The sequence below is a fragment of the Kitasatospora sp. NPDC059408 genome (assembly GCF_042751525.1).
Lineage (GTDB): Bacteria > Actinomycetota > Actinomycetes > Streptomycetales > Streptomycetaceae > Kitasatospora.
Map to the genome: position 1 here is coordinate 1 of NZ_JBHYWI010000032.1, position 57671 is coordinate 57671.

The window sequence follows — 57671 nt, forward strand, 5'->3', positions numbered from 1 at the left end:
TCGGCAGCGTCTGTTGTTTATATGACACTGGACACCCCCGGCGGCCAGGCCCGGGGGGGGTGCGGCCGTGCCGCCCCGCCCCGGGCCCTGATCCCGCGTCAGGCGGCGGCGACGAGCACCTCGGCCGGCTCCAGGGCCAGCTTGAGCACCTCGCGGACGTCCGCCACCGGGTGCACGGTGAGCCGCTCCAGCACCTCGGCCGGGACGTCGTCCAGATCGGCCTCGTTGCGCTTGGGGATGATCACCATGGTGATCCCGGCCCGGTCGGCGGCGAGCAGCTTCTGCTTCACCCCGCCGATCGGCAGCACCCGTCCGGTCAGCGACACCTCGCCCGTCATCGCCACGTCCGTGCGCACCTTGCGGCCGGAGAGCAGCGAGGCGAGCGCGGTGGTCATGGTGATGCCGGCGCTCGGTCCGTCCTTGGGGACAGCCCCGGCCGGGACGTGCAGGTGCACGCCGCGGTCGCGCAGCGAGGTGACCGGCAGCTCCAGCTCGGCGCCGCGCGAGCGCAGGAAGGAGAGCGCGATGTGCGCGGACTCCTTCATGACGTCGCCCAGCTGCCCGGTCAGGGTCAGCCCGGTGCCGCCCGTCTCGGCGTCGGCGAGCGAGGCCTCGATGTAGAGGACGTCGCCGCCGGCGCCGGTGACCGCGAGGCCGGTCGCCACGCCGGGGACGGCGGTGCGCCGCTCGGCCGGCTCCTGGGCGGCCTCCGGCACGTGGTGCGGTCGGCCGATCAGGGCGCGCAGGTCGTCCGCGCCGATCACGGCGGGCAGCTCGCGCTCGCCGAGCTCGGCCTGCGCGGCGATCTTGCGCAGCACCCGGGCGATCGAGCGCTCCAGGTTCCGCACGCCGGCCTCCCGGGTGTACTCCCCGGCGAGCCTGCGCAGCGCCGCCTCCTCGACGCCGACCTGTCCGCCGCCGAGCCCGGCCCGCTCCAGCTGGCGCGGGAGCAGGTGGTCGCGGGCGATGACGACCTTCTCGTCCTCGGTGTAGCCGTCGAGCCGGACGAGCTCCATCCGGTCGAGCAGCGGCTCGGGGATGGCCTCCAGCACGTTGGCGGTGGCGAGGAAGACGACGTCGGAGAGGTCGAGCTCGACCTCCAGGTAGTGGTCCCTGAAGGTGTGGTTCTGCGCCGGGTCCAGCACCTCCAGCAGGGCGGCGGCCGGGTCCCCCCGGTAGTCGGAGCCGACCTTGTCGATCTCGTCGAGCAGGACGACCGGGTTCATCGAGCCGGCCTCCTTGATCGCCCGCACCAGGCGGCCGGGCAGCGCGCCGACGTAGGTGCGCCGGTGGCCGCGGATCTCGGCCTCGTCCCGGACGCCGCCGAGCGCGACCCGGACGAACGTGCGGCCCATCGCGCGGGCCACCGACTCCCCGAGCGAGGTCTTGCCGACGCCGGGCGGCCCGACCAGGGCCAGCACCGCACCCCCTCGGCGGCCGCCGACCAGCCCGAGCCCCTGCTCGGAACGGCGCTTGCGCACCGCGAGGTACTCGACGATGCGGTCCTTCACGTCGCCGAGGCCGGCGTGGTCGGCGTCCAGCACCGCGCGGGCGCCGGTGATGTCGTACGCGTCCTCGGTGCGCTCGTTCCACGGCAGCTCCAGGACGGTGTCCAGCCAGGTGCGGATCCACGAGCCCTCGGGCGACTGGTCGGACGCGCGCTCCAGCTTGTCGACCTCCTTCAGCGCGGCCTCGCGGACACCGGCGGGCAGGTCGGCCGCCTCGACGCGGGCACGGTAGTCGCCCTCCTCGTCGGCCGGGTCGCCGTTGAGCTCGGCCAGCTCCTTGCGGACGGCCTCCAGCTGGCGGCGGAGCAGGAACTCCTTCTGCTGCTTGGCCACGCCCTCCTCGACGTCCTTGCGGATCGTGTCGTTGACCTCCTCCTCGGCGAGGTGGTCGCGCAGCAGCGCCAGCGCGTACTCCAGGCGGGCGACCTGGTCGGCCTCCAGCAGCACCTTGAGCTTCTGCTCGGCGGTGGCGAAGGGCGCGTAGCCGATGTTGTCGGCGAGCTCGCCGACGCCCTCGATCCGGTCCACCCGGTCGACGATCTGCCAGGCGCCGCGCCTGCGCAGCCACTGGGTGGACAGCGCCTTGTACTCCTTGACCAGCTCGGCGGCCCGGCCGGCCACCGGCATGCCGACCGAGGACTCCCGGAACGGCGTGGTCTCGACCCAGAGGGCGGCGCCGGGGCCGGTGGTGCCGGCCCCGATCCGGACCCGCCGCACGGCGCGCACCAGCGCCGCCGGCTGCCCGATCGCGTGGGGGCCGTCGGCCAGCCGGCCGACCTGCTCGACGGCGGCCAGCGTGCCGACCGCCGCGTACGAGCCGTCCACCCGGGGGACCAGCAGGACCTGCGGCTTGTCGGCGCCGCCGGCCGCCGCGCGGGCGGCCTCCACCGCGGCGCGCACCTCGGTGTCCTTCAGGTCCAGCGGGACGACCATGCCCGGCAGGACGACCTCGTCGTCGAGCGGCAGCACGGGCAGGGTGAGCGGTGCGGACGTCGATGCCATGATCTCTCCCCAGTCAGTGAACTTGAGTCGACCTGACTAAGGCTTCGGGGGCACCGGATGTTCCCCGAGCTTTGTTCGCCGTGAGCGAACGGAAAAGGGGTGCGGGCGGAGGCGGCGGGAAGGTCGTCAAAAACCCCCGAACGAGTTAACGGACGTCCAAGACCGGGGCGCCGCCGGCGGCCGCGGCCGGCCCGGGACCGGCCTCCGGAACCTCCGCGCGCAGCGGGCGCGGCCCGCGCCGGGGGCCGTGGCGCAGCCAGCGCCACAGCGCCACGCCGGTCAGCACCGCCACCGGGTGGCCCACCGCGGTGACCAGGTCGTTCTCGGTGACGATCTGCTCGGCGATCAGCGCCGCCGCGCCGCCCAGCGCCAGCAGCCGCCCGCGCCGGGAGAGCAGCCCGGCGAGCGCGCCGAGACTGACCAGCACGCCGTAGCTGACCCCGATGTCCAGGTAGTCCATCGCCGCGGACTCCAGGCGCCCGGTCTCCACGGCGGTGATCACCACCGCCTGGGACAGCAGCGTGGCCGTCACGTGCCCGATCGCGAAGACCGCCGCCGCCCGCCGGGAACCGACCCGGCGCTCCAGCGGCGCGACGGTGAAGGCGAATCCCCAGAGGTACGGCATCCACACCGAGCCGGCCACCCAGAAACCACTGAGCAGCAGCGCCCGCAAAGGGTGGTGCAAAAGATTGTGGCCGTCCGAACTGGAGGCCTCCTGCAGCCGCAGGACGAGATCCGGATCCGCGAGTTCGGCAAAGGTCGTGGTGGCGCCCACCACGGCGAGATATCCGAGGGCGAAAGGGTTGCGCCGGGGCGTCGGCACCCGGGCCAGCAGCCACTCGGCCACCCCGGTGCGCAGCCCGAGCCGGAGCATCCCGTACGGCGGTCCGGCCCACGGCGGGCACGGCCCCGGGCGCGGTCCCGCCGGTCCGCCACCGCGCCGCAGTCCAGCCATGCCGCCTCCGCTCCACGCCCGCAGCAACCGGTCCCCGGCTCCCGCCCGGGGGAACCAACGTACCGGCGCGCGCCCGCAATCCCTCCCGCGGGGCGTTGTCGTGATCACGTTACGTCGAGGTTCTGAGAACCAGCTGAGAAAAGCCCGTGAAGACCGGGGAACCGGCCGACCGGCCGGATTCCGGCATTGGTCCAGACCTACTTCCGTTTGACCCGTCAGTAACGGCCCTGACCGGCGACTTGGCGTCAACTCGACTGCATACGTACCGTTACGCAGTGAAAAAACGCCGGGTAAGGTATCGGCCCGTGCCCACTCGTGAGTGGGTCCGAGAGCGGGCCGGAACCGGCCCAACGGGCCGGAAACGTCCGGTCCACCTGCCGGGAGGCAGCCGCTGTCCGTACGCTGCGAAGTGCGCGGGAGAAGCGGGTGGCCGACCTCCGCCCTCCGATCCGCGCACGCGACGGGACGGCGGACCCGGCACACAGTCCACGACGGAACAAGACTACGAAGCGGAGCCCCGCCATCCCCACAGGTGGCCGGCCCGCAGCCCTGGGGGCGGTGGCGTGACCGTGACAGAAATTCAGCAGGACAACAGCAACAGCGGCGGCACGGTGAGCAGCCAGCGCAGAGTGCTGGTGGTGGAGGACGAGCCCACGATCGCGGAGTCGATCGCGGCCCGGCTGGGCGCGGAGGGCTTCAAGGTCGCCGTGGCCCACGACGGCCCCGGCGCGGTCGACGGCTTCCACACCTGGCAGCCGGACCTGGTCGTCCTCGACATCATGCTGCCCGGATTCGACGGCCTCGAAGTGTGCCGCCGGATCCAGGCCCAGCGACCGGTGCCGGTGCTGATGCTGACCGCGCGCGACGACGAGACGGACCTGCTGGTCGGCCTCGGCGTCGGTGCCGACGACTACATGACCAAGCCCTTCTCCATGCGCGAACTGGCCGCCCGGGTCAACGTGCTGCTGCGCCGCGTCGAGCGCGCCCAGCAGGCCGCCCGCACGCCCGCGCTCGGCTCGCTGCGCTTCGGCGAGCTGGAGATCGACCACGTGCAGCGCCGGGTGCGGCTCGCCTCGGGCGACGTCCACCTGACGCCGACCGAGTTCGACCTGCTCGCGTGCCTGGCCGCCCAGCCGCGCGCCGTGCTCACCCGCGAGCAGCTGCTGGCCGAGGTGTGGGACTGGACCGACGCGTCCGGCACCCGCACCGTCGACAGCCACGTCAAGGCGCTGCGCCGGAAGATCGGCGCCAGCTGGATCCGCACCGTCCACGGTGTCGGCTACGCGCTGGAGGCCCCGCTCTCCTAGCGGCGCCTCGGGCATCGGGCCTCCGGGGGGCCCGTGTCCCGAACCGCCGTACCCATGCGGGGGACCACAGGGACCAATGACCTTTCCACAGCAACGCAACGGCGACGCCGCCGGCACCCGGTCGCAGACCCTCGCCGCCCGCGCCGCCCGCCGGGTCTGGGCCGACATCCGGCCGCTCGACCCCGTCCGGTCGATCAAGGGCAAGCTCGCGCTGCTCGTGATCGTCTCCGTCTTCCTCGCCAGCGGCATGGTCGTCGTGGCGATGAAGTCCGAGACGCAGATCCGCATCATCATGATCTTCTCGATGATCGCGTCGCTGCTCTTCATGCAGTTCCTCGCGCACGGGCTCACCGCCCCGCTGCGCGAGATGACCGCGGCCGCCCGCGCGATGGCCTCCGGCGACTACAGCCGCCGGGTCGAGGTGAGCTCGCGCGACGAGATCGGCGAGCTGGCCGCCACCTTCAACCAGATGGCCGCCGACCTGGAGGCCGCCGACCGCCACCGGCGCGAACTGGTCGCCAACGTCTCGCACGAGCTGCGCACGCCCATCGCCGCGCTGCGCGCCGTGCTGGAGAACGTGGTGGACGGCGTGGTGCAGCCCAACCCGGCGACCCTCGAAGCCGCCCTGGAGCAGACCGAGCGGCTCGGCCGCCTGGTCACCCACCTGCTCGACCTCTCCAAGATCGACGACGGCGTGGTCGACCTCGACGCCCGCCCCTTCGAGGTGCGCGAGTTCCTCGACGGCGTGCTGCGCGGCGTCACCGTGGACGGCGCGACGGCGGGCGGGGCCTTCTCCCGGCGCGGGGACGTCCGGCTCGCGCTGGAGGTCAGCCCGGCCGGCCTGACCGGCGTCGCGGACCCGGAACGCCTCCACCAGGTGGTCGCCAACCTCGTCGACAACGCCTGCAAGCACTCCCCGCCCGGCGGCACCGTGACGGTGCGCGCACGGCCCGACGGCGAGCCCGGCGGCCTGCTGCTGGAGGTCGAGGACGAAGGGCCCGGCATCCCGCCGGCCGACCGCAACCGGGTGTTCGAGCGGTTCAGCCGCAGCGGCACGGCCACCGCCCAGGGGCCGGGCTCCGACGGCGGCACCGGCCTCGGCCTGGCCATCGCCCGCTGGGCGGTGGACCTGCACGGCGGGCGGATCGCGGTCGCGGAGTCCCCGCGCGGCTGCCGGATCGAGGTCCGGCTGCCCGGCCCGCGCTGACCCGCGGCGACCGGCCCGCATGATCGTCTCGTGCGATCCCCCAAGGGAGGTCCCGAAGGGCTCCCGAGGGTGCGCAGTGGGGTTTGTGTCACAGATCCGACACAGACGTACACGAAGATCGTTCGAAGATTCGACCTGGCCTTTGTCCGTTTTCATCCCGATTTGCGGGGCGATCGGGCCTGGTCGGTTCCCCTCAGATGCGCGTTTCTAACGCACATTTTCGGCCAATCTGCAGGTCAGGACTGTGATCTGGACGACGCCTGCCCCCCGGGGACTGCGCGATCACTGGTCAGGGGCGTAGCCTTAATCCCCGCTGTCCAAACATCCCAAAAGGAAGCGGAAGAGGGCGGTTGCCGCCGTGTCGCCACAGTCCCAAGAAACCCCCAACAGCTCGGCTAGCTCCACTGGCTTCGGTCCCAATGAGTGGCTCGTCGATGAGATCTACCAGCAGTACCTCCAGGACCCGAACTCGGTCGACCGAGCCTGGTGGGACTTTTTCGCCGACTACAAGCCCGGTTCCGAGGTGACCCCAGTGACCCAGGCCGCGACCCAGGCCGGCCCCACGCCGACCCCTGCCGCTGCCCCCGCGCCCGCTGCTGCTCCGGCCGCCGCGCCCGCCCCCGCCGCGCCGGCCGCCCCGGCCCCGGTGGCGGCTCCCGCGCCGCTCGCCGCCGCGCCCGCCGCACCGCCGGCCCCCAAGGCCGCGGCCCCGGCCGCCCCCGCCGCTCCCGAGGCCACCGGCCCGGAGCTGGTCCAGCTGCGCGGCCCGGCGAAGGCCGTCGCCACCAACATGGACGCCTCGCTGGAGGTGCCGACCGCGACCTCGGTCCGCGCCGTCCCGGCGAAGCTGTTGATCGACAACCGCATCGTCATCAACAACCACCTGCAGCGCGCCCGCGGCGGCAAGGTCTCCTTCACCCACCTGATCGGCTACGCCCTGGTCCAGGCCATCAAGGCCCACCCGGGGATGAACCACAGCTACAAGGTGGAGGGCGGCAAGGCCTTCCTGGTCAAGCCCGAGCACATCAACCTGGGCCTGGCCATCGACCTGGTCAAGCCCAACGGCGACCGCCAGCTCGTCGTCGCGGCCATCAAGAAGGCCGAGACGCTCGACTTCTTCGGCTTCTGGCAGGCCTACGAGGACATCGTCCGCCGGGCCCGCGCCAACAAGCTGACCATGGACGACTTCACCGGCGTCACGGTCTCGCTGACCAACCCCGGCGGCATCGGCACCGTGCACTCCGTGCCGCGCCTGATGCAGAACCAGGGCACCATCGTCGGCGTCGGCGCCATGGAGTACCCGGCCGAGTTCCAGGGCTCCGCCCCGGAGACCCTGTCCCGCCTGGGCGTCTCCAAGATCATGACGCTGACCTCGACCTACGACCACCGCGTCATCCAGGGCGCGGCGTCCGGCGAGTTCCTGCGCGAGATCCACCGCCTGCTGCTCGGCGAGAACGGCTTCTACGACGAGATCTTCGAGTCGCTGCGGATCCCGTACGAGCCGGTCCGCTGGGCCACCGACGTCGCCACCACCCACGACGACGAGGTCAACAAGACCGCCCGCGTCATGGAGCTCATCCACGCGTACCGCGTGCGCGGCCACCTGATGGCCGACACCGACCCGCTGGAGTACAAGCAGCGCAAGCACCCCGACCTGGACGTCGTCCAGCACGGCCTCACCCTGTGGGACCTGGAGCGCGAGTTCGCGGTCGGCGGCTTCGGCGGCCAGAAGATGATGAAGCTCCGCGACATCCTCGGCCTGCTGCGCAACTCGTACTGCCGCACCGTCGGCATCGAGTACATGCACATCCAGGACCCGAAGCAGCGCAAGTGGATCCAGGAACGCCTGGAGAAGCCGTACTCCAAGCCCGAGCGCGACGAGCAGCTGCGCATCCTGCGCCGCCTGAACTCCGCCGAGGCCTTCGAGACCTTCCTGCAGACCAAGTACGTCGGGCAGAAGCGCTTCTCGCTGGAGGGCGGCGAGTCGCTCATCCCGCTGCTGGACGCCACGATCGACGCCGCCGCCGAGCACCGCCTCGACGAGGCCGTCATCGGCATGGCCCACCGCGGCCGCCTGAACGTGCTGGCCAACATCGTCGGCAAGCCGTACGCCCGGATCTTCGGCGAGTTCGAGGGCAACCTGGACCCGAAGTCGATGCACGGCTCCGGCGACGTCAAGTACCACCTGGGCGCCGAGGGCACCTTCACCGGCCTGGACGGCGAGACCATCAAGGTCTCGCTCGCCGCGAACCCCTCCCACCTGGAGACGGTCGACCCGGTCGTCGAGGGCATCGTCCGCGCCAAGCAGGACGTCCTGGACCAGGGCGGCACCACCTTCCCGGTGCTGCCGATCCAGATCCACGGCGACGCGGCCTTCGCCGGCCAGGGCGTCGTCGCGGAGACGCTGAACATGTCGCAGCTGCGCGGCTACCGCACCGGCGGCACGATCCACCTCGTGGTGAACAACCAGGTCGGCTTCACCGCCGCCCCGGCGTCCTCGCGCTCCTCGATGTACTGCACCGACGTGGCCCGCATGATCGAGGCCCCGATCTTCCACGTGAACGGCGACGACCCGGAGGCCGTGGTCCGCGTCGCGCGGCTCGCCTTCGAGTTCCGCCAGGAGTTCCACAAGGACGTGGTGATCGACCTCATCTGCTACCGCCGCCGCGGTCACAACGAGGCCGACAACCCGTCGTTCACCCAGCCGCTGATGTACGACCTCATCGACAAGAAGCGCTCGGTGCGCAAGCTGTACACCGAGGGCCTGATCGGTCGCGGCGACATCACCATGGAAGAGGCGGAGCAGGCGCTCCAGGACTTCCAGGGCCAGCTGGAGAAGGTCTTCGCCGAGGTCCGCGACGCGGCCCAGACGCCGGCCGTCGGCGCCACCGGCAAGCCGGTCGCCGACTTCCCGGTCAGCATCCAGACCGGCATCTCCCAGGAGATGGTCAAGCGGATCGCCGCCTCGCAGGTCAACCTGCCGGAGTGGCTGACCGTCCACCCGCGCCTGTTCCCGCAGCTGCAGCGCCGCGCCGCCTCGGTCGAGGACAACACCATCGACTGGGCGATGGGCGAGACCCTCGCCATCGGCTCGCTGCTCATGGAGGGCCACCCGGTCCGCCTGGCCGGCCAGGACAGCCGCCGCGGCACCTTCGGCCAGCGGCACGCCGTCCTGATCGACCGCAAGACCGGCGAGGACTACACCCCGCTGCAGTACCTCACCGAGGACCAGGCCCGCTACACCGTCTACGACAGCCTGCTGTCGGAGTACGCGGCCATGGGCTTCGAGTACGGCTACTCGCTGACCCGCCCGAACGCGCTGGTCATGTGGGAGGCGCAGTTCGGCGACTTCGTCAACGGCGCGCAGACCATGGTGGACGAGTACATCGCCTCCGCCGAGCAGAAGTGGGGCCAGCACTCGGGCGTCACCCTGCTCCTGCCGCACGGCTACGAGGGCCAGGGCCCGGACCACTCGTCCGCCCGCCCGGAGCGCTTCCTGCAGCTGTGCGCGCAGAACAACATGACGGTCGCCATGCCGACGCTGCCGTCGAACTACTTCCACCTGCTGCGCTGGCAGGCGCACAACCCGCACCACAAGCCGCTCGTCGTCTTCACCCCGAAGTCGATGCTGCGCCTGAAGGCCGCGGCGAGTGCGACCGAGGAGTTCCTGTCCGGCTCGTTCCGCCCGGTCATCGGCGACTCCACCGTCGACCCGGCGCAGGTCCGCAAGGTGGTCATCACCGCCGGCAAGTTCTACTACGACCTGGAGGCGGCGCGCACCGAGCGCGGCGTCACCGACACGGCGATCGTCCGGGTCGAGCGGCTCTACCCGCTGCCGGTGGCCGAGCTCCAGGAGGAGCTGGCCCGCTACGGCGACAACGTCCAGTTCATCTGGGCGCAGGAGGAGCCGGCCAACCAGGGTTCCTGGCCGTTCATCGCGATGAACCTGGTCGACCACCTGCAGGTCGTCATCGGCCGCAGCGCCAACGGCTCGCGCCTGCGCCGCGTCGCCCGCCCGGCGGCGTCGTCGCCGGCGGTCGGCTCGGCCAAGCGCCACGCCGCCGAGCAGCAGGCCCTGATCGAAGAGGTCTACTCGATCTGAGGCCCTGAGCCAGGCTGACGCAACCGGCCCCCGTCCTCCCCTCGCGGGAGGGCGGGGGCCGTTTCGTTTGCGGCAGAACCGTTTCCCCACGATGCCATGTCAAGGTCGCAGCTCTGCAACCAATCGGATACCGGCGTGCCGGGCCGGCTGACGGATCGATAGGTTATGCCTCGCCAGATCGCTGCCCCGGGAGCCCCGTCACCGCGGCCCGGGCCGGTCGGACGACCTCACCGCTCTCCCAGGGGGATGACCCAGATGACCGCCGACACGCCGAGGGACGCCAGCAAGCTCCCGCCGGTCTTCCAGCCGCTGCAGCCCGACGACCCCCGGGAGGTCGGCGGCTACCGGCTCTTCGCCCGGCTGGGCGCCGGCGGCATGGGCCGGGTCTACCTCTCGTATACGCCGGGCGGGCGCCCGGTCGCCCTCAAGGTGGTCCGCCCCGAGTTCGCCGAGGACGGCGAGTTCCGCCGCCGCTTCGCCCAGGAGGTCAGCAACGCCCAGCGGATCCACGGGCTCTACACCGCGCAGGTGATCGACTCCGGCGGCCTGGACTCGGACGCCCCCTGGCTGGTCACCGCGTACGTGCCCGGCCCGTCCCTCCAGCAGGTCGTGCGCGAGAACGGCGCGCTGCCGGTGCGCACCGTCCTGCTGCTGATGGGCGGCATCGCCGAGGCGCTGCAGGCCATCCACAGCGTCGAGGTGGTGCACCGCGACCTCAAGCCCGCCAACGTGCTGGTCGCCGGGGACGGCCCGCGGGTGATCGACTTCGGCATCGCCCGGGCCGCCGACGCCACCGCGCTGACCGGCACCGGCTACCGGATCGGCTCCCCCGCCTTCATGTCCCCCGAGCAGGCCCAGGGCCGCCCGGTCACCCCGGCCACCGACGTGTTCGCGCTCGGCGCGCTGGCCGCGTACGTGGCCGGCGGCGCGGCGCCGTTCGGCGACGGCCCGGACACCGCCGTCCTCTACCGGGTCGTGCACGAGGAGCCCGACCTGGACGCCGTCCCGGCCGACCTGCGCGAGCTGGTCCTGCGCTGCCTGGCGAAGCTCCCGGAGGACCGGCCGACGCCCGCCGAGATCATCCAGGTCGCCCGCAACCACCCGGAGGTCGGCGGGCAGCTGCGGTTCGGCGAGGACTGGCTGCCGCGCCAGGTCAACACCGAGATCACCCGCCGCTCGGACCTGCCCAAGACGCCGCCCACGCCGGTGCCGGCCGTCCCGGCCACCCCGCCGACCCCGATGCCGGCCGTGCCCGCCACTCCCCCGCCGCCGGCCGTCCTCCCGTCGCCCACCGGGCCGACCCACCCGGCCACGGCCGTCACCCACCAGCCGCCCGCGGGCCCCCCGCCCGGCTTCGTGCCGCCGCCGGTCGGCGCGTACGGCGCCCCGCAGCCGCCCACCGAGGCGCCGACCGCCCCGGTGCTCACCTCGCCGCCCACCGTGCAGCTGCGCAGCGAGCCGCCGACCTACGACACCCCGCCGCCCGGCCCGGTGGTCACCGACGTCCCCGAGCCCGCCAAGCCCGAGCCGAAGGCCAAGAAGGGCGGGGTGTCCTGGAAGGCCCTGCTCGTCGTCGCCCTGGTGATGGCGATCGGCGGCACCGCGGGCGGCGTCTTCCTGATGAAGAAGCTGAACGACGGCAAGTCGACCGGCAACCCGCCGGCCGCCGCCCAGTCCCAGAGCCAGTCGGCCGCGCCGCTGCCGACGTCGGGCGCCGTCACCGCCCCGGCCACCGGCGCGAGCCCGTCCTCCGGCAACACCCCGGTGACGGCGCCGACGGGCAGGCCCTCCACGCCCGGCGCCACCGTCTCGGCGCCCGCCCGGCCCAGCGGCTACACCCCGGCACTCGACAAGGTCTCGCTCGCCATCCCCGGCGCCGAGTACACCAGCGACGCCTACCGGATCGACCTGAACGCCGGCAAGGTCGTCCCGCACGACACCAACCTGAAGTGGGGCTTCGGGCTCGGCAAGGCGAACTGCTGCGGCGGCCGGGCGGACGCCTTCTCCGCCTACGGGGACAACGCCTCCGACTTCGCCGTGATCAGCGAGGCCAGCGTCACGCCGGAGCAGTGCGCGAGCGCGATCGACTCCCGCCCGGACACCGACCTCAGCTTCAACCACGTCCCGGCCGGCCGGCTGCTGTGCATCCGCGACCGGGTGACCCAGAACATCGCCGTCGCCGTCGTGGAGGTCGCCGACGCGAGCACCGGGGCCGCCAAGGTGACCATCAGCTCCTGGCGGGCCAACGGCCAGGCCGGTCTATCCTGACCAGGTCAACCCCCATCCGACCGGAGCGAACCGTGTACTTCACCGACCGAGGCATCGAGGAGCTGCAGAACCGGCGCGGCGACGAGGAGGTCACCTTCGAGTGGCTGGCCGAGCGCCTGCGCGAGTTCGTCGACCTCAACCCCGACTTCGAGATCCCGGTCGAGCGGCTGGCCACCTGGCTGGCGCGGCTCGACGACGAGGACGACGAGTGACGCGGTGAACCGCCCGCGAGAGGCCCGGAGGCTACTGCCCTCCGGGCCTCTCGCATTGTCCCGTAGGGGTGGCCTCAGGGCCGCGTCCGGGCCGGGATCAGGGGCCGAACCGCTTGCTTTTCCCGCCACGCGATATATCGTCTTCAGCAGGGAACGCGATACATCGCGAGTCGCAACGGGAGGCGGCAGAGATGAGCCAGTGGACGGTCGAGGGACCCGACAGCATCACCATCGACGAGGCCGTGCGCACGGTCAGCGTGCGGGTCGTCGACGGCACCGTGAACGTGGTGGCGGCCGACGGCCCGGCCCGCCTGGAGGTCACCGAGCTGCGCGGCGAACCGCTGCACGTGACGCTGGTCGACGGCGTCCTCACGGTCACCTACAAGGACATCAGCAGCTGGGGCGAGGTCGGCGACTGGCTCAAGTCCGCCACCTCGATCAAGAGCTTCTTCGGCTCGCTCAAGAACAAGCGCGTCGCCGGCGTCACCCTGACCGTCCCGGCCGGCACCGAGGTCAAGGTCGGCACCGTCTCGGCCGGCGCCACCGTCTCCGGCTTCGCCGGCCACGTGTCGGTGCAGAGCGCCAACGGCGACGCCACGCTGGTCGGGCTCAGCGGCCGCACCGACGCCAACACCGTCTCGGGCGACGTGGACGCCCAGTCGGTGGGCGGCCAGCTCAAGGTGAACACCGTGTCCGGCCGGCTCACCGTGGTCGCCGGCACGGCCGAGCGGATCCAGGCCAACTCGGTGACCGGCGCGGTCACCCTGGACCTCGACGTGCTCACCCCGGCCGACATCAAGGTCACCACGGTCAGCGGCCAGGTCGCCGTCCGGCTCCCCTCGCTCGCCGACGCCCGGGTCGACGCCGGCTCCACCAGCGGCGACGTCTCCAGCACCTTCGACCAGCTCAAGCTGGGCGGCAGCTGGGGCGCCAAGCGCCTGTCCGGCCAGCTCGGCGACGGCCAGGGCAGCCTCGCGGTGACGACCGTCTCCGGCGCCGTCACGGTGCTGCGCCGCCCGGACGCGGAGGACGAGGAGCCGGTGGTGGTCCGCGAGCTGCCGGCCGGCCCGAGCCTCGACAAGCCCGCCGGACCCGACCTCACCAAGGAGGCGTGAGATGAGCCCCGTCTTCGGCCACGGCCGGCTGCGGCTCTACCTGCTGAAGCTGCTGGACGAGTCCCCGCGGCACGGCTACGAGGTGATCCGCCTCCTGGAGGAGCGCTTCCAGGGCCTCTACGCACCCTCCGCCGGGACGGTCTACCCGCGGCTCGCCAAGCTGGAGCAGGAGGGCCTGGTCGCCCACAGCACCGAGGGCGGCCGCAAGGTGTACCGGCTCACCGAAGCCGGCCGCACCGAACTGGCGGGCCGCCAGGCCGAGTTGGACGAGCTTGAGGTGGAGATCCACGACTCCGTGACGCAGCTCGCCGGGGCGATCCGCGAGGACGTCCGGGACAGCGCCAAGAACCTGCGCGAGGAGCTGTGGAACGCCGCGAAGGCGGCCCCCAGGCCGGACCGCGCCGAGGACGGGGACCCGTGGGCCGGGCCCTGGGGGGACAAGGAGTCCTGGCAGCGCGCCAAGGACGAGTTCACCCAGTTCAAGCGCCAGGCCAAGGAGCAGGCCAAGCGCGCCAAGGACCAGGAGAAGGCCGCCAAGGCCAAGGCGAAGGCCGCCGAGGAGGAGGCCCGCCGGCTGCGCGAGCAGTCCAGGGCCGCCCGCACCGCGGCCCAGCAGGAGGCCCTGCGGATCAAGCGCCGGGTCGAGCAGCAGGTGCGCGAGCACGCCGCGAAGGGCGACTGGCCGACCGGGCTGGCCGAGGGCCTCTCGGAGCTGACCAAGGGGCTGGCCGGGCTGGCCGACGCGGCCCGCTGGGGCCACCCGGGGGCGGAGGCGCCCGCCGCCCCGGCCGACGAGGTCACGGTGACCAGGATCGACCTGGACAAGGACGAGCCGGCCGCCGCCCCGGCCGACCTGCCGCCGTGGGCGGCGACCGACCCGGCCGGCGACCCGGCCCGGGAGCTGGAGCGGCTGCTCGACCGCTTCCGCGACCAGGTCCGCGACGCGGCCCGGGACGGCGGGGTGACGCCCGAGGGGCTCGCCGAGGCGCGCTCGGTGCTCGGCGCGGCCGGCGAGCGGCTCAAGCGACTGCTCGGCTGAGGCGGGCCGCACGGCAGGACAACAGGACCGGACGGGCCCGGCGCTTCTCGGGGGAGAGCGCCGGGCCCGTCCGCACGTCCGGGGACGGGCCGACGGGCCGACGGCTCCTGCAGGTCCTGCGGGTCCTACGGGTTGAGGACGATCTTGCCGAAGACGTCACCCTTGGCGAGCCGGGCGAAGCCCTCCCGGGCCTCGGCCAGCGGCAGCACCGAGTCGATCACCGGCCGGACGCCGGAGGTCGCGCAGAGCGAGAGCAGCCCGGCCAGCTCCTCCTTGGTGCCCATGGTCGAGCCGACCACCTTGAGCTCCAGGAAGAAGATCCGGTTGAGCTCGGCGGCCTTCGGGCTGGGGCCGGAGGTGGCACCGGAGATGACGATGGTGCCGCCCGGGCGCAGCGACTTCACCGAGTGCGACCAGGTGGCGGCGCCGACCGTCTCCATCACCGCGTCCACCCGCTCCGGGAGCCGGGCGCCGCTCTCGAACGCCGCGTCGGCGCCGAGCCCGACGGCCCGCGCGCGCTTGGCCTCGTCCCGTCCGGTGACCCAGACCCGCAGGCCGGCCGCCTTGCCGAGGACGATCAGCGCGGTCGCCACCCCGCCGCCCGCGCCCTGCACGAGGACGGTGTCGCCGGGCTTCACCCCGGCGTTCGTGAACAGCATCCGGTAGGCCGTCAGCCAGGCCGTGGGCAGGCAGGCGGCCTCCTCGAAGGTGAGCTCGGCGGGCTTGGGCAGCAGGTTCCAGGTCGGGACGGCCACCCGCTGGGCGAAGGTGCCCTGGTAGCGCTCGGTGAGGATGGACCGGGGCTCGTCCGGTCCCACCCCGTGGCCGGACTGGCCGATCACCGAGTGGAGCACGACCTCGTTGCCGTGCTCGTCGATGCCGGCCGCGTCACAGCCGAGGATCATCGGCAGCCGCTCGGCGGGCAGGCCGACGCCGCGCAGCGACCAGAGGTCGTGGTGGTTGAGGCTGGCGGCCTTCACGGTGACCACGCTCCACCCGGGGCGGGCCCCGGGCTCGGGGAGTTCGCCCAACTCCAGTCCGGACAGCGGGTCGTCGGCGTCGATGCGGGCGGCGTAGGCAGCAAACATGCTCGGGACGATAGCGGCGACGGCCGGGGCCGGGAACCACGCGTGGGTGTGACGCGTGTCCCGGCCCCGGCCGTCTGGTCCCTCGGTCGTCCTGCCGCGCCGGTCACCGGACCGGCCGCCCGGCTCAGATCCGGGCGACGCCCTCGGCGCGCGCGGCCTCGGCGACGGCCTTGGAGACCGCCGGGGCGACCCGGTCGTCGAACGGCGAGGGGATGACCTTCTGCGGGGTCAGCTCGTCGGCGACGACGCCCGCCAGCGCCTTGGCGGCGGCCAGCTTCATGCCCTCGGTGATCCGGCTCGCCCGGACCTGCAGGGCGCCCGCGAAGATGCCGGGGAAGGCCAGCACGTTGTTGATCTGGTTCGGGAAGTCGCTGCGCCCGGTGGCGACGACGGCCGCGTACTTGTGCGCGACCTCGGGGTGGATCTCCGGGTTCGGGTTGGCCATCGCGAAGACGAACGCGCCCTCGGCCATCGTCGCGACGACCTCCTCCGGCACGGTGCCGCCGGAGACGCCGATGAACACGTCGGCGCCGGACAGCGCGTCGGCCAGCGAGCCCTTGAGGCCGGAGCGGTTCGTCAGCGCCGCGATCTCGGCCTTGACGTCCGTCAGGTCGCCGCGGCCCTCGTGAACCACGCCCTTGCGGTCGCAGACCGCGACGTCGCCGATGCCGGCCGCGAGCAGCATCTTGGCGATGGCGATGCCGGCCGCGCCGGCGCCGGAGATGACGGCCCGCAGCGAGCCGACCTCCCGGCCGGTCACCTTGGCGGCGTTCCACAGGGCGGCGGTGGTGACGATCGCGGTGCCGTGCTGGTCGTCGTGGAAGACCGGGATGTCCACGGCCTCCTGCAGCCGGCGCTCGATCTCGAAGCAGCGCGGGGCGGAGATGTCCTCCAGGTTGACGCCGCCGAAGGAGGGCGCCAGCCGGACCACGGTCTCGACGATCTCGTCCACGTCGGTGCAGGCGAGCGCGATCGGCACCGCGTCGACGCCGCCGAACTGCTTGAACAGGATCGCCTTGCCCTCCATCACGGGCAGCGAGGCCTGCGGGCCGATGTCGCCGAGGCCGAGCACCGCGGTGCCGTCGGTGACCACGGCGACCGTGTTGGACTTCCAGGTGTAGTCGTTCACCAGCTCCGGCTGCTCGGCGATGGCCGTGCAGACCCGTGCGACACCCGGGGTGTAGGCGAGGGACAGGTCGTCCGCGTCGCGCACCGGGACGGTCGCCCGGATCTCCATCTTGCCGCCGCGGTGCAGTGCGAAAACGGCGTCGACCGGATCGTCGGTGTCCTGGGTGCTGCTGTGGATGATCTCCGCTGCCACGATGACCTCTTCGTCATTGTTCTGGCGAGGACGCGCGGCCGACGGACGGAGCGACCCCGTCCGGAAACCGGAAACCGGAAACCGGGTACGCCGAAGCGGACCCGGGGGCGGGGTCGGGGCGCTGCGTCGGGCGGCGCCCTCGGATGAGGGTTTTATGGGGTCTTTTAAAAGTCCGCGTCGTACTACCGGGCGAGCGTAAGTCGGACGAAGGCGTCGCACCTGTGCCTTTTCGTCCTCGTCACGAGCAGTTCATCGCCGCGCTGTCGCGTCACGGGCCCGGCTTCGGAAGCGCCGGGCTCCGGCGGCGGCAACGGCGATGACGCACGTACACCCGCAGGAGTGAACGCAGACACGGAGGGGAGCAGGTGTTCCGGATACGGAGCCGCGTGAGGACTTCCGTTCCTGAGCACCCCGAGCCTGTCGGGACTCGGCGGTCTGGTTCGCGTTCGGGGGTCACCCGGTACCGAATTCTGACACACCCGCCCACCGGCCCGGCAGGGCGGGATGACAGGATCGCTTGTCCGCCATCCGCCGTACACCACCACGGCACCCTGGCGACCGCACAGACCTCCCACAGGAGCAACCACCCTCATGCACCACCGCACCCGTTCCCGACGGTCCGCCGTCACCGGCGCCGCCCTGGCCGCCACCGGAGCCCTGCTGTTGACCGGCTGCAACGACGGCGGACAGGCCGCCGCGAAGGACCCGGTCCAGGAGATCCGCGCCAAGCTCCCGAAGGCCCAGCGCTCCGCGGGCGCGCTGCGCATCGGGATGGACGTGAACTACGCGCCGGTCGAGTTCCGCGGCCCCGACGGCAAGCCGGCCGGCCTGGACCCGGAGATCGCCACCGCGCTGGGCAAGATCCTCGACGTGCGGGTCGAGCTGGTCGACACCCCGTTCGACAAGCTGATACCGAGCCTCCAGTCCAAGCAGTACGACGTCGCGATGTCCGCGCTGAGCGACATCCAGAAGCGCCGCGAGGGCCTGGACGACAGCGGCAAGCAGGTCGGCCCCGGCGTCGACTTCGTGGACTACTTCATCGCCGGCACCTCGATCGTCGTCCCCAAGGGCAACCCCAAGGGCATCAAGACCCTGGACGACCTGTGCGGCCGCACGGTGGCGCTCCAGCAGGGCACCACGCAGGACGAGATCATCACCCGTCAGGTGGCCGTCTGCGCACGCACCGGCCGCCAGCTGACCCCCCACAAGTTCGACAGCGACACCAAGGCGCTGGCCGAGGTCGCCTCCGGCGCCGCGGCGGCCGGCGTCAACGACTTCCCGGTGGCCGCGTACGCGGCGAAGAGCACCGACGGCGGCAGCCGCTTCGAGGTGACGGGCGCGCAGTCCACGTCCAACCCGTACGGGATCGCGTTCCGCAAGGGCGACACCGAGCTGCGCGACACCCTGGCGAAGGCCGTCGACCAGCTCATCCGCAGCGGCGAGTACGACAAGATCCTCGCCAAGTGGGGCGTCCAGGCGGGCGCGGCCCAGAACGCGGTGGTCAACGGCGGCATCTGACGGCGGCGTCCGGCAGCGGCGTCCGGCAGCGGCATTCGAAAAAACAGGGGGCGGCGGGCCTCCCGGCGCAGCGCAGAGGGATCTGCATACTTATACGCAGGGTGACAGGGACAAGGGAATCGTCCGAATAGCGGACAGCACGGCCCCTCGTTATCCGATTTTGATCTGAATGAGGGCCTTCCGACCGTCATCAGATGGCAGGATTCCCCCCATCTCGGATCGAGCCGACCACTGGTCGAGGCGGTTCGGTCAACGTCCACCTCGGCGGAGGGTGGCGGAAGCAGTATCCAAGCACCACCCTGGACACCCCCGGTCCAGGCGCACGAACCGGCCCTGCCCGTACGACGACGTACAGCGCCGTGTGTGTACCCGTACAGCGCCGTACGGCCTTGCTGCCCCGGTGCGCCGCTTCCCGCGGCGCGCTCCGCCCGACCTCTCCCTCAGGAGGAGATCCCCCTCATGACCGCCCGTACCCAGCGCACCCGTCTCCTCGCGGCCGGCGCCGTCGCCGCGTCCCTGACCCTCGGCCTCACCGCCTGCGGCAGCAGCGGTTCCTCCAGCGGCTCCTCGGCCGGCGCGAACGCGAGCGCCACGGTCCCGGCCGTGTCCGCCGACCCGTCGCTGGCCGCCCTCGTCCCGGCCGACGTCAAGTCCGCGGGCAAGATCGTCGTCGCCACGGACGCGTCCTACGCGCCCAACGAGTTCAAGGACGACAAGGGCAACATCGTCGGCATGGACGTCGACCTGGCCACCGCGATCGCCAAGAAGCTGGGCCTGAGCGCCGACGTGCAGAACGCCACGTTCGACTCGATCATCCCGGGCATCACGGGCAAGAAGTACACCCTCAGCATGAGCTCCTTCACCGACACGAAGGAGCGCGAGGCCACGGTCGACATGGTCACGTACTTCAACGCCGGTACGGGCGCCGCGGTCAAGAAGGGCAACCCGGACAAGGTCGACCCCAAGGACCTGTGCGGCAAGAAGGTCGCCGTCCAGACCGGCACCACCCAGGCCGACTCGATCAAGGACACGATCAACCCCGCCTGCGTCAAGGCCGGCAAGCCGACCGTCCCCAACGACGGCGACAAGTTCGACCTGCAGACGGACGTCACCCAGGCGCTGGTCTCCGGCCGCGACCAGGTCATGCTGGCCGACTCCCCGGTCGTCGACTACGCGATCAAGCAGACCAACGGGCAGCTGGAGAAGGTCGGCGACGTCACCGACACCGCCCCGTACGGCGTCGTGCTCGCCAAGGGCTCGGACCTGACCAAGGCGGTCCAGGGCGCCGTCCAGTCCCTGATGGCGGACGGCACGTACAAGAGCATCCTGGAGAAGTGGGGCGTCCAGGCGGGCGCGATCGACAAGCCCGTCGTCAACGGTGCCACCAGCTGAACCGCTCCTCTGAACACAACCCCTGAGGCCACACAGTGAACCCTTCCGACCAGGGGTCGGTGCCCCCGGGACGGCCTGAGACCATCAAGGCCGTCCCGGTCCGCCACCCCGGACGCTGGGTGGGAGCAGCCGTCGTCGCCGTCCTCGCGGCGATGCTGATCCACGCCCTCATCACCAACAGCCAGTTCCAGTGGGACGTCGTCGGGAAGTACCTCTTCGACTCCTCGATCACGCACGGCCTCGGCGTCACGCTCGAACTGACCTTCCTGTCGATGGCGATCGGCATCGCCGGCGGCATCACGCTGGCGATCATGCGCCTGTCGCCGAACCCGGTGCTCTCCAGCACGGCGTGGTTCTACATCTGGGTCTTCCGCGGCACCCCGGTGCTGGTCCAGCTGCTGTTCTGGAACTTCCTGGGCTCGCTCTGGGCCAACATCTCCATCGGCATCCCGTTCGGCCCGGCCTTCTGGTCCGAGCCGACCAACCAGGCGATCCCGCTGTTCGTCGCGGCGCTGCTGGGCCTCGGCCTCAACGAGGCCGCGTACATGGCCGAGATCGTCCGCGGCGGCATCCAGTCCGTGCCGCTCGGCCAGACCGAGGCCGCGCACGCGCTGGGCATGAGCCAGTTCAAGACCATGCGGCGGATCATCCTGCCGCAGGCGATGCGCGTGATCATCCCGCCGACCGGCAACGAGACCATCTCGATGCTGAAGACCACCTCGCTGGTCTCGGCGATCTCGCTGGAGGAGCTGCTCCGGGCCGGCCAGAACATCTACTCGCGCACCTTCCAGACCATTCCGCTGCTGCTCGTCGTCAGCATCTGGTACCTGCTGATGACCTCGATCCTCACCGTGGGCCAGTACTACGTCGAGCGGCACTACGCCCGCGGCGCCAACCGTGCGCTCCCGCCGACCCCGCTGCAGCGGCTGCGGCGGCTGTTCGCCGGCAAGCCCGTCCCGCGGGCCGAGAACGACGTGGTCCCGGGCATCGAGGGAGGCGGTCACGTATGACCGATCTGACCAAGCCCACCGACTCCCGGCCCGTGCCGATGGTCGAGGCGCAGGGCGTGCGCAAGTCCTACGGCCTCGTGGAGGTGCTCAAGGGCATCGACCTGGAGGTCCGCAAGGGCGAGGTGTTCGTCCTCGTCGGCCCCTCCGGGTCCGGCAAGTCGACCTTCCTGCGGTGCATCAACCACCTGGAGAAGATCAACGGCGGCTTCCTCTCGGTCGACGGCGAACTGGTCGGCTACCGGATGAAGGGCGACCGGCTCCACGAGCTGAAGGAGAGCGAGGTCGCGCAGAAGCGCCGGGACATCGGCATGGTGTTCCAGCACTTCAACCTGTTCCCGCACATGACCGCGCTCGAGAACGTCATGGAGGCGCCGGTCCAGGTCAAGGGCGAGTCCAAGGCCGAGGCGCGCGAGCGCGGCATGGCCCTGCTGGAGCGGGTCGGCCTGTCCGACAAGGCGAAGAGCTACCCGTCGCAGCTGTCCGGCGGCCAGCAGCAGCGCGTCGCGATCGCCCGCGCGCTGGCCATGAAGCCCAAGCTGATGCTCTTCGACGAGCCCACCTCGGCGCTCGACCCGGAGCTCGTCGGCGAGGTGCTGGACGTCATGCGCGGCCTCGCCGAGGAGGGGATGACGATGATCGTCGTCACCCACGAGATGGGCTTCGCCCGCGAGGTCGGCGACGCGCTGGTGTTCATGGACGGCGGCGTGGTCGTCGAGTCCGGCAACCCCCGCGACGTCCTCACCAACCCGCAGCACGAGCGCACCCGGTCCTTCCTCTCGAAGGTCCTCTGAGCGTGCGCTGAGCGAGCAACCCTTGGCGCCCGGCAGGCCGATCCTGCCGGGCGCCGCCGTTTTCCCGATCCGGGTAATAGGCTGGACGCAATCAGCCCGTTACCGAACCACTGGAAGGACCGCCGTGGAGCTCGCCTCCTACGCCGATCTCGCCGTTCGGCTGGTGAACACCGAGGAACCCGAGCGCGGCACCGACACGCTGACCTCGGTGGACGCCGTGCGCGCCCTGTTCTCCGAGTCCTCTCGCGCCGCCGCCCTGGCCGACGAGTCCGACCTGCCCCGCCTGCGGGCGGTGCGGACCAGGCTGCGCGGGGTCTTCGAGGCCGCCGCCGAGGGCGACGAGGTACGTGGCGTCGACCTGCTGAACAGCCTGCTCATGGAGTACCCCGTCAGCCCGCTGGTCTCCGGCCACGACTACCTCGACGACGCCGGCCGGCCGCGCTGGCACCTGCACCTCGCCGACAACTCGCCCACCGCCACCGCGCACTTCAGCGCCGTCGCGTGCATGGGCCTGGCCGTCCACCTCACCGAGCTCGGCGCCGACCGGCTCGGGATCTGCCAGGCCGCGCCGTGCCGCAACGCCTACCTCGACACCTCCACCAACCGCTCCCGGCGCTACTGCTCGGACCGCTGCGCCACGCGCGCCAACGTCGCGGCCTACCGGGCCCGCAAGCGCCAGGAGGCCCAGGACGCGGCGCTCGGACCGCAGCAGCTGCAGGCCTAGGCGCGCATCCGCCAGTGCCGTGGCACTAGAGCTCGGCGTCCACCCAGACGCCGAGGCGGCGGGCCAGCCCCGGGACCCGGACCAGCCCGGGGGTCAGCAGCAGTCGCTCCAGCCGGCGACCGGGCGCCAGCCAGGCCGGGCGCGGGCGCAGCCGCAGCAGCACCCGGCCGAGCACGAGTTCGTCCGGAACGGCGCCGTAGCTGCGGCTGTCGCTGTCGACCGGCCGGTTGTCGGAGAGCAGCCACCAGCCCTTCGCCCGGCGCTCGGCCGCCCGCTTGACCACCAGCAGGTCCTGCTGGAACGGGTGCCGGAAGAGCACGACCGCGCCCGGGCGGATCCGCGCGCCGTACCGGACCAGCAGCTGGTCGCCCTCGCGCAGGGTCGGGACCATCGACGGTCCCGCCACGTCGACCAGCCCGAACGGCACCGTGCCCGCCCGTGCGCCGTCCCCCGGTTGCGTCATCCGCGCCACCACTCCTCCTCCCGGCCGCCGCGTCCCAGTGTGCCGTACGGACCGTCACCTGTCCGATGTCCGGATTACCCCGGTTCCGGATCGGCCTTTTGCCCTAGGCCCACCGCCCGATCGCGAAACCGGGAGGCCGGAAGGGTAGTCTCGGGCGCGGGAAGACGATCTAAGGAAGGACTCCCATGTTCTCTCGTCTGTTTGCACCGCGCGCCACCGCCCACGCCCACTGCGACCTGCCCTGCGGTGTGTACGACCCGGCGCAGGCCCGGATCGAGGCCGAGTCGGTCAAGGCCACCCAGGAGAAGTACCAGGCCAACGAGGACCCGCACTTCCGCGCCCGCGCCATCATCATCAAGGAGCAGCGCGCCGAGGCCGTCAAGCACCACATCTCGGTGCTGTGGAGCGACTACTTCAAGGCCCCGCACTTCGAGAAGTACCCGCAGCTGCACCAGCTGATCAACGACACCCTGAAGGCCGCCTCGGCCACCAAGGCGTCCACGGACCCGGCCACCGGCCAGGCCCTGCTGGACCTGATCGCCGAGGTCGACAAGATCTTCTGGGAGACCAAGCAGGCCTGAGCCTGACGCGTCGCCACGTCGAGAGCCCCCGCCCGGACCACCGGGCGGGGGCTTTCGCGCGTCCGGGCCGTGCGTTCACGTCCGTTCATCTCCGTACACATACCTGTAAGGACCGCATTGCCGTATTGGCTGTTATGCTGCCAAGGCGTCCGAGGGAGAAGTCCGGTGTGAATCCGGCGCTGACCCGCAACGGTGAGCACGCCCCCGGGGCCGTGCCAGCCCGATCGCCCCCGGCCGCTGAACTCCCGACAACTCGCCGAGGACTGCGAGGGGATGGCGCCCGGGCCCGCACCCGGCCGGCGTCGGCCCCGGCACACCCACGGCCCGAGGCAAGGCGCCCGAACAGATCGTGAGAAGGCCACCGGACTCCCGCCGCATACCCGCCGTGCCCCTCGCCGCCGGCCTGGCCGCCGCCCTGCTGCTCTCCCTCGTGTGCGGCGTGGCCCTCGGCTCCGCAGGACTCGGCTGGACGCGCGTCCTGCGGCTGCTCGGCGCCGGACTGACGGGCGGTCGGCTGGAGGCCGAGGAGGCCGCCGCGTACGCGATCGTCTGGGAGATCCGGCTGCCGCGCACCGTCCTGGCCGCCGTGGTCGGCGCCGGGCTCGCCGCCACCGGGGTCGCCGTGCAGGCCCTCGTGCGCAACGCCCTCGCCGACCCGTTCGTCCTCGGCGTCTCCTCCGGCGCCGCCGTCGGCGCCAACGCCGTCCTGCTGCTCGGCGCCTTCGCCTCGCTCGGCGTGTGGGCGATCTCCGCTTCCGCGTTCGGCTCCGCGCTGATCGCCATGGTGCTGGTGTACCTGGCCGCGCGCACCGCCTTCGGACTCACCCCACTGCGCCTCGTGCTCACCGGCACCGCCCTCTCGTACGGCTTCTCCGCGCTGACGGCGCTCATGGTCTTCGCCGCCGCCCGCGGCGAGGCCGCCCGCGACGCCATGATGTGGCTGCTCGGCAGCCTCGGCGGCGCGACCTGGGGCTCGGTGCCGATCGCCGCCGCCACCGTGCTGGCCGGACTCGCCCACCTCGCTTGCGCCGCGGGGCGGCTGGACGCGCTGGCCATGGGCGACGAGACCGCCGCCTCGCTCGGCGTCGACCCCGACCGGCTGCGCCGCGAGCTGTTCGTGGTGACCGCCGCCGTCACCGGCACGGTCGTCGCCGTCAGCGGGGCGATCGGCTTCGTCGGGCTGATGGTCCCGCACCTCGCGCGGATGCTGGTCGGCGCCGGGCACCGCCGGGTGCTGCTGGTCGCGCCGCTCGCCGGGGCGCTGCTGCTGGTCTGGGTGGACATCGTCTCGCGCACCCTGCTCGCCCCGGCCGAACTGCCCGTCGGGGTGGTCACCGCGGTGCTCGGGGTGCCCTGTTTCCTGCTGCTGATGCGCCGTCGCGGCCACGCTCTCGGAGGCCGCTGATGGACCTCGCCCTCGACTCCGTCTCGGTGGAGCTGGCCGGCACCCGGCTCGTCCACGACATCGCCCTGAAGGCCTCCGCCGGACAGGTGGTGGGGCTCGTCGGGCCCAACGGCAGCGGGAAGTCGACGCTGCTGCGCTGCGTCTACCGGGCCCTGCGGCCCGCCGCCGGGGCCGTCCTGGTGGGCGGCGACGACCTGCACGCGCTCGCCCCGCGCGAGGCCGCCCGGCGGGTGGCCGCGCTGCCGCAGGAGCACTCCGCCGAGTTCGACTTCACGGTGGCCGAGGTGGTCGCCATGGGCCGGCTGCCGCACCGGCCGGGCTTCGGCGGACCCTCGGACGGCGACCTCGGGCGCTGCGCGGAGGCGCTGCGCCGGGTCGGCGCCGGGCACCTCGCCGAGCGCGGCTTCCTGGGCCTGTCGGGCGGCGAGAAGCAGCGCGTGCTGATCGCCCGCGCGCTCGTCCAGGAGCCGCGCCTGCTGGTGCTGGACGAGCCCACCAACCACCTCGACATCGGGCACCGGCTGGAGGTCCTGGCGCTCGTCCGCGCGGCCGGGCCGACGGTGCTCACCGCGCTGCACGACCTCAACCTGGCGGCCGGGCACTGCGACCTGCTGTACGTCCTGCGGGCCGGGCGGATCGTCGCCTCCGGGCCGCCCGCCGAGGTGCTCGAACCCGGCGTGCTGGCCGAGGTGTTCGGCGTCCGGGCCACCCCCGTGCGGCACCCGGGGACCGGGGCCGTCCACCTGCTCTTCGACCGGCTCTGACCGGCCGTCACCCCTTTCATCGACCCCGAGGAACCCCCTTGCGCACCAAGGCCGTTGCCGCCACCGTCCTGCTCGCCCTGGGACTCACCGCCTGCGGCGCCGAGATCGCCCCGGGCGGCGGGGCCGCCGACGCGTCCGCCCACTACCCGGTGACCGTCGACAACTGCGGCACGAAGCTCACCTTCCCGCGGAAGCCCGCCCGCACGGTCACCTACGACGTCGGCATCACCGAGCTGATGCTCTCCCTCGGCCTCGCCGACCGGATGGCCGGCTACGTGATGCCCGACGACAAGGGCCGGATCGACCAGGTGGCCTGGAAGGACGGCTACCAGCGGACCGCGTGGCTCTCCAAGGCGCAGATCACCAAGGAGATCGTGCTCGATGCCAAGGCCGACCTCGTCCTGGCCGGCTGGCACTACGGCTACGACGAGGGCCGCGGATTCACCCCGGAGGCGCTCAAGGCCGTCGGCGTCGGCTCGTACGTGCTCACCGAGTCCTGCCGCAGCGGCAAGGGCACCGAGCGCGGTGTGATGTCCCCGCTGGACGCGCTCCACACCGACCTGGCCAACCTCGGCGAGATCTTCGACGTCAAGGACCGGTCCGACAAGCTGATCGCCGACTTCAAGGCGCAGGTCGCCGCCGTCCCGCAGCCCGAGCGCCGGCCGTCCGTCTTCCTGTACGACAGCGGGCAGGACAAGCCGTACACCGCCGGGAAGTTCGCCGCGGCCGACGAGATCATCACGAAGGCCGGCGGGCGCAACGTGATGGGCGACGTCGCCGACTCCTGGATCACCACCGGGTGGGAGAGCGTCGTCCGGCGCGACCCCGAGGTGATCGTCATCAACAACTACGGCGACACCGGCGCGGACGCCAAGCGGGCGTTCCTGAAGTCCTTCCCGCCGCTGGCCGGGGTCTCCGCGATCAGGAACGACCGGATCTTCGTCCTGGACTACGCCGACCTCGTCGAGAGCCCGCGCAACCCGGCCGCGATCACCGCGCTCGCCGTGTACCTGCGCGGCGGGCAGGGCGGCTGACCGGCCCCGCCCCGGCCCCTCCGGCCGGGCGTACGCTCGGAGTACGAACCGACGGACCCCGACCGGAGGAGCGACATCATGACCGCCATGGCGGCGCCGACGGCCTTCGACCCCCGCGCCCTGCGCGAGGGCATCGAACGCAGCGACGCCGGGATCCTGCTCACGCTGTACGCCGAGGACGCGGAACTGCGCGTCGTCGACCACCGGACCCAGCCCAGCCACCCCCTGGTGATGCACGGGCGGGACGAGATCGGGGCCATGCTGAGCGACGTCTACGGGCGCGAGATGACCCACACGCTGGAACAGGTGGTCGTCCAGGGCGACCACGTCGCCTTCATGGAGTCCTGCCGCTACCCCGACGGCGTGCGGGTCCTGATGACCTCCATGGCCGACCTGCGGGACGGACGGATCGTCGACCAGACCTCCGTCCAGGCCTGGGACGAGACCGGTCCCGGCCAGTAGGCTCGGCCGCATGATCCGCACCGCCCTCCCCACCGACGTCCCCGTCATCCGCGCCATGATCCGCGAACTGGCGGAGTACGAGAAGGCCCCGCACGAGGCGGTGGCCACCGACGGACAGCTGCACGACGCGCTGTTCGGCCCCGCACCGGCGCTGTTCGGCCTGATCGCCGAGGACGACGCCACCGGCGAACCGGTGGGCTTCGCGGTCTGGTTCCTCAACTTCTCCACGTGGCGCGGCACCCACGGGATCTACCTGGAGGACCTGTACGTCCGCCCGGAGTCCCGCGGCGGCGGCCACGGCAAGGCGCTGCTGCTGGAGCTGGCCCGGATCGCGGTGGAGCGCGGCTACTCGCGGGTGGAGTGGTCGGTGCTCGACTGGAACGAGCCCTCGATCGACTTCTACAAGGCGCTCGGCGCGGTGGCGATGGACGAGTGGACCGTGTACCGGCTCACCGGCGACGCGCTCACCGCCGCCGGGGGCCGCTGAGAAAGCGCTGAGAATGCGCTGATCAGCTGCCCCGAACCCCTGCCACCCTGCGTCGCGATGCCTTACCATGAGTAACTCCCGCACCGGTATCGCGGCAGACCCCCCGGAGGGGGTACAAACGGGGTGCGAACAGGGGTACCACCAGAGGTACCAAGCAAGCACAGCGCGTCACCCAGGAGGCAAGGGTGTCCCAGATCGACAGCGATCTCGGAGTTCAGGACTTCGTGGAGGTCCGGCTGCCCGCGGCGGGGGCCTACCTCTCCGTGTTGCGCACCGCGACGGCCGGGCTGGCCGCCCGGCTCGACTTCACGCTGGACGAGATCGAGGACCTGCGGATCGCGGTGGACGAGGCCTGCGCCATCCTGCTCCAGCAGGCGGTGCCCGGTTCCGTCCTCTCCTGCGAGTTCCGCCTGGTCGGCGACTCGCTCAAGGTGACCGTCGCCGCACCGACCACCGACGGCAAGGCACCCGAGCGGGACACCTTCGCCTGGACGGTCCTCTCCGCCCTGGCCGGCGAGGTGGACTCCTCGGTGGGCGAGGACAACACCGTCTCGATCAGCCTGCACAAGAAGCGCGGCGGTTCCGCCGCCCACTAGCCGGCCTCGCCGGCAGCGCCGCCGGCAGCACCGCGCGCAAGGGCCGTCGGCCGGCACCCCTACCCGGGGCCGGCCCGGCGGCGCCCGGTACCGCCCACCACGCGGTACGACCACAGAGACGAATCCGGGGCCGACGGCCCCGGTGCTCCCGGAACGGAACGGGGGAATGGCCGTGAGTGATCTGGACCGTACCGGCCTCGCGACGGCGGGCCCTGCCGTACCGACCCAGGCGAGCGTTCCCGGCCTCGCCGCCAACGACGAAGCGCACCCGAAGGACGCCCACCGGATGAGCCAGCCGACCGAGCCGACGTCTGAGCCGACGCCCGCCTCCCCGACCCCGCCCGAGCCGGCGGCGGACGGGGCCGCGGACCTGCACGGCGCCGTGCCCGCCCAGGGCTCGCACCGCACCGGGGCGCCCGACCGGGAGGCCGCCCGGGCGCTGTTCGTGCGGCTGTCCGCGCTGCCCGAGGGCTCCCCGGAGCGCGTCGAGCTGCGCAACCAGCTGGTGCGCATGCACATCCCGCTGGTCGAACACCTGGCCCGGCGCTTCCGCAACCGCGGCGAGCCGCTGGACGACCTGACCCAGGTCGCCACCATCGGGCTGATCAAGTCGGTGGACCGCTTCGACCACGAGCGCGGGGTCGAGTTCTCGACCTACGCGACGCCGACCATCGTCGGCGAGATCAAGCGCCACTTCCGCGACAAGGGCTGGGCGGTCCGGGTGCCGCGCCGGCTCCAGGAGCTGCGGCTGTCGCTCACCACGGCGACCAGCGAGCTCTCCCAGCGGCACGGCCGCTCCCCCACGGTGCACGAACTGGCCGAGCACCTGGGCATCTCGGAGGAGGACGTCCTGGAGGGCCTGGAGTCCGCCAACGCGTACTCCACGCTGTCGCTGGACGTCCCGGACAGCGACGACGAGTCGCCGGCCGTGGCGGACACCCTGGGCGCCACCGACGAGGCCCTGGAGGGCGTCGAGTACCGCGAGTCGCTCAAGCCGCTGCTCGCCCAACTGCCGCCCAGGGAACAGAAGATCCTGGTGCTGCGGTTCTTCCGCAACATGACCCAGTCGCAGATCGCCGCCGAGGTGGGGATCTCCCAGATGCACGTGTCCCGGCTGCTGGCCCGCACGCTGGCCCAGCTCCGGGAGAAGCTCCTGGTCGAGGAGTAGAACGGCCGGCCGCTCGGCGAGCGGCCGGCCGTCCGGCGGTCCTGCGCGCTCAGCCCTCGTGCTCGGCGTACAGGACCGCCGTCGTCTTCGGGCTCAGCAGCGCGACGATGCCCGCGAGCCCGAGCAGGCCGACCAGCACGCCGACGCCGATCATCGCGCCGCCGCTCTTCACCATGTAGTAGGCGACCGGCAGGCAGATCGAGTTGGTCAGCACCGCCGGACTGCGGCCCCAGCGGCGCCCCTTGAGCAGGGCCAGGGCCGCCAGCACCGGCAGCACGCCGAGCAGCACGATGACCGCGCCGCCGAACTCGTTCAGGGCGAGCTGCTTGGCCTGGCCGGACAGCGCGGACACCATGTCCGAGACGCCGACGACGGCCAGCGCGGCGCCCTCCAGGGCGGTGATGGCGGCACCGGCGGTCAGGGCGACCGGGCGGGCCCGGCCGGCCGCGGGCGCGGACGCCGGGGGTACGGGGGCGGAGGATTCTGCGGTCACTCCAGCAGGGTAGCCGCCGGTTGGTCCGTACCGACCCGTAGGCTTTCCCCATGCGCGCTCTCCTGGTCGTGAACCAAAAGGCCACCACCACCAGTGGCCGCACCAGGGACGTACTGATCCACGCCCTGCGCAGCGACCTCAAGCTGGAGGTGGCGGAGACCGCCTACCGCGGCCACGCGCGCGACCTGGCCCGCGAGGCCGCGGAGGACGGCACGGTCGACCTGGTGGTGGCACTGGGCGGCGACGGGACCGTCAACGAGGTGGTGAACGGGCTGCTGTCGCACGGCCCGGGCGAGAAGGTCCCGCGACTGGCCGTGGTGCCGGGCGGTTCGACCAACGTGTTCGCCCGCGCGCTGGGCCTGCCCAACGATCCGGTGGAGGCCACCGGGGCGCTGCTGAACGCGCTGGAGCACGGGCGCGAGCGCCCGATCGGCCTGGGCAAGGCGATGACCGGCGGACTGCCGGACCGCTGGTTCACCTTCACCGCCGGCCTCGGTTTCGACGCCGGGGTGGTCGGCCGGGTCGAGGAGCAGCGCAGGGCCGGGCGCAAGTCCACCCACGCCCTCTACATCGGCCAGGCGGTCCGGCACTACATCACCCAGCGTGAGCAGCGCCGTTCCGGCCCGGTGGCCCTTCGCCTGCCGGGCCACGAGGCCGTTCCGGGCCTGGTGCTGGCGATAGTCAGCAACACGTCGCCGTGGACGTTCCTGGGCAACCGCCCGGTCTACCCCTCGCCGCTCGCCTCCTTCGACACGGATCTCGACGTCTTCGGCATCACCCGGATGACCGCGTTCGGTACTGCTCGAACGGTCCGTCAGATCCTGCGGTCGTACGCGCCTTCGAGCGACGGCGCCCCGTCGGCCGGGCCCTCCGGGAAGCACGTCGTCTCCTATCACGACGTCAGACACTTCACCTTGGTTTCAGAGGAACCAGTGCCGTTTCAGGTCGACGGGGACCATCTTGGAGACAGGAGTCGCGTCAGTTTCACAGGCGTACGGCGGGCACTGCGTGTGATTGTGTGACCGGAAGTGGGGTTCGCCCTTCTTCTCGAACGCACAAGCCCCCTTCACTCCATAGAAGTACTGGCTGTGAGCTAGGCGACACCGAAGAATCAAAAATTCCTCCCCGAAGGGGGTTGTATCCGAGCCCGAGGTTTGCGAACCTCTACATGGCGATCGGGACACATCGCAGCGACGGCAACCTCAGCACCTGACGGAGGCCGACCGCGGGGCGTCCCTCGAATCGCCGAATCCCTCCCCAGCACAGACCACCCGGGCCCGGCGGGCCTTTGGTCTCTTTTGCTGTTGCGGGATTCGTGAAAGCGTTCACATTCACAAGCCATCGATTATGCCGATCAGGGCCACCCCCGTCGGCAGGAGGAGTTGGACGACCATGGACTGGCGCCACCGCGCTGTCTGCCGCGAAGAGGACCCGGAGCTGTTCTTCCCGATCGGGAACACCGGTCCTGCTCTGCTGCAGATCGAGGAAGCCAAGGCCGTGTGCCGCCGCTGTCCGGTCATGGAGCAGTGTCTGCAGTGGGCTCTTGAGACCGGCCAGGACGCCGGCGTCTGGGGCGGCATGAGCGAGGACGAGCGTCGCGCGATGAAGCGTCGTGCCGCCCGCAACCGCGCCCGCACCGCCTGATCACACGCCGTAGTACCAGCAGTGACCGCAGTACCGATCAACACATGATCAAAGGCTTCCCTGCAGTTCCTGGTGAAGCCTTCCGCACAAAGGACCTTGCTCGGCAAAGTCCTGCGACACCGGTCCGTCCAGCCACTTGATACTGTTCACTTAGAGCAATATTGTGGAGCTGAGGCGCTCACCGTGTGCAACGCACCGAGCGGTGTCGCATCACCCAGAGCCCCCGTTCCGGCCGACTCCCCCCGACGGCCGGAACGGGTTGAGAGGCCCTGTCGACCCACCCCCCCCGGTCGACAGGGCCTCGTTTCTGTTTCCGCGCCCGGTTGCCAGCTGCCACCGGGGCGCGCGGAGTGCACACCCGGCGCTTCGGCCGGGCGCACGCCCCGACGCGCACCACAACGCATCGACCCATCGGGTCGGCGGATCGGGTCAGCGCACCGGGATCTCCAGGATCACCTTGGTGCCGCCGTTCGGCCCGGCCACCATGTCGAACGTGCCGCCCAGCTCGCCGGTGGCGAGCGTGCGCACGATCTGCAGGCCGAGGTTGCCCGCCGTCTGGGGGTCGAAGCCCTCGGGCACGCCCCGGCCGTCGTCCTGCACGGTGATCAGCAGGTACTCCTCCGGTCGGGCGCCGCCGTTCCAGCTGTCCGACCAGCCCATGCCGGTGGCCGGAGCCCGGCCGCGCAGCGCGCTGACCTCCAGGTGGCCGGAGGCGCTCGGACCGAAGGCGTGCTCCAGCGCGTTCTGCAGCAGTTCGGTCAGCACCATCGACAGCGGGGTGGCCACCTCGGCGGACAGGATGCCGAAGCTGCCGGTGCGGCGGGTCTCCACCCGGCCGTCCTGGGACAGCTCCATCACCATCGCGAGCACCCGGTCGGCGATCTCGTCGAAGGCCACCTGCTCGTCGAGCGCCTGGGAGAGCGTCTCGTGCACGATCGCGATCGAGCCGACCCGGCGCACCGCCTCGTCCAGCGCGGCCCGGCCGGCCTCCGACTCCATCCGGCGCGACTGCAGCCGCAGCAGGGCCGCGACGGTCTGCAGGTTGTTCTTCACCCGGTGGTGGATCTCCCGGATGGTCGCGTCCTTGGTCATCAGCTCGCGGTCGCGGCGCCGCAGTTCGGTGACGTCCCGGCAGAGCACGAGCGAACCGGTCAGCGTCCCCTTGGGCTTGAGCGGGATCGCCCGCAGGGTCACCACTCCCCCCTGCACCTCGATCTCGGTCTGCCGCGGCGCCCACCCGCTCGCCAGCTTCACCAGCGCCTCGTGCACGGCCGCGCGCGACGGCGGGACGAGGTCGGCGGTGGCGCGGCCGAGGTGGCTGCCGACCAGGTCGGTGGTGAGGCCGAGGCGGTGGTAGGCCGAGAGCGCGTTGGGGCTCGCGTAGGTGACGATGCCGTCCGCGTCGAGGCGGATCAGGCCGTCGCCGACGCGCGGGGCGGCGTCCATGTCGACCTGCTCGACGCCCGGGTACGGGAAGCTGCCGGCGGCGATCATCTGGGCGAGGTCGGAGGCGCTCTGCAGGTAGGTGAGCTCCAGCCGGCTGGGGGTGCGGACGGTCAGCAGGTTGGTGTTGCGGGCGATCACGCCGAGGACCTTGCCCTCGCGCCGCACCGGGATGGACTCGACCCGGACCGGCACCTCCTCGCGCCACTCCGGGTCGCCCTCGCGCACGATCCGGCCCTCGTCGAACGCGGCGTCCAGCAGCGGGCGGCGGCCGCGCGGGACGAGGTGGCCGACCATGTCGTCCTGGTAGGAGGTCGGGCCGGTGTTGGGCCGCATCTGGGCCACCGAGACGTACCGGATGCCGTCCCAGGTGGGGATCCACAGCACGAGGTCGGCGAAGGAGAGGTCCGACAGCAGCTGCCACTCCGAGACCAGGTTGTGGAGCCAGTCCACGTCGGCCCCGGTCAGGGTGGTGTGGCGACGGACGAGTTCGTTCAGCGAGGGCACATGGCGAGGGTATCGCCGCCGGTCGGGCGGGGGCGCGGCGGACCGGGGAGTGGACCGGCCGGCCCCGCGCCGGCCCCGCGCCGACCCCGGGGAGTTGTTTAGACCAATGTGCCGAGCGGCCTGGACAACCGAGATTGGTCTAGTCCACAATGGAAGGGCACCAAGGAGAGGCCCACCGCGCAACTGCCCTGACCGCGCGCGGCCGCTCCTCGGTCGGACGCCACCGAGCGAGGACCCCGCACAGTTCTCGGTCGACTCCGGTGCCCGACGACAGCTCCGGGCTGCGGTGCCGCATGGGTTGAGGGTCCCGTGTCGGCGCCGTGGCCCGTAGTGCTTTCCGGGTGCGGTGCCCCCGGGAACCCCGACCATGTCCCGCCGCTCAAAGAACCGGCCCCCGTCCACAGGCTGTGGACGGGGGCCGGTTCTGCTGTCGGCGGGCGTCAGTGCGTCTCGGTGACCTTGGCCAGCGCGCGCGGGGCGTCCGGGTCCTGGCCGCGGGCGATGGTGACCTCGTAGGCCAGCAGCTGCAGCGGCAGGATCTCCAGGATCGGCTGCACCTCCTCGGGCACGCCGGCCGGCAGCGCGAAGCCCGCCGAGGCGGCGTCCACCTGCGCCTGCTGGCCGACGACGACCAGGTCCGCGCCGCGGCCGCGCAGGCGGTCCAGCACCGGCTGCAGGGCCTCGCCGCCCTTGCCGTCCGGGACGATCGCGATGACCGGCGAGACGTTGTCCACCATGGCCAGCGGGCCGTGCAGGAGGTCGGCGCCGGAGAACGGGGAGGCCGGGATGTAGGTGGTCTCCATGAGCTTCAGCGCCGCCTCGCGGGCGGTCGGGTAGCCGTAGCCGCGCGAGGTGATGACCAGGCGCTGGGCGAAGCGGTAGCGCTCGGCCAGGGCCTTCACCTCGGCCTGGCGGGCCAGGACGCCGGCGGCCAGCGCCGGCAGCTCCTTGGCGGCCGAGCCGTCGCCCCCGCGCAGGCCCTCGACCAGCAGGTACAGCGCCAGCAGCTCGGCGGTGTAGGTCTTGGTCGCGGGCAGCGCCTTCTCCGGGCCGGCCAGCACGTCGATGTGGAACTCGGAGACCTCGGCCAGCGGCGAGGCGGCGTTGTTGGTGACGGCGAGCGTGATCGCGCCGGCCTCGCGGGCGGCCTTGGTCGAGGCCACCAGGTCCGGCGAGCCGCCGGACTGGCTGACCGTGATCACCAGGCAGTCGGTGAGGTCCGGCGTGGCGCCGTAGGCGGTGGTGGTGGACATCGAGGTCAGGCCGGCCGGCTTGCCGAGCAGGATCTCGATCAGGTACTTGGCGTACAGCGCCGCGTTGTCGGACGTGCCGCGCGCGGTCAGCAGGACGAAGCGCGGGTTGCGGGCGGCGATCTCGGCCGCGACCTCGCGGATCTTCGGGGCGCCCTCGTCGAGGATGCGCTGGAGGACGGCCGGCTGCTCGGCCATCTCCGCCGCCATGATCCGGCCGGGGACGGAAACAGTCTGCGTGTCGGACATCTGGATGTGCCTCCGATGAGTGGTTCGACCCCGCTCGGGCCTGACTGCCCGGCGGGGACCTCTACGGCGGCGAGTCCGCACACTCGCTGCGGTGATTCCTGCCGCAATCCTACGGGGGCGGCGGCCCGCCTGCTCGCCCCGGCCCCGGGCCGGCGGGCGGCCGACGCCTCAGGACGGGTTGTTGATCAGCTGGTCGATCGCCGCGTCGGCGTCCTTGGTGGCCTGGTCCACCGACTTGCCCTTGAGGATCGCGGTCAGCATGTCCGGGATGATCTTCTGCTTCTCGACCGCGCCCCAGCCGGGGGCCAGCGGGGTGAACCAGGCGTCCGGCACCGCGTTGGCCGCGGCGGCGGTGTTGGGCCGGCTCTTGAGCGGGTTCAGCTGGGTGAGGTTGTTCGGCAGGATGTCCTTGTCGGCGAGCGCCTGCTGCGACTTGGTACCGGTGAACATCCGGATCCAGTCGGCGGCCAGCGCGACCTGCGGGGACTTCGCGGTCACGGCGAGGTCCGAGCCGCCGATGAAGGTGGGCAGCGGCTTGCCGTCCGGGCCGGGCATGGTGGCCACCTTGACGGCGTCCTTGAGGGTCGGGTCGCCGGTGCCCGGCGCGATGACGCTGGCCGCCTCGTAGCCGTTGCCGTAGAACGCCGCGGTGCGCCCGCGGGCCATCGACTCGTACTGGTTCTGCTCGTTGGCCGAGAGGTCGCCCTTGTTGTACTTGCGGACCAGGTCGGCGAAGTGGGCGATGCCCTGCTGGGACTTGGCGTCGTGCAGCGTGCCGTGCCAGTTGCCCGAGCTGTCGAACTTGGCGATGCTGCCGCCGGCCGCGGCCACGTAGCTCATCGCCGCGTACCAGTACGGGCCCGGCAGGTAGAGCGGGGAGTAGTTCCGGTCCGCCTTGTTCTTGTCGGCGATCCTGTCGAGCGCGGCCGTCAGGTCGGTCTCGGTCTTCGGGAAGTCGGCGCTGCCGGTGGCCTGCTGGAAGGCGGTCGCGTTGTAGATGGCGACCCGGGCGCCGGCGTAGTAGGGCACGCACCAGAGCTTGTCCTGGTAGGTGCAGGTGTTGGCGAGCGCCTTGATCCAGCTGTCGGAGTTGTCGAAGCTGGTCCGGTCGACCGGGGACAGCGCGCCGGACAGCACGTACTTCATCGTCTCGGTGTTGCCGAGCTCGACCACGTCGGGTGCGGTGCCGTCGGCGATCGCCTTGTCGAGCTTGCCGACCTTGTCCGCCCAGCCCTGGTAGGCGAGCCGCAGGGTGACCTTCGGGTACTTCGCCGCGAAGTCGTCGTTGACCCGCTGCACCAGGTCGGGCCAGTTCTTCTGGGCGTCGTCCATCAGCCAGACGGTGACGGTGCCGGTCGCGTTCTTCGGGTCGGCGGCGGAGCTGCCGGCGTCCCCCGCCGGTCCGCCGGCCGAGGAACAGGCCGTCAGACCGACCGCCAGGGCCGTGATCCCGAACGTCGACACGAGCTGACGCTTCATTACGCCATCCTCCGAGGGTGCTAGAGCCGTTGGTGCCCGCCGGCAGCGTGATGGCGCCCGCAGCGGAGGGTCCGGGCAGGGGCGTAGAGCTTCGGGGAGGGCCGATACCACGTCCGGCGAGGTCGAATCTCGAACCGGATGGAGTGGACTCTGGCCTAGACCAATGGTGGTTTCAACGGCCAAATGCCTTTCCCGCCACGGCCGTTGCAGAGCTGTTGTACCGCGAAGCATTCCCGTGGCGATCAGTCGCGCCCTCGTCACCCTAAGTAGAACTTAAGCTGGATTTAAGGCTCTCTTGAGGGAACACGGTCATGTGCGCGCCGTCGCCGGTCGGCGCCGGGAAGCCACAGCGCCGGGAGAACGCGGCGCCGGGAAGACACGGCGCTGGGAAGACACGGCGCCGAGAAACGGAGCGGGCCCGCCATGCGGCATGCGCATGACGGGCCCGTCGGCCGACGTCCCCCGGCCCGGCCGGTGACGTCCCCGCGAAGGTTCAGCCGATCGCTCCCGGCTGGCCGGTGAGCACCTCGACGGCGGCCAGCCCGCAGACCCGGGCGGCGCCGTGGGTGGCGATGTGCAGCGCGCCGACCGGCTCGGACTGGGGCAGGCCCATCTCGACCACGGCGGCGTCCGGACGGGCCGCCACGAGGCGGCCGAGCACGGCCGACATCCAGGCGTGCCGGTGCGCGTCGCGCACCACCAGCACCATGCGGCGGCCCTCCGCGCCGGCCACCAGCTCGGCGACCAGCGCGTCCAGCAGCTCCGGAGCGGCCTCGGCCGCCGACACCTCGCGGGTGCGGGTGCCGGGGAAGCGGTCCGCCAGCATGCCGGCCACGCCCCACGGGGTGACGTCGCCGACGGCGATGTTCGGCTCGTCCGAGAACGAGGCGACGAACGGGCGCTCGGTCACCGGCCGTGCCTCGCGGCCCGGCGCCCGCACCACCCGCAGCGCCCGGCGGGCGGCCCGCAGGCCCACCGCCAGGTCCGGCTCCGGCCGCTCGCCCTGGGCCGAGATCCGGCCCCAGCTGCCGAGCGCCCGCACCCGGGCGGCCGCGTCCGCGAGCCGCTCCTCGGCGAGGCGCCCGGCCCGCACGCCCGCCACGATGGCGTCGCGCAGCATCAGCACGGTCTCCTCGTCGGCGAGGCCGCCGCCGACGCAGATCGCGTCCGCGCCGGCCGCCAGGGCCAGCACCGTGCCCTCGCCCATGCCGAAGGTGTCGGCGATGGCGCCCATCTCGATCGCGTCGCTGACGATCAGGCCCTGGTAGCCGAGGCCGCCGTCGGCCGGGGCCGCGCGGAGCAGGTCGCGCAGGACGGTCGGGCTGAGCGTGGCCGGCAGCTTCGGGTCCAGCGCCGGGATCATGATGTGGGCCGTCATGACGGCCTTCGTGCCGGCCGCGATGGCCGCCTGGAACGGGATCAGGTCGCGGGCCCGCAGCACGTCCAGGTCGACGTCGATGACCGGCAGGCCGTGGTGCGAGTCGACGGCGGTGTCGCCGTGGCCGGGGAAGTGCTTGGAGCAGGCGGCCACGCCGGCCGACTGCAGGCCCTCCACCCAGGCGGCGGTGTGCCGGGCGCACAGCTCCGGGTCGGCGCCGAAGGAGCGCACGCCGATGACCGGGTTGCGCGGGTTGGAGTTGACGTCCGCGGTGGGCGCCCAGTTGTAGTTGACGCCGGCCGCGGCCAGCGCCCGGCCGAGCTCCCGGGCGACGTCCCGGGTCAGTGCCGGGTCGTCGATCGCGCCGAGGGCGAGGTTGCCGGGCCAGGACGAGCCGGAGCCCGCCTCCAGCCGGGTGACGTCCCCGCTCTCCTCGTCGATGGCGATCAGGAGGTCGGGGTTCTCCGCCCGCAGCGCCCGGGTGAGGGCGGACAGCTGGTCGAGGTCGACCACGTTGCGGTCGAACAGGGCGACCGAGCCGAGCCCGGCGGCGAGGTGGCGGCGCAGCCACTCCGGCGGCTCGGTGCCGACGAAGCCGGGCTGCAGGACGGTCAGCGCGTCGCGGTGCAGCTGGTCGCTGTCGGCGACGGTGGGGACGAGGATGCTCACGGTTTCTCAGCCCTTCACTGCGCCGTCGGTCAGACCGCTGACCGCCTTGCGCTGCAGGAAGACGAACAGGATGAGGATGGGCAGCGCGAAGAGGGTGGACGCGGCCATCGTGGCGCCCCAGTCGGTGCCGGAGTTGGTCTGGAACGAGGAGAGCCACAGCGGCAGGGTCTGCGCCTGGACCTGCTTGCTCAGGATGTTGACCAGCGGGAACTCGTTCCAGGCGGTGATGAAGCCGAACAGCGAGGTCGACATCAGGCCGGGGGCGAGCAGCGGGAAGATCACCTTCACGAAGGCCTGGGTGCGGGTGCAGCCGTCCACCATGGCCGACTCCTCCAGCTCCTTCGGCACGGCGGCGATGAAGCCGCGCAGCGTCCAGATCGTGAAGGGCAGGACCATCATCATGTAGAAGGCGGTCAGCGGCACCAGGTTGTTGAGCAGGTCGCTGTCGCGGACGATCAGGTAGGCCGCGATGATCATGACCTCCCAGGGCGCCATCTGCGCGGCCATGACGACCAGCACGAAGCCCTTGCGGCCGCGGAACCTCATCCGCGCGATCGCGAACGCGGCCAGGGTGGCGATCAGCAGCGAGCCGACCACGGCGCCGGCCGTGACGATCAGGCTGTTGGTGACGTACGTCCAGAAGTGGTCGACGTGCACCGCGCGGTCGAAGTGGGCCAGCGTCCCGTCGAGCGGGAGGAAGACCGGGTCCCGGCTGACGATGTCCTTGTCCTGCTTGAAGGACGTCGAGAACATCCAGTAGACGGGGAAAAGGAAGAAGACCAACAGGACCGACGCGACGGCGTTCGGCCAGGTGCGTCCGATGAGCGAGCGCCTCACAGCTCGTCCTCCTGCTTCAGGATGATGCGGAAGTAGTAGGCCATCAGCAGGCTCAGCATCAGGATGGTCAGGACCGCGATCGCGGATCCGACGCCGAAGCGCTGGGCGCCGAAGCCCTCCAGGAAGGCGTGGACCGGCAGGGTCCGGGTGAGTCCGTCCGGGCCGCCCTTGTTGATCAGGTAGACCTGGGTGAAGGACTTGAAGACCCAGATGACCTCGAGGAAGGTCGTGGCCAGGAAGAACGGCTTCAGGATCGGGAAGATCACCGAGCCGAAGACCTTGAAGGAGCCGGCGCCGTCCATCCGGGCGGCCTCGTAGAGCTCCTTGGGGATCGTGGTCAGGCCCGCGTAGGTGTTGAAGGCCACGAACGGGATCGACTGCCAGACGATCAGCAGGATGACCACGAAGAAGGTCGAGTACTCGCCGCTGGTCCAGCTGAAGTCGGCCATCGAGTGCCAGCCGAGCTTGTCCAGGAACCAGTTGACGACGCCGTAGTGCTGGTCGAACAGCCAGGTGTAGACGGTGGTCGCGGCGACGATCGGCATCGCCCAGGCCAGCAGCAGCGCGACGGACAGCGCGAGGCGCATCCGCTTGCCGAGCCGGTCGAGCAGCAGGCCGATCAGCGAGCCGAACACCATGATGAGGACGACGTTGACCGCGGTGAAGACCACCGTGCGCAGCGTGATCGTCCAGAACTCGGAACTGCCGAGCTGCTCGGTGTAGTTGGCGAAGCCGTTCCACTCGGTCAGGTGCTGGATGAACTGCCGCTTGTTGAGGTTCTGGAACGACACCACCGCGATCTTGAGCAGTGGCCATCCCAGCAGGAAGACGGTCGCCGCGATGGCCGGCAGCAGCAGGAGGTACGGCGCGCTCCGGGCACCCAGGCTCGGCCCGCCCGCCGGTCTGCGGCCCTTCTTCGGGGTGCGCTCGGCACCGGAAGTGGCGATCTCGTCTGTCATTGCCACCGCGGTCTTCCCTGGTTCCGGGGACTGTGTCTGCACCCGCTGCGAATGCACAGCCATCGTTCTCTCTTCCTGACAACCCGTCACGACGGACAGGCGCCGCCCACCGGCCCCCCGCCGGGAGCCGGTGAGCGACGCCGCTCGACTGCCTTACTGCTTCTGGTTGAGACGCTTGGCGATCTCGTCGTCGGCCTTCTTGGCGGCGGCGGCGTAGTCGCCGGTGAGCGCCGCGGTCAGGAAGTCCTTGATCGGGTTCGGCTCGTTCTCGACGTTGCTCCAGGTCGGCACGTTCGGGGTGGTCGCACCGTTGGCCGAGGCCGGCAGGGCGGCCTTGGCGAAGTCGCCGACGACCTGGCTGTTGAGCGAGGTCTTGTTCGGGATGAGGCCGGCGCCGGCCATCAGGCCCTCGTTCTTGTCGCTCATGGCGATCTTGAGGAAGCCCTTGGCGAGCTCGGGGTTCTTGGTCTGCTGGGCGATGGCCAGGTTCGAGCCGCCGAGGAAGACGCTGGAGGGCTTGTCCGCGGTCTTGCCGGGCAGCGGGAAGTAGCCGATCTTGTCGGCGGCCAGCTCCTCGGGCTTCGGGATCTCCCAGCCGAGGCCGATGATGGTGCCGATGTTGCCCTTGGCGAAGACGTCCTTCTGCTGCGGGGTGGCCTCGTCCTTGTCCTTCGGAGCGGTGGCCGAGTAGCTCTGCAGCTTCTTGTAGGTCTCGAAGGCCTTCTGCGCCTCGGGGGACGACAGGCCGCCGGCCCACTTGTCGCCGTCCTTCTTGGCGAACTTGCCGCCCTCGCTGGTCAGCAGGCCGAAGTAGGCGTACCACTCCTGGCCGGGCATGTAGAGCGGGTCGGTGACGCCCTGGACGGTCTTGACCTTGTCCAGGTCGGCGTAGAACTCGTCGAGGGTCTTCGGCGCGGTGGTGATGCCGGCCTTGCCCCAGATGTCCTTGTTGTAGGTCACCACGCGGTTGGTGAAGTACCACGGGGCGGCGTACTGCTTGCCGTCCAGGATCGAGGACTCGTTCAGGTTGGCGGCCCAGTCGGCGCCGCCGACGTTGGCCTTGTCCTTGGTGATGTCCAGCAGACCGCCGGTGGCCGCGTAGCCCGCCGTCTGGGTGTTGCCGATCTCCAGGACGTCGACCGAGCCCTCGGAGAGCGCGGCGGTGACCTTCTGGCCGATGCCGTTCCACTTCTGGGTCTGGATGTCGAGCTTGGCGCCCGGGTAGGCGGCGGTGAAGTCGGCCTTGACGCTGTCCTCCCAGCCCTTCGGGGCGGAGCCGTCCATCAGCCACACGGTGAGGGTCTTGCCGTCGAAGTTCTTGGCCGCCGAGGACGAACCGCTCTTGCTGTCGTCACTCTTGCCGTCCGAGCCGCAGGCCGCGAGACCCACGACCATTGCCGCGACGCCGACCGCCGCGATGAGCTGACGCTTCACGCCATCCTCCTGAGGGATGCCTGGATTGCCCCCGTCGGGTGGCAGCGGCTTACCCACGCATAGCGGGAGGAAAGGTGCCGCGGACCCCTTCGAACGGGTGGGGGGATTCGTAGTCACCGGTCTAGTGGTGTAGACCAGATGCCTGGAGCTTGGCCTAGACCAATGGGCCTGTCAACGGCTGTTCGACCGATCAGGACCACCCGTTATCAAGCCGACACCGCACATCGTTCATCGCGTGATGAGGTATTCGTTCCGTAGCCATACATGCAACGATGTGACCCGTTAACGATGTGGCGGGGCCGGTGAAGGCCCCGCGAGAAGCGGGAGAACAGGTCCGATGAGCAGCGACGGGGGAACCAGCGCCCAGGTCAACGACCCCGAGGTGAAGAACCTCGCCGCGCAGGCCGGCACCGACCCGACCGCGCGCGTGCCCAAGTACTACGGCCTCAAGCGCCACCTGCTCCAGCTCACCGAGACCCAGCCCGCGGGCACCCCGGTCCCGCCGGAGCGCGCCCTCGCCGCCCAGTTCGACACCTCCCGCACGACCGTCCGCCAGGCCCTCCAGGAGCTGGTCGTCGAGGGCCGGCTGGAGCGCATCCAGGGCAAGGGCACCTTCGTCGCCAAGCCCAAGGTCGCCCAGGCCCTCCAGCTCACCTCCTACACCGAGGACATGCGGGCCCAGGGCCTGGAGCCCACCTCGCGGCTGATCGAGATCGGCTACATCACCGCCGACGACCGGCTCGCCCCGCTGCTGGACATCAAGCCCGGCGGGCGCGTGCTGCGCATCGAGCGCCTGCGGCTGGCCAACGGCGACCCGATGGCCATCGAGGTCGCCCACCTGTCCGCCAAGCGCTTCCCGGCCCTGCGGCGCAACCTCGCCAAGCACAACTCCCTGTACGCGGCCCTGCGCGAGGTGTACGGCGTCACCGTCGCCGAGGCCGAGGAGACCATCGAGACCACCCTCGCCAACCCGCGCGAGGCCGGCCTGCTCGGCTCGGACCTCGGCCTGCCGATGCTCCAGCTCTCCCGGCACTCCTTCGACGGCGACGGGAACCCGGTCGAGTGGGTGCGCTCGATCTACCGCGGCGACCGCTACAAGTTCATCACCCGCCTGAAGCGCCCCGAATAGACCGCTCCCCCCGCTCCCGAATTCCGGGCACCGGCGCACACGCCGGTGCCCGTTTCGTCTTTACCGACGCCCATCCGCGAACGCGCGCCGGGCGGGGGCGCCCGCACGGCGTCCGGATAGCGGGAAGTTCTGTCATTCCCAGTGACATGGATCACTCCATGGTCTAGATTGCGCAGCCGTACTGACAGCCGATCACCGATGGTGCTGCTCGGCGGGTCCCGGGGGTGCCACGGCGTCCCGGGGGCTGCGGCGCCGACGGGGTGGACCCTGCGGAGCGGAGCCGAAGATGCCGTCTGATCCCGATGTCACCGAACATGTCATGCCCGAGCCACCGGGAGCACCGCTCCCGGTGGTGACGCCCGAGCGGGTGCTGGCCGGGCTCGCCCTGCTCGTGCCGATCGTGGCGATGCTCTGGGTGTCCTCCTACGACAAGACCGGCCCGGCGGTGGGCGGGATGCCGTTCTTCTACTGGTACCAGCTGCTCTGGGTGCCGGTGTCGGCCGTGTTCACCGTCGCCGCGTACCTGCTGATCAACCGCGACGAGAAGGCCCGCGCAACCGCCCGCCGGGCCGCGAAGGCGGGTGGCGCGCGATGAAGGACGTCAACGTCCCGGCCCTGACCGTGTTCGTGCTGTTCTTCCTCCTGGTCACCGTGATGGGCTTCCTGGCCTCGCGCTGGCGCCGGGCGGACAACGCGCAGCACCTGGAGGAGTGGGGCCTCGGCGGCCGCAGCTTCGGCACCTGGGTCACCTGGTTCCTGCTCGGCGGCGACCTCTACACGGCTTACACCTTCGTGGCCGTCCCCGCGGCGGTGTACGCCACCGGCGCGGCGGGCTTCTTCGCGGTGCCGTACACGATCGTCGCCTACCCGCTGGTGTTCCTCTTCCTGCCGCGGCTGTGGTCGGTCTCCCGGGTGCACGGGTACGTCACCCCGGCCGACTTCGTGCGCGGGCGGTACGGCTCGCGGCCGCTGTCGCTGGTCGTCGCGCTGACCGGGATCCTCGCCACCATGCCGTACATCGCGCTCCAACTGGTCGGCATCCAGGCCGTGCTGGACGTGCTGGGCGTCGGCGGCGGCGCGAACGCGAACTGGTTCGTCAAGGACCTGCCGCTGTTCATCGCCTTCGGCGTGCTCGCGGCCTACACCTACTCCTCCGGGCTGCGGGCGCCGGCCCTGATCGCGTTCGTCAAGGACGCACTGGTCTACATCGTGATCATCGTCGCGGTGATCTACATCCCGATCCGGCTCGGCGGGTACGGCCACATCTTCGAGGCGGCGCACCAGAAGTTCAGCGCGCCGAAGGCGGCCGGGTCGCTGACCGTCCCCGGCGACAAGCAGTGGACGTACGCGACGCTCGCGCTCGGCTCGGCGATGGCGCTGTTCATGTACCCGCACTCGGTGACCGGCGTGCTGGCCTCCAAGTCCCGCAACACGGTGCGCCGGAACATGGCGATCATGCCGGCGTACTCGCTGATGCTGGGCCTGCTCGCGCTGCTCGGCTTCATGGCGATCGCGGCCAACGTCAGCAAGGGCGACAAGAAGTTCAACGCCCAGCTGTCGGTGCCGCAGCTGTTCGCGGACATGTTCCCGGACTGGTTCACCGGCGTCGCCTTCGCGGCGATCGGCATCGGCGCGCTGGTGCCGGCCGCGATCATGTCGATCGCGGCGGCGAACCTCTTCACCCGCAACGTCTACAAGGAGTGGCTGAAGCCCTCCGCCACCGCGGCCGACGAGACCCGGGTGGCGAAGCTGGTCTCGCTGCTGGTCAAGGTCGGCGCGCTGGTCTTCGTGCTCGGCATGGACAAGCAGGCCGCGATCAACCTCCAGCTGCTGGGCGGCCTGTGGATCCTGCAGACCTTCGTCGCGATCGTCGGCGGTCTGTTCACCCGCTGGTTCCACCACTGGGCGCTGTTCGCCGGGTGGGCGGCCGGCATGGCCTACGGCACCTGGGAGGCGTACGGGATCGCCAGCCCGGCCACCAAGCACTTCGGCGGCAACGCGGCCGAGATCCCCGGGATCGGGCAGTACGGCTACATCGGCCTGACCGCCTTCGTGCTCAACCTGGTCGTCGCCGTGGCCCTCACCCTGGTGCTGCGGGCCGTCCGGGCGCCCTACGGCCCGGACGAGACGAGGCCGGCCGACTACAGCGCCGAGACCGGCGGCGACGACGAGCCGGAGAACGCGCCGGAGCCCGTAGCGGCGCACTGATTCGCCGCGTGCGCGCCCTGTGATCGCGCCGTCTTCTCCGTGAACACTGGGAGAAGGCGGCGCGATCATATGTATGAGCGGGCGCGCACGCCGGGCACCACCAGACCGGACCGGACACCACCGGCCGGCACCTGATCGACCACGGGGAGCTCGCGGCAATGGCAGAACTCGGCACCACCCTCAACGGTCAACACCAGTCCACCCGTCCGTCCGTCGCCACACACGGCCAAGCCACGAACGGCCAGGCTTCGAACGGCCAGCCCGCGAACGGCCAGCCGCCCGCGGTGCGGCTGCCGTCCGTGCTGATCGCGACCCGGCACGGCGAGTCCACCGCCAACGTCGAGTTCCAGCTGGCCGAGGCGGCCGGCGCGCTCAGCGTGCCGATCAGCTGCCGGGACGCCGACATCCCGCTGTCGCTGCACGGGCAGCAGCAGGCGCAGGCGCTCGGCCGCTGGTGGGCCGCGCTGCCCAGCGCCGACCGCCCGCGCAGCGTCTGGTGCTCGCCGTACGTGCGCACCGCCGAGACCGCCCGGATCGCGCTCGCCCAGGCCGCCGGACTCGGCGCCGTCCCGGTCACGCTCGCGGTGCGCCACGACGAGCGGCTGCGCGACCGCGAGCTCGGCGTCCTGGAGATGCTGCCGAAGGCCGCCATCGAGGCCAAGTACCCGGAGGAGGCGGCCCGGCGGCGCAAGATGGGCGAGCTGTACTACCGCCCGCCCGGGGGCGAGTCCTGGGCGGACGTCGCGCTGCGGGTGCGCAGCCTGCTGCGGGACATGTGCGAGGAGGAGGCCGGTCGGCCGGTCCTGCTGGTGGCGCACGACTGCACCGTGCTGATGCTGCGGTACGCGCTGGACCGGCTCACCGAGGAGCGGCTGATGACGCTCGGGCCGGTGCACAACTGTTCCACCAGCCTGTGGCGGGCCTGGGACGGGCGGCTGCGGCCGTCGCACTGGAACGAGACCGGGCACCTGACCGTGACGGACTGACGGTGCCGGACCGACGGCGACGGCGACGATGAGGGCCCGGCGCGTCACTCCGGCCGGACCCCGGCGACGGCCGGCCCGGCGAAGCAGCGCCGGTAGGCCAGCGGCGTGGTCCCGAGCCGGCGCCCGAAGTGGTGGCGCAGGGCCGCCGCGTTGCCGAAGCCGCAGCGGGCGGCGATCGCGTCCACCGATTCGGTGGTGGACTCCAGCAGCCGCTGGGCGAGCAGCACCCGCTGCCCGGTGAGCCAGCGGTGCGGGGTGGTCCCGGTCTCCTGCTGGAAGCGGCGGGCGAAGGTGCGCGGCGACATGTGGACCCGGGCAGCCAGTTGCTCGACGGTGGACTCCCGGTCCAGGTGGTGGCGCATCCAGTCGAGCAGCGGGGCCAGGGAGTCGCCGTCGCCCTCGGGCAGCGGGCGGTTCACGAACTGCGCCTGCCCGCCCTCCCGGTGCGGGGCCACCACCATCCGGCGGGCGATCGCCCGGGCCACCTCGGCGCCCTGCAGCCTGCGCACCAGGTGCAGGCAGGCGTCGATGCCGGCGGCCGTCCCGGCCGAGGTGATCACCGGGTCGTCGTCGACGTAGAGGACGTCCGGCTCGACCCGGGTCTTCGGGAAGCGCTCGGCGAGCTCCTCGGTGTGCCGCCAGTGGGTGGTGGCGCAGCGGTCGTCCAGCAGTCCGGCCGCGCCGAGCACGAAGGCACCGCTGCAGATGGAGAGCACCCGGCCACCGCCGGCGACCGTCGCCCGCAGCGCCTCCAGCAGCGGTTCCGGGTAGCGCGGGCGGATCGCGGAGGCGGTGACGATCACCAGGTCGGCGCCGGCCAGCCGCTCCGGGCCGTGCGGGACGTCCATCGAGAAGCCGGCGTGGGTGCGGTGCGGGCCCGGACGGGCGCCGGCCAGCGCGAAGTCGTACCCGGGCAGGCTGTCGGCGGTGCGGTCCAGGCCGAACACCTCGCAGGCGACGCCGAGCTCGAAGGGGTGGATGTCCTCCAGCACGACCGCGACCACGTTCCTGAGCATGCGGATCAGCATGCCCGGCGGACCTCGGCCGACGGAAGAGCCGCGTGGCAGGAATTCGAGGCAAACGGTCGTTCCTGCCACTCGTGGGCACCCGCACGGTCCGGCCAGGGTGGAGCCATGGACTCCGAAACGATCGCGAGCGCAATCGCCCTGGCCGGCGCCGTCGGCGGGTTCGGCCTGCTCGGCACCCTGATCGGCCGCGAGGTCTCCCGCGCCGCCGCCGCCGGCCGCGACAACTGGCACCGCGCCGGCGGCTACCCGGCCGGCCCGGAACGCCTCGACCGCCTGTACGGCACCATGCCCGCCGCTTCGCTGCGCCCGTCGGCGGACCCGGCCGTCCTTGCGGTCCGCGCGACCCCCGGGATCAGGACCGCGCACGGCTCCGGCACACTTTCCACATGGACATCGTCATCCGCCCGGCCCGCGAGGAGGACCTCGCCGACGCCGGCCGCATCACCGTCGAGGCGTTCGTCGGCGACGGCCACACCGCGCCCGACAGCAGCTACGTCGAGCTCCTGCGCGACGCCGGCCGCCGCGCCCGGGAGGCCGAGCTGCTCGTCGCGGTCGACGTGGCCGGCGGAGGGGTCCTCGGCTGCGTGACCTTCGCGGTCGGCGGCACCGAGTGGGCCGACATCGCCGTCCCGGGCGAGGGCGAGATCCGGATGCTCGCCACCGCGGCGGCCGCCCGCGGGCGGGGTGTCGGCGAGGCCCTGGTGCGCGCCGCCCTGGCCCGCACCCGCGAACTCGGACTGGCCGGGATGGCGTTCTCCACCCAGCCGCGGATGACGGCCGCCCACCGCATATACGAGCGGGTCGGGTTCCGGCGCGCACCCGAGCGCGACTGGGCGCCCTTCCCCGGCATGGACCTGATGGTGTACGCGATGGCCTTCTGACGGCGTTCCGGCAGCGTGCGCGGCCGGTGACCGAAGGCCGGTGACTTGAAATGACCATCCGATAGGGACACTGCTAGGATCCGCCGCATGACGACGGGGAGTGCGCCTAGCGGCTGGTATGACGACCCTTCCGGCCAGCCCAACACGCTGCGCTGGTGGGACGGTTCCACCTGGACCGACAAGATTCAGGCCAAGCCCGGAGGCGCCCCGGGCGCCCCCGCGGACGCGGCGGCCCCGACGGCCGTCTCACCGGCGCCGGGCCCGGCCGCAGCGCCGCCCACCCCGACCATGCCGTCCCTGCCGACCCAGACCGCCACGTCGGGCCCGCAGTCCGGCCCGGCCGCCCGGCCCGCGCCGGCCCCGCAGCCCGTCCAGCCGCAGGTCCAGCAGCCCGCGCCGCAGCCGAACCCGCTGTCCGGTCCCGCCGCGTCCGCGCCGCAGCCGATCCCGACCTCGGTGGTCTTCGAGACCGTCGACCCGAAGCGCGGCAAGAACCGGATCCTGCTGGCCGTCGGCGCCGTGGTGCTGTCCCTGGCGATGGCCGGCGCCGGCTACGTCGTCGGGCACAAGACCGGCGGCTCCCCGAAGGCCTCGGCGAGCACCGCGCCCGCGACCGCCGGCGACCCCAAGAGCCCGAACGGCTTCATGGGCACCGCGCTGACCGGCGGCCAGCCGCTCGCGGGTGGGCGTCAGGTGACCGGCCAGGACGGCAAGATGAACTTCATGGTGCCGCAGGACTGGCAGGTCCAGAACGACGCCAAGACCCCGACCGACGTCCGGTACGCGGTCAACCCGTACGCCTGCGTCGGCCACGGCAACGGCGCCTGCACGCGCGGCATCGTCGTCCAGAACCTCCGGGTGTTCAACGGCGGCTGGTCCGACCCCAAGTCCCTCGTGCTCGGCATGGGCCAGCTGCTCTACAACACCCGCTACGGCTCGGACGCGCCCAGCCCGCCGGAGCCGGTGAAGCAGTCGGCCGTCAAGATCCAGGGCCTGGACGGCTACCTCGCCCTGTGGCACGTGCCGATGTCCAGCGGCTCCTCGACCCCGGACAGCTACTGCGGCGTCCTGGAGGTCACCCCGGCGGCCGGCGCGACCACCGTCCCGGTGCTGCAGATCTGCCTGGACCAGGCGGCGGAGGCCCCGCCGCTGACGGTCATGGACCAGATCGCGAACTCCGTCAAGATCACGCCCTGACCGGTGAAACTCCCCGCAGGCCCCGCCCCTCCCGGCGGGGCCTGCGGCGTTTCGCGCCGCGGCGACCGCCGGACCCCGGCTGTGGCCGGCCCACCGCTGCCCGTATGCTGACCGCTTGAACGACAATCCGACCCCAGGTATAACGTGTCGGTCCCGCCGAACCGTTCAGCAACGGGCGGGTGACCACGGCCCACGGGCGTCGACAAGGCAGGAAACCAACGGCTCCGGTGCGACGGGGCGTTGTATGGGGGAATACCGGTGGACTCCACCAACGAACATGCGGCGAACCGGACCGGCCGGGGACGAGGACGCCACGGACGCGTGCTTCCCCGGGCCCGCCACGAACGCCGGCTCGTGCGCCGCGACGTGCGCAACAGCGCCGCCCAGCGCGCCTACATAGCCGGCGCCGACGCGACCGGCCCGCTGTCCCCGGGCGAGGACGGCGCCGCCGTGCGCTACCGCTCGGTGTCCTCCCGCGGCGTCAAGTTCGTGATGACCGTCCTGGTCACGGTCAACGCGCTGGCCGGCCTCGCCTTCGTCGGCTGGCTGCTGCTGCCCGAGCACATCCCCGGCTCCGGCGTGGGCTGGTCCCCGGACTGGCGGATCAACCTCGCGCGCATCTGCTTCTGCGCCGTCATCACCGTCGAGGTGATCCGGCTCGTCCAGAACCTCGCCGTCTGGGTCTTCGCCTTCCGCGCCAAGGACCCCCTGCCGGTCACCCCGCCGCCCGGCCTCAAGGTCGCCGTGCTCACCACGATCGTGCCCTCCAAGGAGCCGATCGAGATCGTCGAGCGCACCCTCGAAGCGATGCTGCGCATCGAGTACGACGGCCAGGTCGACGTCTGGATCCTCGACGAGGGCGACGACGACCGGGTCAAGGAGATGGCCGCCCGCCTCGGCGTGCACCACTTCAGCCGCAAGGGCCGCCCCGAGTACAACCAGGCCGAGGGCGAGTTCCGGGCCAAGACCAAGTCCGGCAACCACAACTCCTGGCGCGCCGAGCACGAGCACGGCTACGACGTCGTGGCCCAGATGGACCCCGACCACGTCCCGCTGCCCTGCTTCCTGGAGCGCACCCTCGGCTACTTCCGCGACCCCGACACCGCGTTCGTCGTCGCCCCGCAGGTCTACGGGAACATGTACGACAACTGGGTCGCCCACGGCGCCTCCGTGCAGCAGTACCTGTTCTCCGGCCTGGTCGAGCGCGGCGGCAACGGCATGGACGCGCCGCTGCTGATCGGCACCAACCACCTGTACCGGCCCACCGCGTGGCAGCAGATCGGCGGCTACCAGGACTCGATCATCGAGGACCACCTGACCAGCATGCGGATCCAGGCCACCGTCAACCCGGCCACCGACCGCCGCTGGAAGGGCGTCTACACCCCCGACGTCCTCGCCGTCGGCGAGGGGCCGACCTCCTGGACCGACTACTTCAACCAGCAGAAGCGCTGGGCCTACGGCATCTGGGAGATCCTGCTCAAGAGCCGCCTGCGCTCGGGCCTCAAGCTGCGGCTGCGCCAGCGCGTGCTCTACGGGCTCGTCCAGTTCTACTACCCGAGCGTCGCGGTCAACACCGTCCTCGGCAGCCTCGCCACCTCCGTCTACCTGGCCCTCGGCGTCACCTCCATCCACCTCAACAGCGCCCACTGGATGGCCCTGTGGGGTGCCAGCATGGGCAGCTGGTTCGTGCTGTGGCTGTGGCTGCGCCGGTTCAACCTGGCCGCGCACGAGCGGCGCGAGATCGGCACGGCCGGCATGGGCCTGGCCCTGTTCGCCGGCCCGGTGTACGTCGCCGCGGCGCTCGCCGCGCTGCTGCGCCGGCCGCTCGCGTACGCCGTCACCGCCAAGGGCGACCTGCGCAGCGCCGAGTCGCTCTCGACGTTCCGGCTGCACCTGCTGTGGGCGGCGGTCGCGGGCGGGCTGCTCGGGGCGAGCTTCACGCTCCACCACGACATCTGGATCCTGCGGTTCTGGGCGGTCGTCAGCCTGTTCACCGGGGTCGCGCCGCCGGTGATCTCCTTCGTCAGCGGCCGCCGCGACGCCCGCGCCCAGCGCGCCGCCGAGGCCAAGGCCGCCGACGCGGCCGAAGCCGCCGAGGCCGTCGAGGTCCCGGAAGCCATCGCCGTCCCCGCGGCCCCCGCAGCGCCCGAAAGCGAGGAGTCGCCCGCCGCCCGGCCGGTGCCGACGCAGCGCCGCCGGCCCGCGCGCGCCGAAGAGGCCGACGCCGCCGAGGAGTTCGAGGAGCTGCTGGAGCCCGCGCGGGCCGGCGGCCGCCGTGAGCAGGAGGGCCGCTGATGCTGCGGATCACCGTCCCCCGGATCGCCGCCCTGGTCGCCCTGGCCCTGATGGTCGGCTACACCTTCGTGCTCGCGCCCCGGCTGTCGCGGGGCCACGACCAGGACCCGTACGGCTTCGCCGGCGCCGCCCCGACCGCGATGCCGACCTGGCTCACCAGCGCCCTGGCCGCGCCCCCGACCGCCACCCCCGCGACGGCCTCCCCCGGCGCGAGCGCCGTCCCGGCCCCGACGCCCGCCCCGGCGCCGCAGTTCCCGCCGGCCGGCGAGGCGTTCACCGGCATCATGACCAAGACCGGCCCGTACGACCTCTCCCCGCTCGACGAGTTCACCTCCGCCGTCAAGCACCAGCCGAACGTCCTGGAGTTCTCGGTCGGCTGGTGGGACCGCAAGTTCGACCGCCGGGTCTTCGACACCGTCGCCCAGCGCGGCATCATGCCGATGGTCGCCTGGGAGCCGTGGGACTACCGCAAGGAGGCCAAGGAGGACAAGCTCCGCGGCGAACAGCCGGAGTACGCCCTCTCCAACATCATCGACGGCAGGTTCGACGACTACATCAAGACCTGGGCCGAGGGCGTCAAGGGCCTCGGCTACCCCGTCGCGCTGCGCTTCGCCCACGAGATGAACGGCTACTGGTACCCGTGGGCCGAGCAGTCCAACGGGAACAAGAAGGGCCAGTACGTCGAGGCCTGGAAGCACGTCCACGACATCTTCAAGCAGGTCGGCGCGACCAAGGTCACCTGGGTGTGGAGCCCCAACGTCGACTACGAGAACGCCACCAGCCTCAACACGCTCTACCCCGGCGACGACTACGTCGACTGGATCGGCCTGTCCGGCTACTACGGCACCACCGGCGTCGAGAAGTACAAGTCCTTCGACCAGATCTTCCAGCCGACGATCAAGGAGCTCCGGGGCTTCACCCAGAAGCCCGTCGTGATCACCGAGACCGGCGCCACCGACACCTCGGGGCTCAAGGCGCAGTGGATCGGCGAGATGTTCGCGCAGCTCCCCCAGCACCCCGACATCATCGGCGTGATCTGGTACGAGGCCCGCAAGGAGGTCGACTGGCGGGTCGCCGCGTCCGACGCGGCCGCGCAGGCGTACGCCGCCGGGGTCTCCGCGCCCCGCTACAACACGCCGTGGACCGTGCACTCGGTGCCGGCCCTGACCGCGGCGCCGCCGCCACCGCCGCCCGCGCCCTCGCCCGACCCCTCCCCGTCGCCCTCGGCCTCCCCGTCGGCCGGCAAACCGAGCCCGCCGGCCCGGAAGCCGACCAGCACGGCCACCCGGCCGCGGTCGAGCTCCACCCCCGCAGGGTGAGCGCGCCCCAGGTCCGGCCGACGGACCGCACGACCACGCAGCAGCAGGGAGGCGAGCACCCCATGACCAACCCCGCCATACCCGGCGCCGGACCGGCCGGCCGGCGCCCGTGGTGGGCGCTCGCACCGGCCGCCGTCCTCGCGCTGGTCCTGTGCGCCCTGCTGCTCCCCCGGGACCAGAAGGATCCCGCCGGACCGGTCAAGGCCGCCCCCGTGGTCACCCCGCTGCCCGCCGCGACCGCCGGCGAGCTGTGCTCCACCGCGCAGAACCGTTACCCCTCGCAGACCGTGGACTCCGGCCGCTACCTGATCAACCCCAACGAGTGGAACGCCACCGGGGGCCTGTGCATCAGCAGCACCGACGGCGCCACCGGCTTCAAGGTCACCCGCAGCGGCGTCGGCCCGGCCAGCCTGACCGACCCGCTGCGCGGCCCCGGCGCGTACCCGCACATCAGCACCCAGTTCCAGCCGGGCACCGGGCCGCTGCCGATCCCCGTCAACAACCTGCGCTACGCGACCAGCAGCTGGCACACCACCCAGGTCGACTCGGGCGTCTACAACGCCTCGTACGACATCTGGTACAGCAACAGCCGCACCAGCTGCTCGTTCACCGAGAGCGCCGAGCTGATGATCTGGCTGCGCGGCAACGGCAAGACCCCCTTCGGCGACGAGGCCGGCGAGCTCAAGGCCGGCGGCACCTCCTACCGCGTGTTCCAGGCGCCGAAGACGGGCAGCCACACCCTGATCACCTACGAGATGGCCACCAGCACGGCCTCCGTCACCGACCTGGACCTGCGGGCCTTCACCCGCGACGCCGTCCAGCGCGGCTACGTCCCGGCCGGCTCCTACCTGTGCGCCGTCCAGGCCGGCTTCGAGATCTGGGACGGCGGCGCCGGGCTCGGCAGCGACTCGTTCTCCTTCCAGGCCGCCGCCGGGCAGCCCAGCGGCGCCATCACCTCGGCCCTGCCGGGCCTGTGCCTGGACAGCCGGGTCGGCGGCGACCCGGCGGCGGTCGGCGCGGGCACCTGCGACGGCTCCCCGGCCCAGACCTGGACGATGGCGGACGACGGCTCGATCGGCCAGTCCGGCCGCTGCGTCGAGGACCCCGCGATCGGCTTCCCCGTCCTCACCGCATGCACCGCGCGGCCCGACCAGCGCTGGCGGGTGACCCCGACGGGACAGCTCGCGAACCAGGACTCGGGGCGCTGCATCGACAACCCGGCGAACCCGGCGGCCCCCTCGGGGACCTCTCCGGGCGCTTCTCCGGGAACGGCCGCGGGCGGCGCGACGCAGGTGCGGATGCGCCCGTGCGACACCCGCACGAGCCAGGAATGGCACCCCCCGGCCTGAGCAGTTTATCGCACGCGGGCTCGAACAACTGTGCCGCGCGACACTACATGTGGGGCTGCATCGGATTCCCGGCACTAGATGTATGCTCATCCCTGCTGTCGACGCAGGGGAACCCGGTGCGAGTCCGGGACTGCCCCGCAGCGGTGTGCGGGCGGCTCAACAGAGCCTCTCCCGCGAGTCCGAGTACCTGCCGACGGCGTGCAGAGGCCCTCCCGCAGAGGCCGGCAGCACACGCAGTACGTTCCGAGCCTCGCGGGCGGGCCGGGGATGACACCGTCGTGCGACGCACCCTTGCGTGCCCGCGCGCGTGCGCCCCTGCCCCGAACGGCCCGGTACTCCGATCACCGCCGCCGATCGCCGCCAGGAGAGAGCGCCTTGACCATCGCTGCCTCAGCCACCCTGCCCACCCAGGGCACCGGCTCCGCCCCCGCCGACCCGACGGTCTCCGACCCCGGCGGCGCGCTCCTGCGACTCCTCACCGACCGCAGCGCCGATCTCCCCCAGGTGGACCCCGGCCACGTCGCCGCCGCCGCGCTGCGCGGGCGCCACGCCGGCTCGGACTTCGCCGAGCTGCGCGGGCTGGCCGTGGACGCCGCCGCGTCGATGATCGCCGAGGACCCCCAGTACTCGAAGCTGGCCGCCCGCCTGCTCGCCCTGGAGATCGTCGACGAGGCCGTCGGCCAGGGCGCCGTCTCCTTCGCCGCCTCCGTCGCCGTCGGCCACGCCGAGGGCCTCATCGGCGACAGCACCGCCGCGTTCGTCGCCAAGCACGCCACCGCCCTCGACGCGCTGATCGACCCCCAGGGCGACGACCGCTTCGAGTACTTCGGCCTGCGCACCGTGCAGTCCCGCTACCTGCTGCGCCACCCGATCACCCGCAAGGTCGTCGAGACCCCGCAGCACTTCCTGCTCCGCGTCGCCTGCGGCCTGGCGGTCGGCGACAGCGAGCAGTCGGTGCGCGAGGTCGCCGAGCTGTACGGCCTGATGAGCCGTCTGGAGTACCTGACCTCCTCGCCGACGCTCTTCAACTCCGGCACCCGCCACCCGCAGATGTCGAGCTGCTACCTGCTCGACTCGCCGCTGGACAACCTCGACTCGATCTACAACCGCTACGCGCAGATCGCCCGGCTGTCCAAGCACGCCGGCGGCATCGGCCTGTCCTACTCGCGCATCCGCTCGCGCGGCAGCCTGATCCGCGGCACCAACGGCAAGTCCAACGGCATCGTCCCGTTCCTGCGCACCCTCGACTCCTCGGTCGCCGCGGTCAACCAGGGCGGCCGCCGCAAGGGCGCGGCCTGCGTCTACCTGGAGACCTGGCACGCCGACATCGAGGAGTTCCTGGAGCTGCGCGACAACACCGGTGAGGAGGCGCGCCGCACCCACAACCTGAACCTGGCGCACTGGATCCCGGACGAGTTCATGCGCCGCGTGAACGCCAACGCCGACTGGTCGCTGTTCTCCCCCGCCGACGTGCCCGAGCTCGTCGACCTGTGGGGCGAGGAGTTCGACGAGGCCTACCGCAAGGCCGAGCAGGCCGGCAAGGCCGTGCGCACCATCCCCGCGCAGACCCTCTACGCCCGCATGATGCGCACCCTCGCGCAGACCGGCAACGGCTGGATGACCTTCAAGGACGCCTCCAACCGCGCCGCCAACCAGACCGCGCTGCCGGGCCGCACGGTGCACTCCTCCAACCTGTGCACCGAGATCCTGGAGGTCACGGACGACTCCGAGACCGCCGTGTGCAACCTCGGCTCGGTCAACCTCGGCGCCCACGTGGCCGACGGGGCCTGCGTCGAGGACCTGGCCGACGCCATGGACTGGGAGCGCCTGGACGCCACCGTCCGCACGGCCGTGACCTTCCTCGACCGCGTGGTGGACATCAACTTCTACCCGACGGTCGAGGCCGGCGCCTCCAACTCCCGCTGGCGGCCGGTCGGCCTCGGCGTGATGGGCCTGCAGGACGTCTTCTTCAAGCTGCGGATCGACTTCGACTCGGCCGAGGCCGCGCAGCTGTCCACGCTCATCGCCGAGCGCATCATGCTCACCGCCTACGAGCGCTCCGCCGACCTGGCCGAGCAGCTGGGCCGCCACGAGGCGTACGGCGAGACCCGCGCCGCCCGCGGCGAGCTGCACATCGATCACTTCCCGTCGGCCGCCCCGCAGTGGGCCGACCGCTGGGAGGCGCTGCGCGCCCGCATCGCCGTCACCGGCCTGCGCAACTCGCTGCTGCTGGCCATCGCGCCGACCGCGACGATCGCCTCGATCGCCGGCGTGTACGAGTGCATCGAGCCGCAGGTGTCCAACCTGTTCAAGCGCGAGACGCTCTCCGGCGAGTTCCTCCAGGTCAACCCGTACCTGGTGCGCGAGCTCAAGGAGCTCGGCGTCTGGGACCAGCAGACCCGGGACGCGCTGCGCGACTCCAACGGCTCGGTCCAGGACTTCAACTGGCTGCCGGCCGAGGTCCGTTCGCTCTACCGGACGGCCTGGGAGCTGCCGCAGCGCGCGCTGATCGACCTGGCCGCGGCCCGCATGCCGTACATCGACCAGAGCCAGTCGCTCAACCTGTTCATGGCCGCGCCGACCATCGGCAAGCTCAGCTCGATGTACGCGTACGCGTGGAAGGTCGGTCTGAAGACCACCTACTACCTGCGCTCGCGCCCGGCGACCCGCATTGCCCAGGCCGCGCCGGGTGCCGCCCGCGCCGCCGCGCCGGTGCCCGCCAACACGATCCCGGTGGGCACGCCGACCCTCACCCCGGAGCAGGAAGCCGCCCTCGCCTGCTCCCTGGAGAACCCCGAGTCCTGCGAGGCCTGCCAGTGAGCACCACCGAGAACGACCGCAAGATGCTGCTCGACCCCGGCTTCGAACTGACGCTGCGCCCGATGCGCTACCCGTCGTTCTACGACCGGTACCGGGACGCGATCAAGAACACCTGGACCGTCGAGGAGGTGGACCTGCACTCCGACGTCGCCGACCTGGCGAAGCTCAGCGAGGGCGAGCGCCACCTGATCGGCCGGCTGGTCGCGTTCTTCGCGACGGGCGACTCGATCGTCGCGAACAACGTGGTGCTGAGCCTCTACAAGCACATCAACTCCCCGGAGGCGCGCCTGTACCTGTCGCGCCAGCTGTTCGAGGAGGCCGTGCACGTCCAGTTCTACCTGACGCTGCTCGACACCTACCTGCCCGACCCCGAGGACCGCAACGCGGCCTTCGCCGCGGTGGAGAACATCCCCTCCATCCACCAGAAGGCCCAGTTCTGCTTCAAGTACATGAACGCGGTCGACCACATCGACTCGCTGCAGACCAAGGAGGACCGCCGCGCGTTCCTCCTGAACCTGATCTGCTTCGCGGCCTGCGTCGAGGGCCTGTTCTTCTACGGCGCCTTCGCGTACGTGTACTGGTTCCGCTCGCGCGGCCT

Annotated in this window: 47 protein-coding genes and 2 riboswitches (1 of these 49 running past the window's edge); of the genes, 33 read left to right on the top strand and 14 right to left on the bottom strand. The window is 71.8% G+C overall.

What is annotated here, in order from left to right; genetic code table 11:
• Positions 1-98 precede the first annotated feature (98 nt).
• Positions 99-2510, bottom strand: a complete 2412-nt coding sequence (gene lon, locus ACFXDE_RS21855) for an endopeptidase La (protein ID WP_380496528.1) — start codon at positions 2508-2510, stop codon at positions 99-101.
• A gap of 145 nt (positions 2511-2655) precedes the next feature.
• Positions 2656-3465: a rhomboid-like protein gene (locus tag ACFXDE_RS21860; RefSeq protein ID WP_380496529.1), complete on the bottom strand. Its 810-nt coding sequence runs from the start codon at positions 3463-3465 to the stop codon at positions 2656-2658.
• A 569-nt stretch (positions 3466-4034) separates the two neighbouring features.
• Here ACFXDE_RS21860 and ACFXDE_RS21865 point away from each other — a divergent pair.
• The 7 genes from ACFXDE_RS21865 to ACFXDE_RS21895 all read left to right on the top strand — a co-directional run bounded on the left by ACFXDE_RS21865 (position 4035) and on the right by ACFXDE_RS21895 (position 14715).
• On the top strand, positions 4035-4772 hold the full coding sequence (locus ACFXDE_RS21865) for a response regulator transcription factor (RefSeq protein WP_326846781.1): 738 nt from the start codon (positions 4035-4037) through the stop codon (positions 4770-4772).
• 76 nt (positions 4773-4848) lie between these two features.
• On the top strand, positions 4849-5979 hold the full coding sequence (locus ACFXDE_RS21870; RefSeq protein WP_380496530.1) for a sensor histidine kinase: 1131 nt from the start codon (positions 4849-4851) through the stop codon (positions 5977-5979).
• A gap of 358 nt (positions 5980-6337) precedes the next feature.
• Positions 6338-10081 (top strand): multifunctional oxoglutarate decarboxylase/oxoglutarate dehydrogenase thiamine pyrophosphate-binding subunit/dihydrolipoyllysine-residue succinyltransferase subunit, encoded by a 3744-nt coding sequence (locus ACFXDE_RS21875; protein WP_380496531.1) that lies wholly within the window; start codon positions 6338-6340, stop codon positions 10079-10081.
• 255 nt (positions 10082-10336) lie between these two features.
• Positions 10337-12349, top strand: coding sequence for a serine/threonine-protein kinase (locus ACFXDE_RS21880; RefSeq protein ID WP_380496532.1), 2013 nt, complete (start codon positions 10337-10339; stop codon positions 12347-12349).
• Between the two features lie 32 nt (positions 12350-12381).
• Entirely contained in the window at positions 12382-12561 is a 180-nt protein-coding gene (locus ACFXDE_RS21885; protein ID WP_063347844.1) for a DUF6104 family protein, read from the top strand.
• 191 nt (positions 12562-12752) lie between these two features.
• Complete coding sequence (locus tag ACFXDE_RS21890; RefSeq protein WP_380496533.1) at positions 12753-13676, top strand: DUF4097 domain-containing protein; 924 nt, start codon at positions 12753-12755, stop codon at positions 13674-13676.
• A gap of 1 nt (position 13677) precedes the next feature.
• A complete protein-coding gene (locus ACFXDE_RS21895) occupies positions 13678-14715 on the top strand; it encodes a helix-turn-helix transcriptional regulator (protein ID WP_380496534.1) in 1038 nt (345 codons plus the stop codon).
• Between the two features lie 125 nt (positions 14716-14840).
• Here ACFXDE_RS21895 and ACFXDE_RS21900 read toward each other — a convergent pair whose 3' ends face one another.
• Both ACFXDE_RS21900 and ACFXDE_RS21905 read right to left on the bottom strand, forming a co-directional pair.
• Positions 14841-15803 carry a zinc-binding dehydrogenase gene (locus tag ACFXDE_RS21900; RefSeq protein ID WP_380496535.1) on the bottom strand — a complete coding sequence of 321 codons (963 nt, stop codon included), beginning with the start codon at positions 15801-15803 and terminating at the stop codon, positions 14841-14843.
• 124 nt (positions 15804-15927) lie between these two features.
• Positions 15928-17124, bottom strand: a complete 1197-nt coding sequence (locus tag ACFXDE_RS21905) for an NADP-dependent malic enzyme (RefSeq protein ID WP_359966099.1) — start codon at positions 17122-17124, stop codon at positions 15928-15930.
• 591 nt (positions 17125-17715) lie between these two features.
• Here ACFXDE_RS21905 and ACFXDE_RS21910 point away from each other — a divergent pair.
• From ACFXDE_RS21910 to ACFXDE_RS21930, 5 genes are all read left to right on the top strand, one after another.
• The gene (locus ACFXDE_RS21910; protein WP_380496536.1) at positions 17716-18642 is read left to right on the top strand and encodes an ABC transporter substrate-binding protein; all 927 of its coding nucleotides are present in this window, start codon (positions 17716-17718) and stop codon (positions 18640-18642) included.
• Positions 18643-19101: 459 nt separating this feature from the next.
• Positions 19102-20034 carry an ABC transporter substrate-binding protein gene (locus ACFXDE_RS21915; protein ID WP_380438560.1) on the top strand — a complete coding sequence of 311 codons (933 nt, stop codon included), beginning with the start codon at positions 19102-19104 and terminating at the stop codon, positions 20032-20034.
• Between the two features lie 119 nt (positions 20035-20153).
• Entirely contained in the window at positions 20154-21044 is an 891-nt protein-coding gene (locus ACFXDE_RS21920) for an amino acid ABC transporter permease (RefSeq protein WP_380438558.1), read from the top strand.
• A gap of 38 nt (positions 21045-21082) precedes the next feature.
• Positions 21083-21835 (top strand): amino acid ABC transporter ATP-binding protein, encoded by a 753-nt coding sequence (locus ACFXDE_RS21925; RefSeq protein WP_380438607.1) that lies wholly within the window; start codon positions 21083-21085, stop codon positions 21833-21835.
• A 124-nt stretch (positions 21836-21959) separates the two neighbouring features.
• Positions 21960-22559: a CGNR zinc finger domain-containing protein gene (locus ACFXDE_RS21930; protein ID WP_359966114.1), complete on the top strand. Its 600-nt coding sequence runs from the start codon at positions 21960-21962 to the stop codon at positions 22557-22559.
• A gap of 25 nt (positions 22560-22584) precedes the next feature.
• Here ACFXDE_RS21930 and sodX read toward each other — a convergent pair whose 3' ends face one another.
• A complete protein-coding gene (gene sodX, locus ACFXDE_RS21935; protein ID WP_380438557.1) occupies positions 22585-23022 on the bottom strand; it encodes a nickel-type superoxide dismutase maturation protease in 438 nt (145 codons plus the stop codon).
• A 185-nt stretch (positions 23023-23207) separates the two neighbouring features.
• Between sodX and sodN the strand changes: the two genes are divergently transcribed.
• The 8 genes from sodN (at position 23208) to ACFXDE_RS21975 (ending at position 29519) form a co-directional block, all read left to right on the top strand.
• Positions 23208-23603, top strand: coding sequence for a superoxide dismutase, Ni (gene sodN, locus ACFXDE_RS21940; protein WP_238865337.1), 396 nt, complete (start codon positions 23208-23210; stop codon positions 23601-23603).
• Between the two features lie 112 nt (positions 23604-23715).
• Positions 23716-23854: riboswitch (cobalamin riboswitch) on the top strand.
• 95 nt (positions 23855-23949) lie between these two features.
• A complete protein-coding gene (locus ACFXDE_RS21945) occupies positions 23950-25008 on the top strand; it encodes a FecCD family ABC transporter permease (protein ID WP_380496571.1) in 1059 nt (352 codons plus the stop codon).
• Positions 25008-25772 carry an ABC transporter ATP-binding protein gene (locus tag ACFXDE_RS21950; RefSeq protein WP_380496537.1) on the top strand — a complete coding sequence of 255 codons (765 nt, stop codon included), beginning with the start codon at positions 25008-25010 and terminating at the stop codon, positions 25770-25772. Before ACFXDE_RS21945 ends, ACFXDE_RS21950 begins: the two co-directional genes overlap by 1 nt.
• Positions 25773-25810: 38 nt before the next feature.
• The gene (locus ACFXDE_RS21955; protein WP_380496538.1) at positions 25811-26806 is read left to right on the top strand and encodes an ABC transporter substrate-binding protein; all 996 of its coding nucleotides are present in this window, start codon (positions 25811-25813) and stop codon (positions 26804-26806) included.
• Positions 26807-26884: 78 nt separating this feature from the next.
• On the top strand, positions 26885-27268 hold the full coding sequence (locus tag ACFXDE_RS21960) for a nuclear transport factor 2 family protein (RefSeq protein ID WP_380438552.1): 384 nt from the start codon (positions 26885-26887) through the stop codon (positions 27266-27268).
• A 10-nt stretch (positions 27269-27278) separates the two neighbouring features.
• Positions 27279-27755: a GNAT family N-acetyltransferase gene (locus ACFXDE_RS21965; protein WP_380496539.1), complete on the top strand. Its 477-nt coding sequence runs from the start codon at positions 27279-27281 to the stop codon at positions 27753-27755.
• Positions 27756-27940: 185 nt separating this feature from the next.
• On the top strand, positions 27941-28351 hold the full coding sequence (locus ACFXDE_RS21970; RefSeq protein ID WP_270144190.1) for an anti-sigma regulatory factor: 411 nt from the start codon (positions 27941-27943) through the stop codon (positions 28349-28351).
• Between the two features lie 166 nt (positions 28352-28517).
• Positions 28518-29519 (top strand): RNA polymerase sigma factor SigF, encoded by a 1002-nt coding sequence (locus ACFXDE_RS21975; protein ID WP_380496541.1) that lies wholly within the window; start codon positions 28518-28520, stop codon positions 29517-29519.
• Positions 29520-29568: 49 nt separating this feature from the next.
• Here ACFXDE_RS21975 and ACFXDE_RS21980 read toward each other — a convergent pair whose 3' ends face one another.
• Positions 29569-30012, bottom strand: a complete 444-nt coding sequence (locus ACFXDE_RS21980; protein ID WP_380438544.1) for a hypothetical protein — start codon at positions 30010-30012, stop codon at positions 29569-29571.
• Positions 30013-30062: 50 nt separating this feature from the next.
• Here ACFXDE_RS21980 and ACFXDE_RS21985 point away from each other — a divergent pair, with 50 nt between their 5' ends.
• On the top strand, positions 30063-31034 hold the full coding sequence (locus ACFXDE_RS21985) for a diacylglycerol/lipid kinase family protein (RefSeq protein WP_380438542.1): 972 nt from the start codon (positions 30063-30065) through the stop codon (positions 31032-31034).
• 370 nt (positions 31035-31404) lie between these two features.
• On the top strand, positions 31405-31656 hold the full coding sequence (locus tag ACFXDE_RS21990) for a WhiB family transcriptional regulator (RefSeq protein WP_014138019.1): 252 nt from the start codon (positions 31405-31407) through the stop codon (positions 31654-31656).
• Positions 31657-32085: 429 nt separating this feature from the next.
• On the opposite strand, the gene ACFXDE_RS21995 is transcribed toward ACFXDE_RS21990, so the two are convergent.
• The 7 genes from ACFXDE_RS21995 to ACFXDE_RS22025 all read right to left on the bottom strand — a co-directional run bounded on the left by ACFXDE_RS21995 (position 32086) and on the right by ACFXDE_RS22025 (position 41861).
• The gene (locus ACFXDE_RS21995; RefSeq protein ID WP_380438540.1) at positions 32086-33606 is read right to left on the bottom strand and encodes a sensor histidine kinase; all 1521 of its coding nucleotides are present in this window, start codon (positions 33604-33606) and stop codon (positions 32086-32088) included.
• Between the two features lie 440 nt (positions 33607-34046).
• Positions 34047-35105: an SIS domain-containing protein gene (locus tag ACFXDE_RS22000; protein WP_380438538.1), complete on the bottom strand. Its 1059-nt coding sequence runs from the start codon at positions 35103-35105 to the stop codon at positions 34047-34049.
• Between the two features lie 168 nt (positions 35106-35273).
• On the bottom strand, positions 35274-36584 hold the full coding sequence (locus ACFXDE_RS22005) for an extracellular solute-binding protein (protein ID WP_380496542.1): 1311 nt from the start codon (positions 36582-36584) through the stop codon (positions 35274-35276).
• A 493-nt stretch (positions 36585-37077) separates the two neighbouring features.
• Positions 37078-38631, bottom strand: coding sequence for a glycoside hydrolase family 3 protein (locus ACFXDE_RS22010; RefSeq protein ID WP_380438534.1), 1554 nt, complete (start codon positions 38629-38631; stop codon positions 37078-37080).
• 6 nt (positions 38632-38637) lie between these two features.
• Positions 38638-39468 (bottom strand): carbohydrate ABC transporter permease, encoded by an 831-nt coding sequence (locus ACFXDE_RS22015; RefSeq protein WP_380438532.1) that lies wholly within the window; start codon positions 39466-39468, stop codon positions 38638-38640.
• On the bottom strand, positions 39465-40427 hold the full coding sequence (locus ACFXDE_RS22020; RefSeq protein ID WP_380496572.1) for a carbohydrate ABC transporter permease: 963 nt from the start codon (positions 40425-40427) through the stop codon (positions 39465-39467). Before ACFXDE_RS22020 ends, ACFXDE_RS22015 begins: the two co-directional genes overlap by 4 nt.
• Positions 40428-40580: 153 nt before the next feature.
• Positions 40581-41861, bottom strand: a complete 1281-nt coding sequence (locus tag ACFXDE_RS22025; RefSeq protein WP_380438530.1) for an extracellular solute-binding protein — start codon at positions 41859-41861, stop codon at positions 40581-40583.
• A gap of 337 nt (positions 41862-42198) precedes the next feature.
• Here ACFXDE_RS22025 and ACFXDE_RS22030 point away from each other — a divergent pair, with 337 nt between their 5' ends.
• From ACFXDE_RS22030 to ACFXDE_RS22045, 4 genes are all read left to right on the top strand, one after another.
• Entirely contained in the window at positions 42199-42990 is a 792-nt protein-coding gene (locus ACFXDE_RS22030; protein ID WP_380438528.1) for a GntR family transcriptional regulator, read from the top strand.
• Between the two features lie 319 nt (positions 42991-43309).
• Entirely contained in the window at positions 43310-43585 is a 276-nt protein-coding gene (locus ACFXDE_RS22035; RefSeq protein ID WP_380438526.1) for a DUF3311 domain-containing protein, read from the top strand.
• Entirely contained in the window at positions 43582-45198 is a 1617-nt protein-coding gene (gene mctP, locus ACFXDE_RS22040) for a monocarboxylate uptake permease MctP (RefSeq protein ID WP_380438524.1), read from the top strand. The genes ACFXDE_RS22035 and mctP overlap by 4 nt, the downstream gene beginning before the upstream one ends.
• A gap of 158 nt (positions 45199-45356) precedes the next feature.
• A complete protein-coding gene (locus tag ACFXDE_RS22045) occupies positions 45357-46184 on the top strand; it encodes a histidine phosphatase family protein (RefSeq protein WP_380496543.1) in 828 nt (275 codons plus the stop codon).
• A 44-nt stretch (positions 46185-46228) separates the two neighbouring features.
• On the opposite strand, the gene ACFXDE_RS22050 is transcribed toward ACFXDE_RS22045, so the two are convergent.
• A complete protein-coding gene (locus ACFXDE_RS22050) occupies positions 46229-47200 on the bottom strand; it encodes a helix-turn-helix domain-containing protein (RefSeq protein WP_380496544.1) in 972 nt (323 codons plus the stop codon).
• A 398-nt stretch (positions 47201-47598) separates the two neighbouring features.
• On the opposite strand from ACFXDE_RS22050, the gene ACFXDE_RS22055 reads away from it, so the two are divergent.
• From ACFXDE_RS22055 to ACFXDE_RS22085, 7 genes are all read left to right on the top strand, one after another.
• Positions 47599-48093 carry a GNAT family N-acetyltransferase gene (locus ACFXDE_RS22055; RefSeq protein WP_380438519.1) on the top strand — a complete coding sequence of 165 codons (495 nt, stop codon included), beginning with the start codon at positions 47599-47601 and terminating at the stop codon, positions 48091-48093.
• An 87-nt stretch (positions 48094-48180) separates the two neighbouring features.
• Positions 48181-49290, top strand: coding sequence for a DUF2510 domain-containing protein (locus ACFXDE_RS22060; protein WP_380496545.1), 1110 nt, complete (start codon positions 48181-48183; stop codon positions 49288-49290).
• Positions 49291-49611: 321 nt separating this feature from the next.
• Positions 49612-51585 carry a glycosyltransferase family 2 protein gene (locus tag ACFXDE_RS22065; RefSeq protein ID WP_380496546.1) on the top strand — a complete coding sequence of 658 codons (1974 nt, stop codon included), beginning with the start codon at positions 49612-49614 and terminating at the stop codon, positions 51583-51585.
• Positions 51585-52904: a glycoside hydrolase family 26 protein gene (locus tag ACFXDE_RS22070; protein WP_380496547.1), complete on the top strand. Its 1320-nt coding sequence runs from the start codon at positions 51585-51587 to the stop codon at positions 52902-52904. The genes ACFXDE_RS22065 and ACFXDE_RS22070 overlap by 1 nt, the downstream gene beginning before the upstream one ends.
• A 62-nt stretch (positions 52905-52966) precedes the next feature.
• Positions 52967-54253 (top strand): ricin-type beta-trefoil lectin domain protein, encoded by a 1287-nt coding sequence (locus ACFXDE_RS22075; RefSeq protein ID WP_380496548.1) that lies wholly within the window; start codon positions 52967-52969, stop codon positions 54251-54253.
• A gap of 65 nt (positions 54254-54318) precedes the next feature.
• Positions 54319-54463: riboswitch (cobalamin riboswitch) on the top strand.
• A 165-nt stretch (positions 54464-54628) separates the two neighbouring features.
• A complete protein-coding gene (locus tag ACFXDE_RS22080) occupies positions 54629-57073 on the top strand; it encodes a ribonucleoside-diphosphate reductase subunit alpha (protein ID WP_380496549.1) in 2445 nt (814 codons plus the stop codon).
• Positions 57074-57096: 23 nt separating this feature from the next.
• On the top strand, positions 57097-57671 hold the 5' portion of the coding sequence (locus tag ACFXDE_RS22085; protein ID WP_380438601.1) for a ribonucleotide-diphosphate reductase subunit beta. It continues 421 nt past the right edge of the window; 575 of the gene's 996 nt are visible here — the first part of the coding sequence; the start codon lies at positions 57097-57099; its stop codon lies beyond the right edge, outside the window.

Excerpts from the sequence above, each read along its gene's own strand:
- lon (WP_380496528.1), bottom strand. The coding sequence starts at position 2,510 with ATGGCATCGACGTCCGCACCGCTCACCCTGCCCGTGCTGCCGCTCGAC.
- ACFXDE_RS21860 (WP_380496529.1), bottom strand. The coding sequence starts at position 3,465 with ATGGCTGGACTGCGGCGCGGTGGCGGACCGGCGGGACCGCGCCCGGGG.
- ACFXDE_RS21870 (WP_380496530.1), top strand. The coding sequence starts at position 4,849 with ATGACCTTTCCACAGCAACGCAACGGCGACGCCGCCGGCACCCGGTCG.
- ACFXDE_RS21880 (WP_380496532.1), top strand. The coding sequence starts at position 10,337 with ATGACCGCCGACACGCCGAGGGACGCCAGCAAGCTCCCGCCGGTCTTC.
- ACFXDE_RS21890 (WP_380496533.1), top strand. The coding sequence starts at position 12,753 with ATGAGCCAGTGGACGGTCGAGGGACCCGACAGCATCACCATCGACGAG.
- ACFXDE_RS21895 (WP_380496534.1), top strand. The coding sequence starts at position 13,678 with ATGAGCCCCGTCTTCGGCCACGGCCGGCTGCGGCTCTACCTGCTGAAG.
- ACFXDE_RS21900 (WP_380496535.1), bottom strand. The coding sequence starts at position 15,803 with ATGTTTGCTGCCTACGCCGCCCGCATCGACGCCGACGACCCGCTGTCC.
- ACFXDE_RS21910 (WP_380496536.1), top strand. The coding sequence starts at position 17,716 with ATGCACCACCGCACCCGTTCCCGACGGTCCGCCGTCACCGGCGCCGCC.
- ACFXDE_RS21915 (WP_380438560.1), top strand. The coding sequence starts at position 19,102 with ATGACCGCCCGTACCCAGCGCACCCGTCTCCTCGCGGCCGGCGCCGTC.
- ACFXDE_RS21925 (WP_380438607.1), top strand. The coding sequence starts at position 21,083 with ATGGTCGAGGCGCAGGGCGTGCGCAAGTCCTACGGCCTCGTGGAGGTG.
- sodX (WP_380438557.1), bottom strand. The coding sequence starts at position 23,022 with ATGACGCAACCGGGGGACGGCGCACGGGCGGGCACGGTGCCGTTCGGG.
- sodN (WP_238865337.1), top strand. The coding sequence starts at position 23,208 with ATGTTCTCTCGTCTGTTTGCACCGCGCGCCACCGCCCACGCCCACTGC.
- ACFXDE_RS21950 (WP_380496537.1), top strand. The coding sequence starts at position 25,008 with ATGGACCTCGCCCTCGACTCCGTCTCGGTGGAGCTGGCCGGCACCCGG.
- ACFXDE_RS21960 (WP_380438552.1), top strand. The coding sequence starts at position 26,885 with ATGACCGCCATGGCGGCGCCGACGGCCTTCGACCCCCGCGCCCTGCGC.
- ACFXDE_RS21965 (WP_380496539.1), top strand. The coding sequence starts at position 27,279 with ATGATCCGCACCGCCCTCCCCACCGACGTCCCCGTCATCCGCGCCATG.
- ACFXDE_RS21975 (WP_380496541.1), top strand. The coding sequence starts at position 28,518 with ATGGCCGTGAGTGATCTGGACCGTACCGGCCTCGCGACGGCGGGCCCT.
- ACFXDE_RS21985 (WP_380438542.1), top strand. The coding sequence starts at position 30,063 with ATGCGCGCTCTCCTGGTCGTGAACCAAAAGGCCACCACCACCAGTGGC.
- ACFXDE_RS21990 (WP_014138019.1), top strand. The coding sequence starts at position 31,405 with ATGGACTGGCGCCACCGCGCTGTCTGCCGCGAAGAGGACCCGGAGCTG.
- ACFXDE_RS22000 (WP_380438538.1), bottom strand. The coding sequence starts at position 35,105 with ATGTCCGACACGCAGACTGTTTCCGTCCCCGGCCGGATCATGGCGGCG.
- ACFXDE_RS22005 (WP_380496542.1), bottom strand. The coding sequence starts at position 36,584 with ATGAAGCGTCAGCTCGTGTCGACGTTCGGGATCACGGCCCTGGCGGTC.
- ACFXDE_RS22020 (WP_380496572.1), bottom strand. The coding sequence starts at position 40,427 with ATGACAGACGAGATCGCCACTTCCGGTGCCGAGCGCACCCCGAAGAAG.
- ACFXDE_RS22030 (WP_380438528.1), top strand. The coding sequence starts at position 42,199 with ATGAGCAGCGACGGGGGAACCAGCGCCCAGGTCAACGACCCCGAGGTG.
- ACFXDE_RS22035 (WP_380438526.1), top strand. The coding sequence starts at position 43,310 with ATGCCCGAGCCACCGGGAGCACCGCTCCCGGTGGTGACGCCCGAGCGG.
- mctP (WP_380438524.1), top strand. The coding sequence starts at position 43,582 with ATGAAGGACGTCAACGTCCCGGCCCTGACCGTGTTCGTGCTGTTCTTC.
- ACFXDE_RS22045 (WP_380496543.1), top strand. The coding sequence starts at position 45,357 with ATGGCAGAACTCGGCACCACCCTCAACGGTCAACACCAGTCCACCCGT.
- ACFXDE_RS22050 (WP_380496544.1), bottom strand. The coding sequence starts at position 47,200 with ATGCTCAGGAACGTGGTCGCGGTCGTGCTGGAGGACATCCACCCCTTC.
- ACFXDE_RS22055 (WP_380438519.1), top strand. The coding sequence starts at position 47,599 with ATGGACATCGTCATCCGCCCGGCCCGCGAGGAGGACCTCGCCGACGCC.
- ACFXDE_RS22060 (WP_380496545.1), top strand. The coding sequence starts at position 48,181 with ATGACGACGGGGAGTGCGCCTAGCGGCTGGTATGACGACCCTTCCGGC.
- ACFXDE_RS22070 (WP_380496547.1), top strand. The coding sequence starts at position 51,585 with ATGCTGCGGATCACCGTCCCCCGGATCGCCGCCCTGGTCGCCCTGGCC.
- ACFXDE_RS22075 (WP_380496548.1), top strand. The coding sequence starts at position 52,967 with ATGACCAACCCCGCCATACCCGGCGCCGGACCGGCCGGCCGGCGCCCG.